The following is a 57,671-nucleotide window of genomic DNA, read 5'->3' as shown; positions in this document are numbered from 1 at the left end:
TCCTCCTGTCTGCGAAGCCGACGATCCACAGGTTCGTCGACAAAATTGACGAACGTGAACGCCGTGCCTCCCTCAAATTCATCCTCGTCGTGGTGGTCGTGCTGCCAATTCTGCCTGATCGTGAACTCGATGTGCTGTATGGTCTCAATCCACGGTTTATCTGGGTGATGGTCGGCTTTGTCACCGGGCTGAGCTTCGTTGCCTACATCCTGAGTCGGGCTGTCGGAGCCAAGCGAGGAATTGCCCTCACGGGAATCTTTGGCGGATTCGTCTCTTCAACCGCGACGACGGTCTCGGTGGCCGAGCGAATCAGTGAAACTCCCGACCTCTACAGGATCGGCTCGTTTTCGGTTGTTGTCGCATCGATTGTCATGTTTCCGCGCGCACTCCTCGAGGTCGCTGTCGTGAACCGGGCACTCCTCCCTCAAGTCGCTGTGCCGCTCGGAGTGATGACTGGTGTTGGCGTGTGTATCGCCGGCATCGTCTACTGGCAATCGACCACAGAGTCGGCGGTCGAGACCGATCTCACGAACCCGTTTCGTCTCCGACCGGCACTGTTTTTCGGCGCTGTCTTCGCAATCGTGCTCCTGGTGTCCCAGTCCGCAAATACCTGGTTCGGCGATTCGGGTATCTACGTGACTGCGTTTCTTTCGGGGCTTGCTGACGTCGATGCGATCACGCTTACGCTGAGCGCACTCGAAGCGGACGGTGAGATCTCTGCCAGAGTCGCAACTACCGGTATCGTCATCGGTGCTATTGCGAATACGCTCACAAAGGCCGGCCTCGCGTGGCTACTGGGGACGGTCGAACTGGGCCGGCGGGTGACGGTCGCTCTTGGGGCCGTCGCCGCCGCTGGCATCGTTGTCGTCGTCCTGTGATTCGCTACGCTAGCGGAGCTACGTCGCTCTCAAGAGAGCGCGTCTAAAAGCCTGTACCGACTGCGGTCACACAACTCTGGTGTCGCGACGGTCTCAGAATAGCTATGGACGTGAGTGGTGAGGTGGCGAAACGTCAGGCGTCGAAAAACCGGTCAGGCTTGATTCGCGATAGCCGCATCGCGTTTCCGGTGACGCCGAGGCTCATCCCCATGTCGCCGACCACGACCGCGAGCGCTACGCTTACCAGTCCCAGTGGGACGCCCAGTGCGAGCAGGAGCTTCACGCCGAGGCTCACCCAGATATTCTGTCGGATCACGTCGGTGGCGGTGTGTGACAGCTCGTACAGGTAAGGGAGCTTCCCGATGTCATCGCCCATCAGTGCGATATCCGCAGTTTCCAGCGCTGTGTCGGTGCCGGCAGCACCCATCGCAATGCCGACCTCTGCGGTGGCGAGTGCTGGTGCGTCGTTGATCCCGTCGCCGACCATCGCCACCGTACCGTACTCCGCCTGCAACTCCTCGACCGCATCGACCTTCTCATCTGGCAGGAGTTCGGCGCGATACTCGTCGACACCGACCGTGTCGGCGATGGCGCGGGCGGTGCCTTCGTTGTCGCCAGTCAGCATCACGACACGCTCGATACCGAGCGCCTGTAATCGCTCGACAGCCTGTTTTGAGGCGGGGCGTACCTCGTCGGCGATAGCGATGGCACCCAGCAGTTCCGAGTCCGTTCCGACGATAATGACTGTCTTGCCCTCCCGCTCCAGTGCGGCGAGTGTATTCCCGGCGAATGCCCCGCCACCGGACGCAGGTGTCTCTTCCGACACGACGCCACCGTCAGACCGATGATCTGAGGAGTCCCCGGTCGCTCCGCTCCTGAGGACACCGTCTGCCTCGCGGCGAGTACGTGAGAGGTCGAAGCCCACCTCCTCGAAGAGCGCAGGCTTGCCCGCGTAATATATCTCGCCGTCAATCTCTCCGCGGATACCCTTTCCGGTGAGAGTCTCGAAGCCAGTCACTGCAGGCAGGTCCTCTACACCGTCCTCGGTGGCACGGGTGAGAATCGCCGTGGCGATCGGATGCTCGCTGCGACGTTCCAGTCCGGCGGCGTGACTGAGGAGCGTCGCCGCGTCGGTGTCGCCGGCAGGGACAACATCGGTGACAGCGAGTTCGCCTTTCGTGAGCGTCCCCGTCTTGTCGACGGCGACAGCGTCGACCTCGCCCATCGCCTCGAGATAGTTGCCGCCTTTGATGAGAACGCCGTTCTTTGCGGCGCTGGTGATGCCCGAGACCACCGAGACGGGCGTCGAAATAACGAACGCACAGGGGCAGGCAATCACCAGCAGCGTGAGCCCACGGATGAACCACGTCTGCCAGTCGCCGACGAACGTGACTCCATACCCCGCTACAGCCACTGACACTGGGTCGGCGATGACCAGTGGCGGGATGGCGGCGGTCAGAATCGCCAGCACAACGACGGCTGGCGTGTAGTAGCCCGAGAACCGGTCGACAAACTGCTCAGTGTCGGTCTTTTTCGCCTGTGCGCCCTGCACCATCTCGATAATGCGCGAGAGCGTCGAGTCGCCCGCCGTCGACGTGACCGTCACTTCGAGGTATCCCTCTTCGTTGATTGCGCCGGCGTAGACCTCGTCACCGGCGACCTTGTCGACGGGGACACTTTCGCCGGTGATCGGTGACTGGTCGACCGCGCTCTCGCCATCGACGACCGTGCCGTCAAGCGGGATCTTGTCACCGGGGCGGACGGCCACAGTCTCACCCACCTCTACCTCGTCGGCGGGCACCGTCACTTCCTCGCCATCGCGCACAACGGTGGCCTCGTCAGGTGACAGTTCCATCAGTTCACGCAGAGAGTCTCGTGCCCTGTCCATCGCGTAGTCTTCGAGCAGTTCTGCAATGCTGAACAGGACGGCCAGCGTCGCAGCCTCAACGAAATAACCGATGCCGGTCGCGGCGATGATAGCCGTGCCCATCAGCAGGTCGATATCGAGACTTAGATTCTTCGCAGAGTAGTAGCCACTGCGGACGACGGGGACACCGCTGACGGCGACGGCCCCCAGAAATAGGGCGTCGGCAACGGACAACGGATACCCGAGAGCGCTTGCTACCGCGACGTTCTGTGCCGTCAGGAGAAATTTGAACAGGAGACCGAACGTGACCAGCGCTGCGCCGAGCCACGTCTTCTTCGCGCGGGGACTCGTCCAGACCTCCGACGGCGGCGCGATATCGGCACCGCCACCCGTCTCCGCTTGCTCAGCGGCGTCGGAGTCCGGGCCGCCGCTGACCTCGTAGCCAGCAGCCTCAATCGCCTTGACCACGTCTGTCCCGCTGGTGCGCTCAGGGTCGTACGTGACAGCGGCCGTCCCAGTAGTCGGTTGGAGGGTAGCGTCGACAACGCCGTCAACGCGCTGGAGGCTCTTATCTACCTTCTGGGCGCAGGAGGGACAATCCATCTCGGGGACTGTGAGGCGGACAGTCCGCTCCTGTCGCTGACCGTCGCCACCCGCCCCCTCCGCCGCATCCGGATTCTCTGTCATTACTTCATGATTGGTGCGTGAGTTCGATAAGGCTTTATTGGAATATTCCAAACCGAGCGTCAGCGTGATACCGGCGGCTCTTCGGTCAGGTGCCTGCCTGCGACGTACTGTTTTGCCAACTGTTCCTCGGCCCGACGCAGTCGGTAGGTGAGCGTCGACCGCGGGACATCGAGGTGCTCGGCTAACTCGCCGCCGTCGACTTCCCGGGGTGACTCGTAGTAGCCGTGCTCGACGGCGGCCTGGAGTGCGGCCTCTTGTTCCGGCGATAGAGCGCTCTGTGTCCCGTTGGCTTCTCGCATCGACGCCGTCGTGTCGGCAGTACGGAGTATCTCCATCTGAGCACGTTCCCCGACGGCCGCCGCGAGCTCGTCGAAGAACGCGGCCACGTCACCGTCGCCGGAGTGAATGAGTCGCCACGTGTAGTGACGCCCCTCGTGGCGCGTCTCGAACAGCACCCCGTCGCCCAGGTGGTCCTGAGCGATGTGGGGAACCGAGGCACAGGCAGGGGTGCGCTCCCAGTCAGAGTAGAGGACGAGCATGTCATCGGCTCGGTCAAGGACGCGAGTGGTCTGTGTGGCACCGCAGTCCTCGGTGGCAAGACAGTCAGCGTAGTAGTCGCTGGTGAGGAAGGCGTCCTCGATGGCGGTGAGTGCGGCTGGCGTTCCAGTTGCGTGGTCAACCCGCCAGAGACGGTCAGCAGTGGCGTGCAGCGACAGCGAGCGGACGCGGGCATCGGGATGCTCGGCGAGGGCGTCTGCAACCCTGTTACAGCCCGGTTCGTAGTCAAGGGCGAAGACGAGTTCGCGCATACGCATCATACAGCGCGGTTCGATAAAACACGTCGGCACGGTACTGGCCAGCGCCAGTGAAAGTCAGAGCACGCCATCGGTATCGGGTAAGTCCTGTATTCGTTGGCTTTCAGTAGGCTGGTACCCGTCCAGAGTTACGTCACTGTGGGTAGTATAGTTCTGCTCTCTGTCTAACAGCGGAACCGGTGGGGTGGCTAACAGCGGAAGCAGTGGGGTGGGTGTGTGGAGCATCTCCAACTACAGATGCCGGGATCACAATCTACCGTTGCCACTTCGGTCAGATTGTGACGGTGACGTACGAACCGATGCGATAGTGACGCGACGACGGTACATATATGCCATTGGAACAAGAGGTTGCTAAGAACATCAGCAAACCAACTGAGGGCAGGTAATGTCGAGCCACTACATCACGTCAACAGACCATCTCCCTGAGGAAGCACAGGCAGAAACCACACTACAGATCACGGACGCGCAGACGAAACGCATCTTCGAGGCACGCGTCCGGATTGCCAAGGACCCTGCTGAACTCACTGACCCGGAACCGCTTACAATCGTTGCCGGGCCACACGAGAGCGTCAGCGAGACCAGATACGTCGAACTACTCGATGAGACCGATGCGACCGGTATCGATCACGAGCTCGTAGCCCATCTGGCGGCCGAACAGGAGACGGCGTCGAATATCCTCAACACCCGGTCCGACGATCTGAAGGTACTCTTGCAGTATCTCGTCGAGACTGGCGAGTACGAATCAACGGCCGATGCGCTTCGTGAGGTCGCGTTCGACCACCTCGCCACAGAGCGACCGGCCCTGCTGGACGCCTACGCGGAGGTCCGCCGCGAACCCGATGACGACCCACTCAGGCGCGTGCTCGGAAAACAGGAGTGACAGATGGCAGTCAATTCGCTCCGCGAGTACCTCGATTTGCTCGACACGACCGGCTGGCTTCGGTCCTTCGACCAACCGGTGTCGTGGGACCTCGAAGCAAGTGCAGCGACGATGCTTGCCAACATCCGTGACGGACCGGTCCCGGTGTTCGAGTCCATCGCAGGGATAGAAACGGAGTCGAAACTGGTTGGCGACCCGTACCGCGGCCCTCAGACACGCCCCTGGGATCACTTCGCTCAAGCGCTGGGCTTCCCAAGTGGCCTTTCAGGCTGTACGTACTACGACCGAGTGATTGCCCGCCTCAACAGGACGAAAGCGCCTCGAACCGTTGCGAGTCACAGGGCCCCCTGTAAGGAAACAGTGCGGACGGGAACCGAGGTCGACCTCCTGTCGTTCCCGTGGCCATATATCCACGAGGGCGACGGGGGGCGGTATTCTAACCACCACACCATCGTCGCACCGGACCCCGACACAGAGTGGGGGACCTGGTCGAGCCATCGAATGATGATCCACGACAGCTCCCAGGCCAGTCTGCTGTTACTGGCCGGTGAGCAGGTTCCCAACCGCTACTACTACGACTACGAGCCGCGGGGCGAACCGATGCCAGTCGCGGTCGTTATCGGTGCAGAACCCACTGTCGAGAGTACTGCAGATATGTGGATCCCGACAGGGCGGAGCGAAGCGGCCTTCGCGGGCGGCCTGAAAAATGCGCCTGTAGACCTCGTCCAGTGCGAAACCAATGACCTGTACGTTCCGGCGACGGCCGAGCTAGTTCTCGAAGGGCACGTTCGACCCGACGACCGGCTTGATGAGGGACCGTTCGGAGACTACTTCGGCTACATGAACGGCCCGCGGCGCTCCATGCCGGTGTTCGAGGTCGATGCGATCACTCACCGCCACGAACCGCGGCTACCGTTTTGCGTCGAGGGGAGCGGTGTCGGATACGGACAGAACTCGACGAGTACGCTCCGACTCGTCGCAGCCGGCCCCGACGCGACCGTTGGACTCCGAGCCGCCGGATTTGACGTTGCGATGGCGGTCCCGTGGCGCTTTACCTCCCGCACCGTCTGGGTCATCGCGACTGACCGACCGTATCCGGGGTATCTCCACGAACTGGCGAACTTTATCTTCACGACGTGGGGGATGCTCCACATCGACTTCTTCGTATTTGTCGACGCTGCTGTCGACCCGCTTGACCCGCGGGCAGTGTTGACGACCATCGCGCTTGAGGCTGATCCGGACGCCGACTTCCACCAGTTCGGCGTCGAGCGGATGCCGAAAGTCCCGCTCAACATCTACCAGACGCCCGACGAGAAGGGCAGTGCGGATGTGGGGACTTCGAAGGCGAAGACGGCTAAAGCCTACATCGACGCAACGACTGACGGTGATGCGACGGACACGACGGCGACCGCAGAAACACGGAAGCGAGCCCAAGAGCGGCTGGTCGAAGCGGGACTAGACGCTGCGCGGTTCGACCGGCTCGACGAGCGGGAGGGCAAATCACAGTGATACCGTTCACGCAGTACGTCCGTGGACTGGCCGGCGACGACGACCTCGTCCGACTCGACGGCCCATTCGAGGTCCCGGTTGACGTGCTTGCGGCGGAGGCGCTCCGTGCGAGTGGGCCGACGCTTCGGTTCCAGCGACCCACAGGCATAGATCTAGTTAGCGGTGTGTTCAGCGGTCCGGACCAGACACAGCACCGCGAGGCCCGGCCGTGGTCGCGACTGGCGCTCGGCCTTGGACTTGAGCCGGACGCCACGCTTGTTGATCTGCTGGAGACAATCAGCACTCTCGGCCCAACCGGCGGGAATCCGGAGCCGACATATGCGGGGCAGGCAGCCTCGGGGACAGATATCGACGTACAGGACCTGCAGCTCCCGCAGGGCGAAACCGACATGTGGCCTGCAGTGACGCTTGGTGTCGCATCGGTCTCGACCGCTGACGGCACACACTGGGCACCGGTTCACGGCTCGGTTGTGGGCGGCGACACGCTCAGAGTGCGCGTCCCGGACGCGCTGTCGTCGCTTGTTGCTGACGGGACCACGATGACGATAGCGCTTGGCGTGCCGCCGGCGGCGATTACGACGGCATACCTGCTCGCTGTCACCGAGCAAACGACCACGCCAATCCAGTCCTGTGGGGTAACTGGCACCGTTCCGCTCGTCCCGACCAACGGCGGACTCGTCCCGAGTGCGACGGAGGTTGTTATCGAGACGACAGTTGTGGACCGTCAACCTGACTTCCGCTCCGACCGTCGAGAAGGCTGGGAGTACGTCGTTGTGAGCGGGCCGCTCTCACTGTCGGTCGAGAGCGTCCGCGCTACTGACACCCCAGTCATCCCCATCTCCCCGGTCGGCCGCCCACTCGCGGATGATATCCAGCTTACGGGGCTTGCGACCGCCGCAACGCTCTATCACCGGGTCAACAACTACTGGGGTATCTCACCAGTCGAATGGGTCATGTTACCAGCAGAGGCCGAGCTTGGTATCTGTTTCGTGGCCAGTGACGTGTTGTATGGCGGCTTCGAGTGGCAACTCGCGAATATCCTCTTTTCCTTCTCGTCGCTTTTTGACACGGTGGTTATCGTCGACGAAGACGTGCCGCCACAGGATTTCGGCCGCGTTCTGGCCGACGTCTGGCTGAAATCACACCCTGCTCGCGACTGGACGTTCAGCGAACCGGACGCACCGGCGGCGACACGGCCGCACTACCGAACGGACAATGAAACCGGTTCGCGTCTGTACGTGAATGCGGCATGGGACCCGCGCTGGAAGGAAACGTACATCGCGCCACGGGTCACGTTCCAGAACTCCTTCCCGGGCAACGTCCGCGACGTGGCGCGTGCTCTGTGGGACGAATCCGACACCGGTCCCGAAGACACGACTGAAAGCGGCGCGTCTCGCTGAATATGTCTCCCGAGTGTGTATATCTTCACGGATGTCGTAAACGCATCTGTTTACGCTATACACAGTACAAATACTACCTACGAAGGAAGCCAAATAGTAATTGGTACAATATATTTTGCGTGGAAAGTAACCGGTACAGTTATACCGGAAACCGGTATTCCGAGCGGTGTATGGTGACCAGCCACAACCTCCCGGACTACGACACAGCACGGCAAGAATTCTCCTGGGACGATATTTACGCGGACGCGGACTGGGATGCACCGAACGACCTGAACATCGGACACGAAGTTGCCGACCGACACGCGACCGACCGGGGACAGGTCGCACTCTATCAGGTCGGGACCGACGGAGAGCTGTCGAAAATGACGTTCTGGGAGCTTGCTGACCGCTCAAGCCAGTTTGCCAACGTCCTTGACGACCTCGGGGTTGCGCAGGGCGACCGGGTTTTCTCGTATATGCCTCGAATCCCCGAGCACTACGTGGCGCTGGTCGGAACGCTCAAACACGGTGCGGTCTGGGGAAGCGTCAACGAGCGGTTCGGGCCCGATGGCATCTCGTACCGTCTGGACGACTGCGACGCGAAGGTCGTCGTCACTACGACTAACAATCGCGACACGGTCGAAGACGCACTGGACGATGCGCCGGCGGTCGAACACGTAATCACTGTTGACCGCGGGGGCGGCGCACCCGCTGACGACGTGGTCTTCAATACTGCGCTCGACGGCGCGAGCACAGCCTACGAGGTTGCCGAGACCAGCGGGGAAGACGACGCACTGCTGTACTACACCTCAGGAACCACTGGGCTGGCCAAAGGCGTCCTCCACAAGCAGCGCTGGATCGCCGGTGTCGCGGCAACACAAAAACACGCCGTGGATCTTCAGGATGGCGACCTGTACTGGTCAACTGGCGACCTCGGCTGGCTGACGGGTGCAATCAACACACTCGGTGCCTGGTTCTGGGGTGCGTCGCTGTTCACGTATGAGGGCGAGTTCGACACCGACGAGTGGGCCGCCCTGCTGGATGAATACCCGATCAGCGTCCTGTTCTCGGTCCCGACGGCCTACCGGATGCTCCGGGAAAACGAAGACGTGCTTGCCGATGTCAACCTTGATTTACGGCATGCGCTCTCTATCGGCGAACCACTCAGTGCCGGGGTCGTCGAGTGGGGAGAGGACGAACTCGGTGTCACGATTCTCGATACGTACGGGCAGACCGAGACCGGGAACATGATTATCAACAACTATCCGACGATGGAACTCCGGCCCGGGTCGATGGGGAAACCACTCCCTGGAATCGAGGCCGACATCGTCGACCCACAGAGCGGTGAAGTTCTGGAACCCGGCGAAACGGGCGAGATTGCGCAACGAGGAGACTATCCGTGTTTCTTCGCCGAGTTCTGGAACAAGCCCAAGAAAACCCAGCGGGCGTTCATCGACGGTCCCGACGGGAAATGGTATCTCTCGGGCGATCTGGCACACAAGGACGAGGACGGGTATTTCTGGTTCGAAGGGCGGGCAGACGACGTGATCCTCTCTTCGGGCTACCGCATCGGGCCGTTCGAGGTCGAGAGTTCGCTGGGCGAACACGAAGCGGTCGCTGAGGCGGCCGTCGTTCCCAAACCTCACGAAGCGCGGGGCAACATCGTCAAGGCCTATGTTGTGCCGAGCGATGACGCGGAGCCGTCCGACCCACTCAAAGAAGACATCCAGAGCTACGTGAAAGAAGAGCTCTCCGCACACGAGTACCCGCGCGAAATCGAGTTCCGCGAGGAACTGCCCAAGACCGTGACTGGAAAGATCCGCCGAACCGAGCTCCACGACGACGCCGAAGCAGAAGCTGAAGTCGAATCCTGACACAGGGTATCAAGCAGTACGAGTGCCAACGCAGACACAACCACAATGAATTTCGAAGCTACAGAGGAACGCTCGATGATTCGGTCGACCGCAGCGGACGTGGCGGCCGAGTACGGACCGGAGTACTGGCGCGAAAAAGAAGAAGCAGGCGAGTTCGGACAGGAATTCTGGGACGAACTGGCTGCAGCCGGCTTCCACGGCCTGCTGGTCCCGCCGGAGTACGAAGGGGCCGGGATGGGCATACAGGAGATGGGGCTGGTCATGGAGACGCTCTGTGCCGAAGGCTGTGGCATGGCGGGCACGTGGTATCTGGTGCTCACCGCCGGCATGGCTGCTGTCGGTATCAGCGAGAACGGGACAGAAGCGCAGAAACAGACCTATCTGCCGGACATCGCTAACGGCAAGCGAAACTTCTCTATCGGTATCACAGAGCCCGAAGCCGGGACAAACACGCTGAACGTCGCGACCCGTGCCGAGAAAGACGGCGACGAGTACGTGCTGAACGGGAACAAGGCCTGGATTACCTTCGCCGACCGGGCTGACAACATGATTCTCGTCACGCGCACGACCCCACGTGACGAGGTCGAGCGCGGGACTGACGGCATAAGCCTGTTCATCGTCGATATGGACGACCCCAACATCGACGTGTCTCCGATTCCCAAACACGGTATCAATTACTCGAAGTCCTGTGAAGTCTTTATCGAGGACGTTCGGGTCCCCGAGGAGAACCTGCTGGGCGAGGAAGACGACGGCTGGTGGACCCTGGTCGATATGCTGAACCCGGAACGTATTGGCTTTGCCGCCGCCGGGACCGGTATCGGCAAACTAGCCGCGGACACTGCTATCGAGTACGCCAGCGACCGGGAGGTGTTCGATGCGCCTATCGGGAGCCATCAGGCGGTCTCGTTCCCGATCACCAAGGCGTACGCCCGTATGGAAACGGCGGCACTCATGCGTGAGAAGGCGTCATGGCTCTACGACCAGGGCGAAGAGTGTGGATACGAGACAAACGTCGCGAAGGCGACGGCCGTCAGTGCTGGTATCGAAGCGGTCAAACAGTCGATGCAGGCGTTTGGTGGCTGGGGCTACGCGAAGGAGTACGACGTCGAGCGCTGGTGGCGTGAAATCAACCTGACACGGTTGGCCCCAGTTTCCCAGCAGATGGCGTACAACCATATCGGCCAGCACCTCGGCTTCCCCAGATCCTACTAATGTTCGAGAAAGTCCTTGTCGCAAACCGCGGCGAAATCGCGGTTCGTGTGATGGCTGCGTGTGAAGAGTTGGGTATCGAGACGGTCGCCGTCTACAGCGACGCCGACCGCAACGCCGGCCACGTTGAGTACGCCGACGACGCATACAACGTCGGCCCGGCACCTGCAAGCGAGTCGTACCTCGACCAGACCGCTATCCTTGATGTCGCTGAGCGGGCCGGGGCCGACGCAATCCACCCCGGGTACGGCTTCCTCGCCGAAAACGCTGAGTTCGCTGGCCGCGTCGAAGCCGCTGACGGTCTCACCTGGGTCGGCCCGCCAAGCGACGCGATGGAAACGCTGGGCGAAAAGACGAAAGCCCGGACGGTGATGCAGGAGGCTGGTGTCCCAGTCGTCCCCGGCACGACGGACCTGGTCAGTGAGCCGGACGAAGTGCGCGAACTGGGTGCCAAGTACGGCTACCCCATCGCAATCAAGGCTGAAGGCGGCGGTGGCGGTCGTGGCATGAAGATCGTTCGGAGCGAGGCCGAAGTTGCGGAGGCGCTCAAAAGCGCAAAACGCGAGGGGGAAGCGTATTTCGGCAATGACTCGGTGTACGTCGAAAAGTATCTCGAAGCCCCAAAGCACGTCGAAGTGCAGGTGCTTGCGGACGAACACGGTAATGTCCGCCACCTCGGCGAGCGCGATTGCTCGCTGCAACGTCGCCACCAGAAAGTCATCGAGGAAGCCCCGAGTCCAGCGCTTGACGCCGAACTGCGTACGGAGATCGGGGCGGCCGCCAGACGCGGTGTCAGTGAAGCCGGGTACACGAACGCCGGGACCGTGGAGTTCCTCGTCGAAGACGGGGAATTCTATTTCATGGAGGTGAACACCCGAATTCAGGTCGAACACACCGTCACTGAAGCAGTGACCGGGATCGATATCGTTCGCTGGCAGCTCCGGGTCGCTGCAGGCGAGCGACTGGACTTTACACAGGACGACGTGTCGATAGACGGGCACGCCGTCGAGTACCGGATCAACGCGGAGAACCCGGCGGAAGACTTCGCGCCGACGCCAGGGCCGCTAACGACGTACGCGCCGCCAAGCAGTATCGGTGTCCGGCTCGACCACGCGGTCTCCCAGGGCGACGACATCGGGGGCGACTACGACTCGATGATCGCGAAGCTCATCGTCGCTGGCGAGGACCGGGAGCACTGTCTGGACCGGTCAAAGCGTGCTCTCGACCATTTCACTGTCGAGGGGGTCCATACCACTATCCCGTTCCATCGGTTGATGCTGGATGACGACACCTTCCGCGCCGGGACGCATACAACAAAATACCTCGACCAGGAACTCGCCGACGATGCCCTCGACGCGGCTGTTGCACGATGGGGGACTGACGAGGTCGGTGGCGACGCCTCGGCGGCGTCGACGGATCAAATCGCTGTCGAAGTCGATGGGAAGCGCTTCGATGTCGTCGTTACGGACGGACTGCCCCGCATCTCCCGTGATGGCAACGCCAGTGGCGGCTCCGGCAGTGGCACTTCGGGCGGCAACTCATCCGGTGGCGGCACGGTGGACGTGACCACGTCGGGTGCGATTACGGCCGAGATGCAGGGCACTATTCTTTCGACTAAAGTTGTACCCGGTGACGATATTGCTGCGGGCGATGTCGTCTGCGTGCTGGAGGCGATGAAAATGGAAAACGACGTGGTGGCATCTGCGGGCGGCACTGTTGCATCTGTCCCGGTCGCAGAGGGCGATTCCGTAGACATGGGTGACACCCTGGTTGTACTGGAGGAATAAGTATGCAAGTCAAAATTTCAGACGACGCGACCGAATCGGAAGCACAGGCCATTGCCGAGGCGCTGGCGACACACTTCGAGGACGACATTACCCTCGTTGTCGACGGCGGCGAAACGGTCAGCAGTGCCACGTACGACGGCACTCGGCAGGATGAATCCACGGACCCAGTCGAGGACGACCTCGGCCCGACCGAACGCGAGGAGGCCCTGCGCGAGGAGATTGCAGAGATCCTCGAAGGTGGGCCGGAAAAGTACAAAGAGCAGTTGCCTGAGGAGGGCAAGCTGTTCGTCCGGGACCGTATCGACCTGTGGTTCGGTGACGATTTCCTGTTCGAAGACGGGAAATTTGCGGAGTTCGACGCCGACGACCAGCTCCCGGCCGACGGGCTCATCACGGGGGCCGCGGAGTTCGAGGGCCGTGACCTGCATTTCATGGCCAACGACTACACGGTCAAACGCGGCAGCATGGCCGCAAAGGGTGTCGAGAAGTTCCTCCGGATGCAACAGCGGGCGCTGAAAACCGGGCGACCGGTGCTGTATCTGATGGACTCCTCGGGGGGTCGTATCGACCAGCAGACGGGCTTTTTCGCCAACCGCGAAGGTATCGGAAAGTTCTACTACAATCACTCGATGCTCTCTGGGCGGGTCCCGCAGATCTGTGTGCTGTACGGTCCCTGTATCGCCGGCGCGGCCTACACGCCCGTCTTCGCGGATTTCACCGTTATGGTCCGGGATATGAGCGCAATGGCGATCGCCAGCCCCCGGATGGTCGAAATGGTCACCGGCGAAGAGATCAGTCTCGAAGAACTTGGTGGCCCTGACATCCACGCACAGCACTCCGGGAGTGCGGACCTCATCGCCGACGACGAGGAACACGCCCGCGAACTCGTTGCGCAACTCATCAGCTATTTGCCCGACAACGCCGACGAAGACCCACCACAGACCAGCGGGACGGCCCCGAAGCGCTCGCCGGAGGGTATCGATTCCGTCGTGCCAGAAAAGCCCAACAAGGGCTATGATATGTTCGACGTGATCGAGCGAGTCGTCGATGCTGGGTCGACACTCGAACTCCGGCCCGAGTACGGCAAGGAAATAATCACGTCGTTTGCCCGGATAGACGGCCGGCCAATCGGCGTCATCGCCAATCAGCCAGCCCAGCGTGCGGGAGCCATCTTCCCGGACGCAGCGGAGAAAGCCGCCCAGTTCATCTGGACCTGTGACGCCTACAACATCCCGCTGTTGTATCTCTGTGACACGCCGGGGTTCATGGCCGGGTCAGGCGTCGAGAAGGAAGGTATCCTCGAACAGGGCAAGAAGATGATCTACGCCACGTCTTCGGCGACAGTGCCCAAGCAGTCCGTTGTGGTCAGGAAGGCCTACGGTGCGGGCATTTACGCCATGTCCGGTCCCGCCTACGACCCCGAGTCGACGATCGGGCTTCCGAGCGGGGAAATCGCCATAATGGGGCCCGAGGCGGCTATCAACGCCGTTTACGCACGGAAGCTCTCCGAGATCGATGACGAGGACGAACGACAGCAAAAGGAGCAAGAACTCCGCGAAGCCTATCGCGAGGATATCGACATTCATCGAATGGCCAGCGAAGTTGTCGTCGACGACATCGTTCCGCCCAGCGACCTCAGAACGGAACTGACGAACCGGTTTGCGTTCTACGAGACCGTCGAGAAAGACCTGCCAGACAAGAAACACGGAACCATCCTCTGAGCTATGACAGGACTTTATTACGAAGAGTTCGAGGTCGGCGAGACCATCGAACACGAGAAGCGCCGCACGATCAGCGAGCGCGACAATCAACAGTTCTGTGATATGACGATGAACCAGCAGCCGTTGCACTTAGACGCCGAGTTCGCGGCCGAGACGGAGTTCGGCGAGCGACTGGTCAACGGGCTCTACACCATGAGTTTAGCTGTCGGACTGACCATCCCGGAGACGACCGATGGCACTATTGTCGCGAACCTGTCCTACGACAGCGTCGAGCATCCGAACCCGGTATTTTACGGCGACACCATCCGCGTGCAGTCGACCGTGACCGACAAACGCGAGACTAGCGACGGTGACCGCGGCATCGTCACGATGCACGTCGAGGTGTTCAAACTCACAGATTCGGACGATGTCCTCGTCTGTGAATTCGACCGGACCGTGCTGTCACTGCGACGCGATACCGCTGAGTGACGCCGGGACCGGTTGACGGACGAAGCCCGGGTCCCAGTCGCTTACTCTGGGACACCGATGACCCACCGCCATCGTTGCTCGAACGTCCCATTGAGAGAGCTGAGGAGTTCACGGGCTCGCAGAACCCGTTCTTCGATGTCGAACTTTGGATAGAGCCGTGCGGCCATCGCGGGAATCGCGTGGAACAGCCGGATGTTTTCGGCAGTCGTCGAAAACCGCCACGTTCCTGTCGTCGTTGAGAACTCACCCGCGAGGGCGTCTTGGAGAGCCGATGTGTCAGTCGGGGAGCGTGACTCGCGCTCAAACTGTTCGAACACGTCCGTGCCGTCAGGACGGAACCAGCCAAGCGGCGCGACGGCCCCGACCACCCCACCAGACCGGAGCACTCTGGCGGCCTCCCGCACTGCGGCCGCTGGCTCGGGGACCAAAAAGAGCGAAGCGGTAAACGCCACCCCGTCGACTGACTGGTCACAGAGCGGCAGGTGGTCGAAATCAGCTTGCAGTCGGGCAGTGGACTCGATTTCGCTCAGCATCTCGCGGCTGATGTCGAGCGCAATAGTCTCCGCTGCTGTCTCGGTGAATACGCGTGTGCTCACACCTGTGCCTGCGCCCGCATCGAGCACTGTCCCAAGCCCGTCGTCAGCATGAGTGCTCATCTCGACGGCGAGCAGGCGTGCGAGCGACGTGAAGCGATTGGTCCGGCGCTCGTAGGCCGTGTAGGCGTCGACGCTGGCATCGAAGTTCTGCCGGACGACGGCTTTCATACACGACAGCACAGTCAGGTCCCGGATAGGTGTTGTCGTTGGCTACCGCTGCCCGGCCTCGCGAGCGCGTTCGAGGACACGCTCTGCCTGTGCGATAAGCGGTGCGTCGATCATCTCCCCGTCGACTTCGAACACCCCAGCATCTGTTTCTTCGTCGGCCGCGATGATGCGTTCGGCCCATGCTATCTCCTCGTCACTTGGGGTAAACGCGTCGTTGATGACCGCGACCTGATCTGGGTGGATTGCCATCTTCCCGTCGTACCCGAGTTGGGCAGCGAACTCAGTTGCGTCACGGAGGCCATCCAGATCGCCGTATTCCGGGTAGATCGTATCGATTGCATCGATTCCTGCGGCGCTGGCCGCAACGACGACCCGCTGGCGTGCATAGAGCACCTCCCGTCCATCGCTGGTGCGACTCGCACCGAGGTCGGCTGCAAGGTCCTCGGCCCCAAAGAGGAGGGCATCGGTCGGGTCGGCGGCTGCAATCTCCGCCGCGTTGAGGACGCCGGCGGCCGATTCCACTAGCGCAAGCACCGGGAGATCCGCATTGTACTCCCCGAGGAGCCGTTCCAGTGCCGAGATGTCCTCGGCCGAACTAGCTTTCGGGAGCATCACACTGTCGGGACTGGTGTCCGACAGTATCCCCCCGAGGTCGGCTGTGGCGCTAACTCCCACGGGATTGATACGAACGCAGATGTGGCTGTTCGAGTTGACAGCCGAGAGTACCGACTGAACCGATTCACGTGCCTGTTCTTTATCAGCCGGTGCAACCGCATCCTCGAGGTCGAAGACGACGACATCAGCGTCGCCACCGGCCGCTTTCCGCATTAACTCCGCATTGTCTCCCGGCGCAAACAGAACACTGCGACGAACCATAGCTGTGCGTTCACCCCCCAGCAGTAAGATGGTAGGGGATAGACGCCCGGCCATGCACAGGATGACCGTGGGTCTGGCGACCCGTTCCCTGTCGCAGTCAGTACGCCGCTTCGTGAATCAGCTATCGGTATCACAACTATCCGTCTACTTCGGTGGGTCTGCTGCACGGCACAAACAGCATGGATTTTTATGACACTGGGTAAAATCTCTCTCTGTGACAACTGACCTCCCGGGTGTCGCCGACAGACAACTGTTCGACACGCACGCGCACCAACCGACCAGTGAGTTCCTCCACGACGCCGGCGGCGAAATGATGCAAGACGCCGCCGACCGGTTCGGCACTGATCTGGAGACGTGGGACTACGACGAAATGCTCGCGGAGTACCACGAGGCGGGCGTCGGTGGTGCTGTCCTGCTTGGCTGGGACGCGGAGACGAACACCGGGAACCCACCCGTCCCGAACGACTACGTCGCTGAGGTCCGGGACGAGTATCCCGACTTCTTCGTCGGGTTCGGGAGCGTCGACCCACTGAAAGACGACTGCGTGCAGGAGGCGATCCGGTGCGTTGAGGATCTGGACCTTTCGGGGTTCAAATTCCAGCAGATCGCACAGGGCTTTGACCCCTCCGATGAACGCCACGACCATCTGTGGAGTACCATCGAAGACCTCGGCGTCCCCGTTGTCTTCCACGGCGGGAACTCGACACTGGGAGCCTGTAGCGCCGGCGGTCGCGGCCTGAAAATCAAGTACGGCAACCCGATGCTTATCGACGACGTGGCTGCTGCACATCCGGACCTCGATATCCTCATCGCCCATCCCGCCTTCCCGTGGGAGAAAGAGCAGCTGGCCATCTGCCAGCAGAAGGGCAACGTGTACATGGACCTCTCCGGCTGGGTGCCGAAGTATATCGACGATCAGGTACTCCATTACGCCGGCACGGTCCTCAAAGACAAGGTGATGTTCGGCACCGATTATCCGATGATCGACCCAGAAACGTGGCTCGAATCGTTCGCTCGCGACACTGACTTTGATACGGATGTCCAGCGGAAGATTCTGTTCGAGAACGCACAGGAGTTTTTCGACCGCTAGTCGAAATCCGGGGTTCGCCCGTCCAGAAACGCCTCGACACCACGTGCATGTCCCGGCGTATCGTACGCCAGTGATTGGATGCGTGCTTCTCGACGCAGCCCGGTTTCCAGGGGCTGGCCGATGTTGTCGTGGATCGCTTCCTTCGCCAGCCCGAGGTTCTCCGTTGGCTGTGCCTGAAGCGTTTCGAGCAGGTCAGCTGTCCGCGCATCGAGCTCGGCCGGGTCGATAGCCTCGTTGATCAGATCCATTTCGGCGGCGCTCTCGGCGTCGATCAGCTTCCCAGTGAACGCGAGTTCTTTGGTTTTCCTGAGACCGATCAGCCGTGGGAGGATGGCGGTTGCGCCCATGTCCGGCACGAGGCCGACGCTGATGAACGATGCACCGAACCGCGCGGAACTGGCGGCGTACGCGAAATCAGCGACGGCCACAAGCGACAGCCCGGCACCGACTGCGTCGCCGTTGACCTTCGCGACGACAGGCACGGGTGCCGAGAGGATATTGCTGGCGACCCGGCCCAGTGTTGTCCGGACTCGCTCGTAGGCTTCCGTTGCCGATTCTTCCCGCTCGCTCATCGCCTCGATATCCCCGCCAGCGCTGAACGAATCACCGTCGCCAGTGAGGAGGACGGCGTCGTGCGTCGCCGGGTCGAGATCCTCGAGCGCATCGGCTAATTCAGTAGCGACCGCTGCCGTTATCGCGTTTTTCGAATCTGGACGGTCGAATACGATTCGTCGAACAGCGCCGTCTTCAACGCGCATGGTCGTACTCACACGCCCGAGTATTTAACTCCGAACCCGTCTTTCTCTGTCGTCGTCTGGTCGGTCGTCGTCGTTACTCTCCACCGTCTCCCGGATGGCCGTCACCGACGCCGCCGAACAGCTGTGTGAACAACGAGTGCTGTGCGCGATGAAGTCGTTCGAGGAATGCAGACTTACTGATCCCGAGCTCGCCAGCGACTTCGCTCGCAGTCGTCTGTCGTGGGACGACAAAGTAGCCCATCGCGACTGCGTATCGGAGACTCTCCTCCTGTGCCGGGGTCAGGTCCCATTGCTGTGCGATAGACGCGTCTTCTGTTGCACGCAGTGCGTACACCCGCTGTAGTTTCACGCCGACAGTTTCACCGGCCGTCTCCATGACTGTCTGGAGAATCTCGTGCCCAACCACAGCACCAGCTAAAACCGCGTTCCCGTCCCGATACGTCAGCGATTCTACCATGAACCCCGCGCTAATGAGTTTATGCACAACACACTGCTGGAGTGACAGGCATCGATAGTTATACCGCCCCTCGGTAACTGACTGGTAGAGATAGCGGATCCGGTCGTCTCCGTCGAGGTAGTCTTTGAGGTCGTCGCTCGCCTGTGCGCTGAACCGCAGCAACACGTTACCGTCCTCCCGGAGGAGCGGCGGGGCCGCCTCGATGGGTGTCCCCGTGACACTGCTCGCATCTGCCAGTGGGCAGTCGTCACCCTCGATGCGAAACTCGACCATCAGGCACTCCTCTATCATTGCCTCGCACATGTGTGGATGTAGTTATAAAACCCGCCTATATGGGGGCAAATTAGTAAGAACATTCCTCACGATTTATAGAATAGATATGAACGTCGACGAAGTCAAAGACCGCGCCGGACCCCGGGAGTTCAGCCCGAAAGACGACCTTCCCGAAGAGTATCGGAAGGCAGCCACGCGGATGCTTGAGTTCCACGCCAACAGCGAGATTATGGGCGCGTTCCTTGAACGGCCCTTCATCAGAAAAGCACCGAGTATCGAGCGAAAGATGGCCTTCAGCGCGAAGGTTCAGGATGAGATCGGCCACGGCCAGATGCTCTACCGAGCGGCGGAATCGCTCGGCGTCAAGACCCGTGAAGAGATGCTCGACGATCTGGCGAACGGAGACGGAAAGTTCCTGAACTGCTTCCACTACCCAATGGAGAGCTACGTCGAGACGCCGATGATCGCGTTCTTTGTCGACGGGGCTGCGATGCGTCGTCAGGCGACCCTGAAAAAGTCCAGCTGGGAGCCATACGCCCACGCGATGGACAAGATCTGCTTCGAAGAGGGGATGCACGTCAAACATGGTGAGTCGATCCTCCGCGAACTGATGAACGGCTCCCGGAAGGAACAGCGTATGACTCAGGAGGCCTTCGAAGAGTGGTGGCCCCGAATCCTGCAGTTCTTCGGCCCGACCGACGACCAGAGCACCCACCACGACTTCGCTGCGGAAGTCGGACTGAAGACGTGTACAAACGACGAACTTCGAACCGCGTTCCTCAACACGTACATCCCGAAGGCCAAGAAATACGGCCTGGAGATGCCCGATGAGCCACGCATCCGCGAAAACGGTGACGGGAGCTACGAGGTCGTTGAGGATGACCTCGACTGGGACGAGTTCTTCACGGTCTCACAGAACGAATACGAGGGCAGTATCGAGCAGATCACCGGTCGCCGGCAGGCTCAGGAAGCGGTACAGTGGGTCCGTGACATGATGGACGACCAGACGACGACGAACAGCGGCCCGCAGTCACAGGCGGCGGACTGAGAACAATGATCTGGGAAGTATTCCGACAACAGAGTCCGGACGCGGATTTCGTTCACTGCCGGGATGTCCACGCACCCGACCGAGAGATGGCGAAGCAGTTCTCGGTCATTCAGCACGGACGGCGGAAGCCAACCCACGCACTCTGGGTTGCCCCGCAGGAGAAAATCACGCAGGTCGACCCCGATGCAGAGAGCCGCGACGAGACTGGGGACGGTGCCGAGAAACCGTGGGCCGTCTTTCGGCAGGACAAGCCCGGTGGGTATCATACGCACTGCGGTGATGTCGACGCTGCCAGCGCCGCCGACGCAGAACAGGCGGCGATCGCGGCGTTCACTGACGACGACCCGAACAGTCTCTGGGTCGTCCAGCACCAGTACATTGGTGAAGTCACAGCGGATGACGTAACGTTTGGCGGGACGACCAACAAGTCCTACCGGTTTGCACAGACGTACAACGTCAACCCGGCTGCTGAGGAGGTCGAAGCCTCCGAGTCTGAGCAAATAGAAGCGGAGAAACAACGAGGTGAAATCTAATGGCAACAACAGAATCCGACCTCGGCGGTCCAACCGACCTTTCGGAGGAAGAACAGCGCGCAGTCGAGGCACAGCTGCTCCGGCTTGCTGACGACGAGTTGATTCAGGCCGAACGCTACACGTTCTGGCAGGTGCGTGCGCCGACACTGGAATCGGACCTCTCGATCTCGAACAACGCACAGGACGAGCTGGGCCACGCACGGCTGTGGTACGATGCAGTGCAGCAACTGGGCTATTCCGAGGAATCGCTCATTTACGAGAGCGACCCCAGCGACTTCCAGCACAGTACGTTCGTCGAGCTGCCGTTTGCGGAAGGTGACTGGGCCGACGCCATCGTCAGAGCGTACCTCTACGACGTTGCTGAAGACATCCGCCTCTCCGCGCTTGAGAACTCGTCATACGAGACAATCCGGAACAGAACGAGCCGCATCCAGGGCGAGGAAGGCTATCATCTCGAACACGCCGAAAGCTGGCTGGACCGGATGGCACTGGACAAGGAAGCCAGCGAACGCGTTCAGGCGGCTATCGACGAGCTCTATCCGTACGCCCTCACGCTGTTCGAACCCGTTGGCGACGTGGAGGCCGACATCGACCGGCTGGGCATCCGAACGATGACCCTCGACGAGATGCGCACCGAGTGGGAGACTCGTGTCGAATCGTTCCTGACCGAACTGGGGTTCGACGTGCCGACCGACGTTGCCCCCGCAACGCCGACGGGCCGGGACAACGAACACACTGACCATTGGCACGACCTTCACGAACAAATGACTTCGAGCTACCGGAATCTGGGACGTGACAAAGCGACGCTGATAATGGCGGACGACGATGAGTAGCGACTACGACCGGCCACGCGCAGACGCTGATGCCACCGCGTGTTCGTACACTGACTACGAGACCAAAGACCACGCGGCGGACGACGTGCCAGCCACGGGCGAAGACGCCGACGGCATCGAACGCGACGTGTGGGCGGCCCTGTATCAGGTCGAGGACCCGGAGATGCCGGTCAGCATCGTCGATCTGGGCCTCATATACGGGCTCGACGTGTCCGACGGCGAAGCCACGGTTGATATGACGCTCACCTACAGCGGCTGTCCGGCACGCGAAATCATCCTCGATGAAGTCGAAGAAGCCGCCGAGAGTGTCGACGGAATCGAGACTGCATCGGTCCGGCTGGTCTGGTCCCCGGACTGGTCCATTGATCTGGTCACCGAACAGGGCAAAGAAGCGTTGCGTGACTTCGGGATGAGCTTTGACGGATGAGCGAGCCGGACCCCAGCGTTACGACCAGCGGCGAACAGACAGGCGCGGAGTGCCCGTACTGTGGCTCGACCGACACCGAACGGAAACACCCACGAGGACCGTCACGGTGTCAGTCGATTCATTACTGTAACGAGTGCCTGCAGCAGTTCAAGAAGTTCGAGTAAGCAGTTATTACTCGCTAGTTCTGGCGTCGCAATTTTATATCGTGAATCAGGGCAATGGTGCCATTGATTGCACTGACTGGCGGTGTGATGCCGACTCGTCGAAGAGAGCTTCAGCCGAGGTTGATGTGGACGTTTTTCACCTCGGTGTAGCTCTCGATAGCCTGTTCGCCCTGTGCGCGACCGTGACCGCTCTGCTTCGTGCCGCCAAAGGGGGTCTGTGGCCACGTGTTGGGCGTCTCGTTGACCATCACCATCCCGTAGTCCAGTCTGTCTGTGACGGTGTGAGCGCGAGTCAGGTCGTTCGTCCAGACACAGGCGGTGAGGCCGAACGGCGAGTCGTTCGCCACGTCAATGGCCGCTTCCTCGTCGCTCACTTCGATTGCAGTGAGCACAGGGCCGAAGATCTCTTCCTGGGCAATCGTCATCTCGTTGTCCACGTCAGCAAAGACGGTCGGCTCGACGAAGTGGCCGGTTTCTTTGTCCCCAGGAACGCCACCGCCGGCCGCGACAGTCGCCCCCTCTTCCTTGCCGGTCTCGATATAATCGAGAATCTCCTGTTGCTGGCCCGCGCTGACGACTGGTCCCATCTGGCCATCGTCGTCGATACCGCCGCCGAGTGGGATGTTTTCAGCGATTTCGGCCATCCGGGAAACCATCTCCTCGTAGACGTCCTCGTGGACGACAATGCGCGAGTTCGCCCAGCACATCTGCCCGGCGTTCATGAAGATCCCGTACTGGATGCCGCGGGCGGCGGCATCGAGGTCAGCGTCGGGGAACACGACTGCCGGCCCTTTGCCGCCGAGTTCGAGCGTTACGTCAGCGACTGCATCGGCAGCAGTGCGCTGGACTGTCTTTCCGACACCGGTACTCCCGGTGAAGGTGACGTGATCGACGCCCTCGTGTCCGGTGAGTGCGTCACCGGCCTCGGACCCCTTCCCGGGAACGACGTTGACGACGCCGTCCGGAAGGCCCGCTTCCTCCGCGGCTTTCGCGTAGTACAGCGCCGATAGCGGCGTCATAGCGGACGGTTTGAGGATAACGCTGTTTCCTGTCGCCAGCGCCGGTGCTAGGCCGCGGCCGGCGAGCTGGAAGGGATAGTTCCACGGCGCGATGTGTGCGGTCACACCGACTGGCTCACGAGTGGTGTAGTTGAGCCGGCCATTTTCGACAGGAATCTCGTCACCGCGGACCTTGTCCGTCCAGCCGGCATAATGGCGGAACGTATCGATGACCATGTCGATTTCCAGCCCAGCCTCGAACGGCGTTTTCCCGTTGTCGTGGGATTCAACCATGGACAGTTCGTCTTTCATCGCCTCGATGGCGTCGGCCATCGCATGGAGTTTCGCCCGGCGCGTTCCGGGGTCCATCGTCGCCCACTCGGAACCCTCTGCAACGGCCGCCTGTGCCGCTTCTACTGCAGCATCGATGTCGGACGCCTCGGCCTTCTGTACCGACGCGTAGGTCCGTTCAGTTGCCGGGTCCTCCGTCTCAATGCTGTCGCCGTTGGTCGCTTCTCGCCATTCTCCGCCGATATACAGGTCTGTCGGGCCGGTGTACTCCATTGCAGTAACAGAGGGAGTGCGCGGCGTCTTAGTTGTTATTATTGATTATTAATGTCTGGGCGACAAGAGCGCTAGCTCTGAGCTTCAAGCCACAAAATTGCGGTACTACGCGCTATCGATGCATCGCCTTCGGCCGCGTCAGTAGACTCACTCGCGTTTCTTGATCAGGAACTTCATGTCGCCCTCGAAGACGACGGTCCCGTCCTGGTTTTCCATTTCAGTGTCGAGGACGACCAGCCCGGCGTCGTCGCGCCCGACTTCTTTGGTGTTGTCAACGACAATCTCCAGCTGGAGTGTATCGCCGATGTGGACCGGGTTTGGGAGGTCCATGTAGTTCATCCCGAGGAACGCGAATGCGGTCCGCTCGACGATCCCGGTCCGGTAGACGAAGCCGGTCGCCTGCACGAACGTCATTGGACCGTGTGCGATCCGCTCACCGAACTCCTGTTCTTCCGCGTATTCCTTGTTCGTATGCAGCTCTGTCCAGTCTCCCGACAGCGCAGAGTGCATGACGAAATCGGACTCGGTAACGGTCCGGCCGACACTGATAAACTCCTGTCCTTCTTCGAAGTCCTCGAAGTGGTGTGGCTCGTAGCTGTATGCCATATTTTTTTATCTAATAGCAGCCATTTATATTTTTACGCTCCGCTGACAGCAGCAGTGACCGGTATATATTTATTATTAGTGATGGAACCACGACCCGTATGTCCGGTGTCGCCGATGAAGTCAGAGAGCGTATCGAATCGGATGCGTACTGCGAAACCCTTGGTATCGATGTCGTCGAACTTGATTCGGGGTACGCCCAGACTGAACTGACGATTACCGAGGACCTGCTGAACTTTCATGGGACACCGCATGGCGGAGCGATCTACTCACTTGCAGATGCGGCGTTCGCCGCGGCGTCGAACTCTCATGGCGAGGCAGCGGTCGCACTGGAGACGAACATCTCGTATTTAGACGCCGTCGACACCGGTGAGACGCTGTCTGCGATCGCTGAAGAAACACATCTCGCAGGCAGCACCGCAGAGTACGAGGTAACGGTGACTGCACAGGATGGCGAGCGCATCGCGACGTTTCGTGGACGAGTCTACCGGCCCTGACAGTCAGTCACGGTGGTCGTAGACGCGTTTTACCTTGCCGACCTGCGTTCGTTCGATACTGCCGGGCGCAACGAGTTCGAGTTCGTCCGGGGTGAACGCGAGTACGTTTTCTAGCCGCTCGATGATTTCGTCTTCCAGCGCTTTGTCACCCGGCCCCTGCTCTGCAGTTCGTTCGATGGTGAGTTCCAGGATGTCGAGGTTGTCCTCTTTGTAGAGGTCGATCCGGTAATGTGGAGCAACGCCGTCGATATCCAATACAGCGTGTTCGATTTCGCTGGGATAGAGATTCACGCCCCGAACGATGAGGAGGTCGTCGGTCCGGCCGGTGACGTTGTCCATCCGTACCATCGTCCGTCCGCACGCACACTCGTCGTAGTTCAGTGTCGTGAGGTCGCCAGTTCGGTACCGGAAGACCGGCAACGCTTCCTTGGTGAGTGTTGTCAGAACGAGTTCACCTTCTTCGCCTTCCTCGACCGGTTCTTTCGTGTGTGGGTCGATGACTTCCGGGTAGAAGTGGTCCTCCCAGATGTGGAGTCCGTCCTTCGCTTCGTGGCATTCACACGAGACCCCAGGACCGATGATCTCCGAGAGTCCGTAAATATCGATGCCATCAACGCCCAGCCGCTCTTCGATTTCCTCCCGCATCGGGTCGGTACACGGCTCAGCGCCGAAGATTATCGTCGAGATCGGCAGATCTCTGGGGTCGTGGCCCATCTCTTCGGCCGTTTCGGCGAGGTAGAGTGCATACGATGGGGTGCATGTGAAAACATCGCTTTCTAGGTCGGTCATCAACTCGACCTGTCGCTGTGTCTGGCCGCTTCCGATAGGAACAACTGAGGCCCCCAACTCCTCAGTTCCGTAGTGGATACCAAGTCCGCCAGTGAACAACCCGTACCCGTAGGCGTTCTGGACGGTATCGCCCGCTTCAGTGCCGCTCGCAGCCAGCGAACGCGCGACAACTTCACTCCAGGTGTCGAGGTCGTCATCCGTGTACGAGACGATTTTCGGCTTCCCGGTCGTCCCGGACGACGCGTGGATGCGGGCGACCTCCTCGTCGTCTACGGCGAAGAGTCCATCTGGGTACTCGTCGCGGAAATCCTCTTTCGTCGTCATCGGCAGTTTCGTGATGTCGTCGATACTCTGGATGTCTTCGGGCGAGACACCTGCCGCATCGAGTTTCTCCCGGTAAAACGGGACGTTCTCGTGGGCGTGTGTGACAATTCTTTGCAATCGGTCAGATTGCAACGCACGCAGCTCTGTCCGGTCAGACGCCTCCAGTGGCTTGTACACCATCTTCAATGATAGAATTGAATGTTAATGATAAAATGGTTTGGGATTGGTCACTGCACCGCCAGTTGCGTGCTTGGTCTAAGGCTGTCAGCAAACGATGCAAAGCTATTTTTCAGTACCCTCAGAGTTCCATGTATGCGGGATGCGTATCTCATCGGCGCAGGGCAAACGCCGTTTGGCTCGATGCCCGAAGAGAGCTACAGATCACTGTTCGACCACGCAGTCAGCGAAGCCATCGACAGTGTCGACCATGGTATCGATACGAACGCGATAGACGAAGCGGTCGTCGGCTCACTCGGCGTGGGCGGTCGACAGCTCGGTCTCTCTGGACCGGCAGCGACTGAACACGCTGGGCTGCACGGCGTCCCCAGCGTGCGCGTTGAAAACGCCTGCGCCGCGTCGGGCTACGCTGTCCGACAGGCAGTGCAGGCAGTCAAAAGCGGGATGGCCGACGTAGCGCTGGCTGGCGGCGTCGAAGTCATGACAGACATGAGCAGCGATGTGACGAAGTACTGGCTTGGTGTTTCCGGTGAAACAGAGTGGGAACGGCTGACTGGGACGACCTTCTCTGGCGTTTACGCACAGATGGCAAGTGCGTATCTACGGGAGTACGAGGCCAGCGAGGAGCACCTCTCGATGGTGGCGGTCAAGAACCATCGGAACGGCGCAAAGAACCCGAAGGCCCACCTGGGCTTCGAATGCTCCCTCGAAGACGCCGTCGGCGCACCGGTCGTCGCAGACCCCTTGAACCTCTATCACTGCTGTCCGACCTCTGACGGCGCAGCGGTCGCGCTCATCGCGAGTGAGGACGTCGTCGGGCAGTACACCGACGACCCGGTCCGGATCGCCGGGGTCGGCGCGGCCAGCGACCGGGTCGGTCTCTTCCAGCGAAACAGCTACACTTCGATTTCTGCCTCGGAAATGGCCGCAGACACAGCCTACGACCGTGCCGGGGTTGGCCCTGACGACCTCGATTTCGCAGAGGTCCACGATTGCTTCACGATCGCCGAACTGCTTGCATACGAGGACCTCGGGTTCTGTGACCGCGGCGAGGCCCCACAGTTACTTGAAGCGGGAACGACCGAATCTGACGGAGCAATGCCGGTCAATCTCTCCGGCGGGCTGAAATCAAAGGGTCACCCTATCGGCGCAACCGGTGCCGGACAGCTTGTCGAGGCGTTCAAACAACTCACCGGCGGCGCTGCGGACCGGCAGCTAGCGGCCCCGAAGTACGGGCTGACTCACAACGTGGGTGGGAGCGGCGGCAGCGCAGTTGTCCACATCCTCGAACGGGAGGCCGCACGATGACTGCCGCAGGGCTTGCGGCCATCGGTGCGTACGCACCTCGCCTGCGGATCGACGCTGAAGAGTTCGAAGCCGCCTGGGGTCGGTTCGATGCGGCGGGGGTTGATGAGAAGGCGGTCCCCGATGCCGACGAAGACGCAGTCACGATGGGTGTCGAAGCGGCCCGCCGTGCGCTCACTGCAGCTGACGCGTCCGGCGCGGCCGTTGCGCATCTGGCCTTTGCGACGACGACACCGCCGATGGCCGAAGAGGACCTTGCAGCGAGACTCTGCAGTATTCTCAACGTCCCCGACGATGCAAAGACGCAGACGATAACCGGCTCCACGCACGCCGGTGCGCAAGCACTGGACGCAACCATGGACGGCGGGCCGTTCGGGGAGGACATCGGCCTCGTCATCATCAGTGACTGTCCGCGGGGCGACCCTGACAGCGAGGTCGAGCACGCCGCCGGTGCCGGGAGCGTCGCGCTCGTTGTCGACGATGACGGTCCCGGAACCGTCATTGAGCGAGCGTCACACACGGAGGCCTACCCCGGAACGCGTTTCAGAACGGGCGGGGACGACCGGACGACCGGTCTGGGCGTGACGCAGTACGACCGCGAGGCGTTCACGACCACACTCGGCAGTGCGGCGGACAGACTGGACGTGCCGATGGAGACAGTCGATGCAGCAGCGGTCCAGTCTCCGGACGGAAAGCTCCCGTATCGGGCAACAGGTGCGCTCGGGGTTGACGCAGCGACTATCGCCGCCGCTGACACAGTTAGTTCGCTCGGGGACACCGGCGCAGCAAGCGCATTTCTCGGGGCGGCGACAGCGTTTGCGGATGGCGCTGAACGTGTGTTGATTGCTGCGTACGGAAGCGGCGCGAGTGCGACGCTCTTCGTCGCCACTGGTCCCGTTCCGGTCAACACTGCGCTGGACGGTGCTGTCTCCCTGTCCTACGCCGCGTACCTCAGGCGGCGAGGCGAGATTACGCGCGACGAACCCGAAGGTGGCGGAGCGTACGTCAGTGTCCCGTCCTGGCAGCGGACGATTCCGCAACGCCACCGGCTTGTCGCCGGTCGGTGTTCCGCGTGTGAGGCGTTGAACTTCCCGCCGACCGGGGCCTGTACGGACTGTCACGAGCGCACCAGCGATTTCGAGGCTGTCGAACTGCCCGGGACAGGGACAGTCGAGGCAGTAACGACTATCCGACAGGGCGGTGCGCCACCGGAGTTCGTCGCCCAGCAGTCGAAAAGCGGCCAGTTCGATAGTGCTATCATCGCGCTCCATAGTCAATCAGGCGAGCAGACCGTGAGTGTCCCTGCACAGGTGCTTCAGGCGACGGACGAAGTCACGATAGGCACACCTGTCGTGCTGACGACGCGACGCATCTACACGCAGGAGGGGGTCATCAGATACGGCTTCAAAGCACAGGTCGCCAGCCAGCGCCGGTAGCCGGCACTAGCAGGGATTCTCGAACACAACCGCGATGCCCTGACCGAAACCGACACACATCGTCGCCAGTCCGTGGGTCGCGTCCTGCCGTTGCATCTCGTGTAACAATGTCGTCGTGATTCGTGCCCCCGAACAGCCAAGCGGATGGCCTAACGCGATAGCCCCACCGTTGACGTTGAGCCGCTCAGTCGGAATCCCCAGCTCGCGCTTGCAGTGGAGACTCTGGGCCGCGAACGCCTCGTTGAGTTCCACGAGATCGATATCGTCGATTGTCAGGCCGGCATTGTCCAGTGCAGCACGCGTGGCCGGAATCGGTCCCCGTCCCATGACCAGCGGGTCGACACCAGCGACAGACCGCGTCTCGATCCGGCCGAGGACATCGAGACCGTGCTGGTCCGCGTACGCCGCCGAAGTGACGAGCATCCCGGCCGCACCGTCGGTCAGCGGTGATGCGTTCCCCGGCGTGACTGTCGCTGCCTCGTCGTCACGGAACACTGTCGGGAGTTCGCTCAACTGCTCGACTGACGTGTCTGCTCGCGGTGTTTTATCGCTCTCTACCGCTGTCTCGTCGGTGTGGACTGGCACGGTCTCTGCATCGAACCGACCGCTTTCCATGGCAGCGACCGCCCGCTCGTGTGAACGCAACGCGAACTCGTCCTGGGCTTTTCGGCTGATATCGTGGGTCCGTGCGATGGTTTCGGCCGTCTGTCCCATCGGAAGCCTGTCGGGGTCGTACCGCTGTTCGATAGCGGGATGCAGCCAGTCGGAGAAAGGGACGGTGCTCATGTGTTCGACACCGGCCACCGGATACACCGCCCCGTCGCCCGCCTCGATGGCGCGAGCGGCGTCGACAAGCGTCGTCAGCGAAGAGCCACACAGGCGGGTCGTTGTCGCCCCGGGCACTGTCTCGGGAAACCCGCCGGCGAGTATCGACTGCCGGGCGAGGTTTCGGCCCTGCTCGCCCTCCTGGTTTGCACACCCGAGCCGGAAGTCATCCCACTCGACGGCCGGGACACCGGTCCGGTCAACAAGTGCAGTAAGCACAGTGGAGACGAGGTCTTCGGGATGTGTCCCAGCCAATGCGCCATCCTTCGGTACCTGTGGCGTTCGTACGGCATCGACAACAACGGCTTGCGAGTCGGAAGCAGTCATCCTCACCGGTTCATATCGCGGCCGCCGTATTAAATGCAGGCCACACTGGCAGCGGGACGCAGGCAACGTTTTTACCCCTCGCTACTGTGCTGAGAAATGATGCACGTAGCTATCCTAGGCGCCGGTACCATGGGCCACGGTATCGCTCAAGTATCTGCAATGGCCGGTCACGACGTCTCTCTCCGTGATATCGAGGCGGATATCGTCGACGACGGCCTGACCGCCATCGAGTCGAATCTGGAGGAGGGTATCGCCCGGGAGAAAGTGACCGAATCGACGGCCGAGGCAACGATAGACCGCCTCAAAGGGACGACCTCGCTAGAAGAGGCCGTGACTGGGGCAGACCTCGTCGTGGAAGCAGTCCCCGAAGAGATGGCGATCAAACACGAGACGCTCACTGCGGTCGAATCCCACGTCGACCCGGCGACGCTTATCGCTTCAAACACTTCTTCGCTGTCACTGACTGAGATAGCGAGCGTCCTTGACTATCCCGAGCGAGCTATTGGCCTTCACTTTTTCAATCCGGTGCACATTATGGCACTCGTCGAGATTGTCGTCGCGGAACAGACGAGTGCCGAAACGATTGCGCGTGCCCGGGAGTTCGTGAACGGGATCGACAAGACACCGGTGGAGGTGGCCGATGCACCGGGCTTTGCCTCCTCCCGCCTTGGCGTCTCGCTGGGAGTCGAAGCGATGCGGATGGTGCAGGAAGGCGTTGCAACACCGCAGGACATCGACACCGCGATGGAACTCGGCTACAATCACCCGATGGGACCTATCGAACTCGGCGACGTCGTCGGTCTTGATGTCCGACTCGACATCCTCGAATACCTGCGTGACGAACTCGGTGAACGGTTCCGTCCGCCACAGATCCTGAAACGGAAGGTCCGTGCGGGCAAACTCGGCAAGAAATCCGGCGAGGGGTTCTACGTCTGGGAGGACGGTGACATCGTTGGCACCAGCGGCGAGTGGGGGGACGCATGACGGACCTCGCTGACATTGCGGCGGACTGTGAAACGGTCTCGGTGCGCGTCGGGGACCGCGTGGAGAACGTCGCTACCGTCGAATTACACCGCCCGGAGGCTCGAAACGCGCTCAACACCCAGTTGCGGTCGGAGTTCAAGCAGGTCTTCGACGCAATCCCGGACAGCGACGTTCGTGCTGTCGTGTTGACTGGCGCGGCAGACACCGGCGCATTCGTTGCGGGTGCGGACGTAACGGAACTCCGCGAGCGGGATATGCTAGAGCAACGGGAGGCGAGCAAGCGACCTCGCGTCTACGAGTACGTCGACGAGTGCCCGATGCCGGTCATCGCCCGTATCAACGGGCACGCCCTCGGCGGCGGCTGTGAGCTGATTCAGGCGGCTGATATCCGGATCGCGCATACGGATGCGAAATTTGGGCAGCCGGAAATCAACCTTGGCATCATGCCTGGTGGTGGCGGCACACAGCGACTGCCGCGCCTGGTCGGCGAGGGCCACGCAATGCGGCTTATCCTCACTGGCGAACTTATCGACGCGTCGGAGGCTGTCGATATCGGCCTCGTCGACGAAGTTCACGATGACGACTCCTTCGATGAGCGTGTCTACGACATCGCGTCGTCGATTGCAGAAAAAAGCCCTGCGGCGCTCGAATTAGCGAAGAAAGCCGTTCGTGCCAGTTCCCGAATGGACCTCGAAGCCGGCATTGAGTACGAAGCCGAACTGTTCGCTCAACTGTTCGCAACCGGTGACAAGGACGAAGGTATCGACGCGTTCCTCGAAGACAGAGATCCAGAGTGGGCCAGCGAGTGAGCGCATCTCGTCCCCAAAACGGGGTCCATCGTTCGACCGCAGCCACACGCAGCGAAGTACAACTCGAAAACTGCTCGTTGCCCCGCTGGAACTACGCTGGTAGCCTCAAGGATGGGCCATGTTTATCCCGATCTCGTTGACAACGCCCAGTAGCAGCGTCGGCAGTTCGTCCCGAAGAATGGGGCCTTCAAGCCGGCTTGCTGGGCCAGAGACACTGATCGCCCCGATGGCAATGTCGTTCTCGTCCGTGATCGGGGCCCCGACCGCGTGCAGTCCCTCCACCGACTCCTGAAAGTTGAACGCGTATCCGCGGTCACGGATGGCCTCGATTTCCTCCCAGAGTTCGTCCCGGTCGGTGATCGTCTGTGGCGTCCGGCCAGGCAAGCCATGCCTGTCGATGGTCTTCGTGATCTGGTTGTCTGGAAGGTGTGCCAGTATGGCCTTCCCCGCGGCGTGCTGGTGGAGATAGTTCCGATGGCCAACTCGGGCGTACGTCTGCACCGAGTGTTTCCCCTGAGCGCCGTAGATGTGGACGCTCCGGCCGTGTTCTTCAACGGCACACCAGATTTTTTCCTCGGTCTCTTCCGCGAGTTCGTCGACTCTTGGCTTCGCCTCGTCGTAGAGCCGGTATTTGTTCCGTGCCACTTCGCCGTAGTCCAGAAAGCGGATCCCGAGCTGATACTCGTTATCGTCCTCGACGAGGAGACTGTTGGCCGCGAGTGTCTTCATGTATCTGTGTGTTGTACTCTTCGCACAGTCGAGGTGGGCTGTCATTTCAGACACCGTGGCCGTGTCGTGTTCCTTGAGATACTCCATGATCTCGATTGCTCTCTCGATCGTTCCGACCGGCCTGTTGACAGCGGGCGGGATTGCCATACGTACACACATGACTAATCGACTTACAAGTGTTTTGTTCGAGTAGCTTGAATCAGTGGTGGCCCTGCCAGATCGGCAGGTAAAAGCCAATCCGTGACGACATGGCGCACGCATGACAAAAATCGTTGATTTGCTCGTCCGGAGAGATGGCTACACTCACGAGGAGTTCGCCGACCGATGGCAAGGCGACCACTCGGAGCTAGCGAAGGATCTGCCGGGGTTGCAGCGCTACGTGACATCCGTGCCAACAGACCCGGAGCGTGCGGCCTACGACGGCGTGCTTGAGCTGTATTTCGAGGACATGGATGCACTCAGCGACGCGTTTGATTCAGACCTTGCCGAAACAGTGCAGGCCGACGCAGCCGAGTTTATCGATCTGGAGGCCGGCCCCCGGCTTATCGTCGAGGAAACGGTCCAGCTCGACGAAAGAGACGACTGATAGCGCTCCACCTGTTTTGCCGACCGATGCGTTTTCCCTGAGCGACCTTCTGCAGATATCACCCATCAAGCCGGCTTCCATCGACGTAGAGTTTGCCGGCAGGTGGCCGGTCAGCGTCGTAGCTATCGTGATACTCGAACAATTGAAACAGCGCCCCGGTCGGGTTCGATGGTGGCACAAATGCCTCTGTCCAGTCCTGATACTCGCGGTACTCAATGACGCTGTATCCGTTGCGCTCCAGTACCGCTTTCACTGCGTCGACAGCGGCCACTTCGAGCGTGACGTGGTGTAGGCCCGGACCGTGGTTGTCGAGATACGACGTAAGGAACGTGTCCGATGCCTCCGGTGCGATGAGTTCTAGCCGCGACGCCTCCCGACCGAAATCGTACTGTGCCCAGCGAAACCGCCCCTCGACGGACTCTTCGATGAGCTTCCGACAGCCGAGTGCGAACAGGAACGGTTCAGCGTCGCCGATGTCCTCGACAGCGATTCCGATGTGGTCGACACGGATCGGGGTCTCCTGAGACATGGCAAGGACTGCGTCAGGCTCCCCATTATATGCTCGGGTCGGGAGTAGAGGCCGTGATTACGTTTGTCTCCGTGGCCGCCCTCGCAGTGGCAGAAAGCGCTACTGAACTGCGAACCAGCCTTCAGCCGTCCTGTTTTGTGCGGTCACCGTATCAACCGTCATCTGCGCTGGTGGTCCCCGAACTTTTTCCCGGTGCTAGTCGAAGCGGCTGCGTATGTACCACAGTAACGAGTGTCTCGACCGCGCCGAGCTTGGGAGCGTGCAGAGCGAGCGGCTCCGGTCAATCGTGAACTACGTGTACGAAAATGTGCCATTTTACCGAGACCGGCTCGATGCCGCAGGGGTCTCTCCGACGGATATTGACGGGATTGCCGACATCAGTTCGCTCCCGATGACGACCAAGGAGGACTTCGAAGACGAATATCCAGACGGACTCTTCGCCGTCGATGACGACGAGGTCAGCCGTTTTCATGCCTCCTCTGGCACGACCGGGAAACCCAAGATCGTCTCCTACGTCGATGCAGATCTGGAGTTGTGGGGCAAGACGATGGCGCGGTCGCTGTCGGCTGCTGGTGTGGAGCCCGACGATACGGTTCAGAACGCCTACGGCTATGGCTTGTTTACCGGTGGGATGGGTTTTCACGAGGGCGCTGAAGAACTCGGAGCGACCGTCGTTCCGACCAGCAGTGGCGGCACGCAGCGGCAGGTCGAACTCGCCGCTGATCTTGGCACCGACGTGCTGGCCTGTACCCCGTCATACGCACTGTACCTCGCCGAAACGGCCGAGGAGATGGGATATGACCCGCAGGCGCTTCCGATTTCGGTTGTCTCCTACGGCGCTGAGACGTGTACAGAGCCGATGCGAATGGAAATCGAGACCGCACTGAACGCCACCGGGATCAACAACTACGGGCTCTCAGAGATTATCGGCCCCGGTGTGGCTGCGGAATGTCACGAAGCGCAGGACGGACTCCACATCTGGGAAGACCACTTCTACCCGGAGGTTATCGATTCACGCACGAAAGAGCCACTCGAGGCGGGCAAAGAGGGCGAACTCGTTCTCACGACGCTTACCAAGCAGGCACAGCCGGTGATACGATACCGAACGGGTGACCTGACGACGCTAAATTACGACGAGTGTGCGTGTGGGCGGACAATGGTACGGATGGACAACGTCACCGGTCGAACCGACGACCTTCTCATTGTCCGCGGCGTGAACCTCTATCCAAGCGAAATCGAACACGCAGTGCTTGACATCAACGGCGTCGCGCCATACTACCGGATCGACCTCTACGAGGAGGACAATCTCGACGTCATGGAACTCACTGTTGAGCGCGCCGAAGGGTCCAGCAAAGACCACAGCGAACTCCGTGACGACGTTCTGTCTCGCCTGCAATCCGTGCTTTCGTTCACTCCGGACCAGCTTAACCTCGTCAACCCCGGGACTATCGAGCGAACCGAAGTCGGCAAGATTCAGCGGGTCTACGACCATCGCAATTGATTGGCAGTTGCCGACAGCTATCGTCTCAGCTACCCGCTGTTAGGGTATCTTGATACGGTCATTGGGAGAATGGCAGCCGCTGGGCGAATTTGTCCAGCGCGCCACGGGGAGTGACCGACGTTGATACCAGAACTGGAGAGCCATGCTGTCGGTGTGGCCAGACATATCCCCAAATATTTATTAAATATCCAGACTGTCAACTACGGGATGTCAGCACAGCACCAGCAGTCGTGGCAGCACCTTTCACGACGAACGCTTCTGAAGACAGGCGCGGCGGTTACCGGCATGACCGGTATCGGAGCCGTTGAGACGGAGTTGGCGTACGCGCAGGAAGACGATGCCACGGTCACGATACGACGAGACGACTACGGCGTCCCACACATCTACGCCCGCGACGCTGACAGCCGCGCGCCGGTGTTCTACGGGTTCGGATATGCAACCGCGGCAGACCGGCTCTATCAGCTAGAACTGTACCGGCGGTACTATCACGGGACTGTCGCGGCGGTCCTCGGTTCAGGTGACGGGGACACCGACTGGGTCCAGTTCGATATCGAGGCGCGGCACAACACCGCCGGCGAGCCATCACTCGACGAGCAGGCTGCTGAACAGTTGACAGCGGACCAGCGAGCGGTCCTGCAGGCGTTTACCGACGGTATCAACCGGTACATTACCGAAGTTCGTGAGAGCGAGGAACTGGAGTTCCATCAGGCGTTTCAGGAACACGGGTTCGAGCCTGAGGAATTTACCACGACAGACGCCGCCGGGATGTTCGTCGCCAGTATGGCGTATTTCAGCGGCTTCCAGCTTGAAACGCTCAGTGCGACTGTTCTCGACGCACTCACGCAGGAAACCGGGAGCGAACAACGTGCGCTGGAGTTGTTCGAGGACCTGCAGTGAGGCGACGACCTTGGCTGTCCGACCTCGACGGTCCAGCCATCGGATATCTATGCCCCACCCTATACTGACGTGGGCGCAGGGCCGACACCCAATGTGGCCGGAGGACAGCAGACAGACAGGGTGACGCGCGGGGCCAGCGGTCCGTCTGCGACACCGAGCAACCTGGTGACTGGCGGGGACTACACGCCGCCATCTGATGCCGAAGGGATGCACGACGGAGAGATAGAGCGGATGCGAACGCTTGCGTCCGGACTCGACAGTCTTGGCCTCCCGATCAAGTACGGCAGCAACGCCCTCGCTGTTCAGGGTGATATCACGGCCAGTGGCGATGCGCTACTGATGGGTGGGCCCCAGATGGGGTTCAACACTCCCTCGATAATGTACGAGGCAAGCCTGCATGGCCCGGACTTCGACGTCGCCGGTGTCACCGTTACGGGGTATCCGTTCATTATGTTCGGACACAATCGCAACGGGGCAATGACCTCGACTGCCGGGATCGACAACTGCATCCAGATGTTTACGGAATCGATCACGACCAACTCGTCCGGCCCGGACACGTACACCTTCCGTGGTGAGGAGTATGAGGTTGAAACGGCCGAGCAGACAATCACTGTCGCCGATGGCGAGGACGTAACGTATACAGAGCGGTTCACACGCCACGGTGTTGTGACCCAGTGGGACCCCGACAACGGCGAAGCACTGGCGCAGACGAAGTCATACGCCGGTCGGCACATGAACTGCTGGCGAGCCTTCTATGAGTGTCAGTTCGCGACGGACGCCGAGGAGTTCCGGGAGTCAGCACAGCGCTGTGACTATGCGCTGAACTTCATGTGGGCCGACAAGGATGGTGACATCGCGTATGTCCATCTGGGTCGGTACCCGGATAGCGAAGCAGTCGACTGGGACACTCGGTTGCCAGCCGATGGAACACAATACGAACTCACGTCGGCGGACTACCTCCGTGCGGCTGACGGTGATGTCCCCTACGCGATCAATCCCAATCCGGGGTACTCGGCACAGTGGAACAACAAACCTGCGCCCGCGTGGAACAACGGTGACCTGAGCTATTCATGGTCGACCGACCACCGCGTGCAACGGATCATCAATCTGCTTGAGCAGCGGTTAGATAAGGAGGGGACAGTCGATTATGACTTCCTGAAGACCGTTATCTACGACATCTCTTTCACCGACCTGCGTTCGATTCGGTACAGAGACCATCTGCTCGACGCGCTTGCAGACGCAGACCTCTCTAATACCGAACAGCAAGCACGCGACGAACTGGCCTCGTGGGACCACTTCGCGCAGGCCGACGGCGAAGACAACGAAGGCCGACACTCTGCTGGCTACACCATCTGGGATGCGACGTTTCCGTACATCCTGGAGGAGGTTTTCAGCGAGACGTTCGGGAGCGCATACGGGCCAGCATCGTACTTCCTTAGCTACGACTACGGTCGCGGCACCCTGATGCGGGTCCTCAACCCGGCGGAGACAGCACTGGCGACACAGGCCGAGTACGCCGATGGAGATATCACGGACGCGCTAATCAGCGCGTTCCGAACCGCCGTGAGCGAACTCGCCGAGCAATACGACGGTGAGCCGGCGACCTGGCGGCGTGAGGCGGCCCTGCACGAGTTCGATAACCTCGCGCTGTTCGGGATGCCTATCGGCGTCACGTCCGCGGGGAACACGGCGCTGCTGAACCGCGGGACTGAGAATCACGTTGTCCGGCTCAGCGACGACCCGAAGGCAGAGAACATCCTCCCGCCCGGAAACGACGGCTACGTCGCTTCGGACGGCACTACTGGCGAGCATTACGACGACCAGCTGGCGATGTTCGAGAATTTCGAGTACAAGCAGTTGTTGTTCGCCGACGCAGATATCGAGTCCGCCACAGCCGAGACCCGAACGCTGTCGAGGCCAGCAAATACAGCTGGTGCTGCTATCGGTGACACGCCGACGAGTGACGGCACTGAGACAGACGAGAATACTGTGGCGAGCGGCCCGACAGCTACCGAAGAAACAGAGAGCACAAACACAGCGACGGAGGCAAACACCGGGACGGACGCCAGTGGGCCCGGCTTTACCACACTCACTGGGGTCACCGCGGTACTCGGGACTGTGCTTGCGTGGCTGTACAGACAGGACGACAGCACCAGCTAGTCACTACGGCACCGGGAAGCGTGAGCGACAGGACGCGATAGCGCGCGACTGAACGCAGCGAACAGCGTGAGACGCGCCGACAGGGGGCAAGGCTTTAATACGATTTGCTTAACAATAGATAATGAACCTATGTCGAGCGAAGGTACCTCACCAGACAGTAGTGTGGGAATCGACCGTTCACGGAGACAGTTCATTGCCGCTGCCGGGGCAGCCGGCGCGCTTGGGCTCGCCGGCTGTCAAGGCGGGTCAACAGGCGGCGAGGCGGCAGTGACTGTTGCGAGCCTGAACCCAATGACTGGCCCGTTCAGTTCTCTTGGACCGGGCCAGCGTACCGGGGCCGAACTCGCTGTAACGGAGATAAACAACAACGACGACTACGACTTCGAGTTCGAGCTAGTGACGGGCGATACAGAAACCGAGGCCGGCGCTGCACAGTCTGAGGCACAGCGCGTCGTTCAGGAAGACGGGGCGGAGTTCGTATTCGGTGCGATTTCCAGCTCCGTGGCGCTCGGGCTGAATGACTTTGCCGCTCAGTCGGAGCACATCTACTTCCCCGGTGGTGCAGCCGTTCCGATCACTGGGTCTGCCTGCAACGAATGGGTGTTCCGCTTTGAAACGAACACTGCACAGATTGCCGAGGCGATATCGTCGTATTCAGTCAACAATCTGGGGAACAACGTCTGGTTCCACTACGCGGACTACGCGTACGGCGATTCGGTGTACAACCGCACGAGCAGGCGTATGGAAAGTGCCAGCGACGACTACACCGAGGTCGGGACATCAACGTCGGAGCTGGGTGCAAGCAACTACGGCTCGTTCATCACGCAGATCAGCAACTCCGACGCTGACGTGGTCGTACTGGGGATGACTGGTGGTGATCTGGTGAACTTCACCAATCAGGCCGCGGACCAGGGTCTCACCGACCAGATCGCTGTTGTCGGGCCGACCCAGACGTTCCAGAGTGTCCGTGCCGGGACTGGGGCAAACAGCGTCGGCACATTCGGCGGCGCTCGGTACGACCCCTCGCTCGAAACGGGAGACAATCAGGCGTTCGTTGAGGCCTACTCCAGCGAGAACGACAGGCAGCCCGGCAACTTCGCCCGCGTCGGCTATGACTCGATGCGGCTGATGGCCAAGGGAATGCACGAGGCTGGGAGCACCGAACCGGGGGATGTCCGAGACGCTCTGGAAGGTGGCACGTTCACGACAGTACTGGGGGACATTACGCTTCGGGAGAGCGACCATCAGGCCACGAATCCGACGTGGATGGCTGAAATCGTCGAAGGCGATGGTGGTTCAGCGGACGTCGAACTCCTCGAGCAGGTCCCGGGTTCGGAGACGCTGCCACCAGCCAGTGACCTCGGCTGTGAGATGTAGGTAGCACAATGGTTGCTGCCGACTTCATCGAACAACTGCTGAATGGCCTCACCCTGGGGATGGTGTATGTCCTGCTAGCCGCCGGACTGTCAGTCATCTTCGGCGTCATGGACGTGATCAACTTCTCCCATGGCGAACTGTTCGCACTCGGTGCGTATTTCGCTCTGAGCATCATTGCGCCGTTCGGTGCGGGGACCGGGTTCTGGATCGCGATAGTGGTTGCACCGGTCGTCGTCGGTCTCATCGGTGCCGCCATCGAGCGAACAACTGTCCGGCCGCTGTATGGCCGCGACCCGCTGTATCATATTCTCCTGACGTTCGGACTTGTACTCGTCATCAATGACGCGATCCGTCTTATCTGGGGGACACAGCAACGGCAGCTAGCTGTCCCGGAGTACCTGAGCCAGCCAATATCCATACTGGGTGTCCAGGTGTCTGTGTATAATTATTTCATGATCGTTTTCGCAGCGTTGCTCGCGGTAGTGACGTGGTACCTGCTGAACCGGACAAAGTACGGGATGATCATCCGTGCCGGGTCGCAGGACCGCGAAATGGTTCGGAACGTCGGCATTGACATCGACCAGTACTACACGCTGGTCTTCGGTGTCGGTGCGGCGCTCGCCGCCGTCGCCGGGATTGTCCTTGGCGGCTACCAGAACGTGAACACCGGCATGGGGAACAGCGTCATTATTCCGGCATTCGTTGTGGTCGTCCTCGGTGGGCTCGGTAGCTTCAGAGGGGCCGTCTTCGGTGGGTTGCTCGTCGGTGTCGTCCAGACGCTGATGCGAGCCTACAGTGGGACTGTCTTGGCCACGTTTGGTGACACAACGCTGACCGTCCCCAATCTGGAGGGGTTGACCGTGTACCTGCTTATGATTGCGGTGTTGCTCGTGAAACCGCAAGGACTGTTCGGAACGCGAGGTGAAGAGTCAGACGGCGAAGGCGAGATTCTCGTCGGCGGGTACGGCGGGATACTGGCAGACAGCACACGGGTACGGCTCGGCGGTGTCGCTGTTGTCGCGCTTGCACTCGCCCCAGTCGCGATTCTGCTCATGGGCAATCAGTACTACCTTGTCGTCCTCAACGAGATCCTCATCTGGGCCATCTTCGCACTGAGTCTGGATATCGTGATGGGCTATGCCGGACTGGTCCCGCTCGGCCACACGATGTTCTACGGCGTCGGCGCATACACCGCTGCGCTCGTCATGCTGCACTACTCGCAGTCGGTTTTTGTCGTGTTACTCGGGGCGATTCTCCTCTGTGCTATCCTGGCCTGGATCGTCGGCAGCCTCTCTATCCGGGTGTCCGGCGTGTACTTCGCGATGATTACGCTGGCGTTTGCGGAGTTGCTCTACAGCGCTGTGTTCAAGTTCGACTTCACCGGCGGGAGCGACGGCTTGCTCGGCTTTGAGGCGTTCATCGGACTCGGTAGCCTCGGGGCGTCACTCTCGAATATCGAGTTCGGGCTCCTCGGGTACGAAATCGGCCAACAGTTCGTGTTCTACTATCTGGCCCTGCTCATTGCGGTACTCTCGTTCCTGTTCGCTCGGCGCATGATGAACGCGCCCTTCGGCAGCGTCTTGCAGTCGATCCGGGAAAGCGAAGAACGGGCGGAGTTCATCGGGTACGACGTCAACAGATACAAACGCCGAGCGTTTGTCATCAGCGGCGGCATGGCTGGACTGGCCGGCGGCCTGCTCGCAGTCAGTCCGTCGACTGTCATCGTTTCGCCGGACCAGACCCTCAACTGGATTCACTCGGGAGAAGTCATCGTCATTGCGCTGTTCGGTGGAATGGGGACACTGTACGGTCCCATGATAGGCTCCGGTGTCTTCTTCGGTGCCGAGGAGTTCCTCTCGTCGTACACCGACCAGTGGCGGCTTATCATCGGGACGATGTTTATCCTGTTCGTGCTGTTCGTCCCACGCGGTATCGTATCGATTCCGTCTCTCGTCGCACAGCGACTGGAGACGGCCAACAACGCGGATGGGTCCGTAGATATGGATGAGCCGGAAGTGAGAAGCGATGACTGAGACTGTACTCGAAACGGATGGACTGACGAAGCGGTTCGGCAAGCTCACCGCTGTTGACGACGTGTCACTGTCGGTTGCGGATGGTGAGTTCAGGAGCGTTATCGGGCCAAACGGGGCCGGGAAGACAACGACGTTTAATCTCATCACTGGCGCACTATCGCCGTCAGAAGGCGTCGTTCGGTTCAAGGGTGAAGATATTACTAACGTCGCGCCACACGAACGGGTCGGCCGCGGACTGGGGCGGTCGTTCCAGATTACGAATGTTTTCGGCGGCCTCACCGTTCGAGAAAATGTGCGTCTGGCAGCCCAGTCCGTCCACAGTGACGAGATCAACCCCGGCGAGGCACTGTTCCGTGACAAGAACGGATTCGACGAGATCACGGAGCAAACTGGGACGGTACTGGAGCAGATCGGCCTTCGAGACCGGGCTGACGAGCACGCAGAGGCACTGGCATACGGCGACCAGCGCCGACTTGAACTGGGTCTCGTACTGGCGACAGACCCTGATCTCATCATGCTTGATGAACCAACTGCCGGAATGAGTAGCGAGGAAACACAGGCCACAATGAACCTTATCGATGACGTCCTCTCAGACCGGTCGCTGATGCTCATCGAACACGATATCGACCTTGTGATGCGTGTCTCGGACCGGATTACCGTCCTTACTCGCGGTGAAGAACTCGCAAGCGGGACACCCGAAGAGATCGCAAACAACGAGGATGTCCGCGATGCGTACCTCGGTGGTGTTCGAGAATGACCGACCCACTGCTCTCTCTTGAAGATGTTCGGGCCGGGTACGGGATGACTGAGGTACTACAGGGCGTCTCAATGGATGTCGAACGCGGAAGCGTTGTGTCGCTGGTCGGGCGAAACGGGGTCGGCAAAACAACGACGCTCCGGTCGATTGTCGGCAACATCACCCCGAACGGAGGGTCAGTAACGTTCAACGGCGAGGACATCACGACACTCACTTCCGAGACGACGATCCGGCGCGGTATCGGGTTCGTTCCCGAAGAGCGGCGGATCTTCCCCGAACTGACCGTCCGAGAGAACATCAGAATGGGTGAGATCGGTTCCGAGTCACCTGAGGGGCCGTCAGTTGACGACGTACTGGATATGTTCGAGAACCTTGCAGAGCGCGAACACAGAGACGGGTCGGTCCTTTCGGGTGGCGAACAGCAGATGCTCGCAGTCGGTCGTGCCCTGACTGCCGACCCGGATCTGTTGTTGCTTGATGAACCGACCGAAGGACTCGCACCATATGTCGTCCGGCAGATAGAGGACCTCATCCGTGAGCTGAACGAGCAAGGCATCACAGTACTCGTCGTTGAGCAGAACATCCCGGTTGCACTGGAGGTCTCGGAGTATACGTACATCCTCGAAAAGGGCAAGATAGTCCACGAGGGAACTGCGGCGGAGATCCAGGATGACGAGGAAGTACTCGACAGACACCTCGGCGTCGGTGTCACTGACTGATTGCGGCGACAATCGGCAGATATCGATCCAATCTCCGGTCATTGGATCATATGGCGTAGGACCTCGCTCAACGCAAGGCCTCGACCATCGTTCGAGTGCCATGCACCGAGCAGTAGCGACTAGTTTGATGTAAACACACCACATGGAACGTTCTATTCTATTGAATAGGGAGTTGTCGTGTCAGCGCCTTATTGGATGGGGGAACAAACGGTCTTGCGGATAGATCGCCCAAATCAGCGGTGTTCGAGTTAGTAGAACTATTGGTATGAGAGATTCACCTGTAGTTCGCCGGAGATCCCACGGATGAGGTCGGTCAGTTCGTTCTCGATGCGTTCCGAGTCCAACCGGTTCGCTGGGCCCGAGACACTGATTGCACCGTACGCGTTGCCGGCGTTGTCTACCAGCGGTGCCCCGACACCGGCTACGCCTTCGAGGAACTGGTCAATGCCGTAGGCGACCCCACGGTCCTGAATCTCGTCGAGCTCCGCTTCGAGTTCTTGCCGATTTCGACCGTCCGGAAGGGGGTAGTCGTAGCTTTCGAGGATTGATTCCCGCCGGTGTTTCGGCAACACTGAGAGGATCGCCATTCCACCAGCCAGCCTGTACAGTTCGGTGTACTGGCCGATCTGTGAGTTTGTCTGGATCGCCCGACTGCCGAGTGCTTTGGCCAGGAAGACTGCCTTGCCGTTCTCTTCGACTATCCACCACGCTTTTTCATCAGTTTCGTCGGCTATTTCGTTCAGTTTCGGAGCGACTTCCTGATACATTTCCTGTCGCTCGCGGACTTTCATCCCGATGTCCAGAAACCGTAAGCTCAGCCGATAGGCCTTGTTCTGGTCCTGTACGACGTAGCCTCGACTCTTAAGAGTTGAGAGATGAACGTGGACTGTACTCTTTGGCATCCCCACCCGCTCTGCCAGTTCGGTGACGCCGAGTGACTGCTCCGTTTTCAGTGCTTCAATAATATCCAGCACTCTCCCGGCGGACTCGATTGTGTCTTGTCCTGTCATACACGTATGTTTGGCTAAGTGTTTATAAAATTATTCAACCACATTGAACTCTGACCTCAAGGTGTTCTGCCCGGTGCATTCTCAGTGGCGTCTCGGTGACTGTACTGCGACACGGCCTCCCAGCCTCGCAGACTACTTTCTTGGACTCAGTTCTTTCTGGTGACGTTGTATAGTCACTGAAAACGGAGGAGGACGGTCTCATAGTAGTGTACTAGCTTCGACTGCTGCAGATATTGAAGGCTGGCACGTTTACTGCTCAGTGTCGTGTTCAATCTGACTGAATCTGAACGCAGCATACGAAATGCAGTGAAACCATGCAAAGGATATCAGCGGCAACCGAGACCAGTCCCGCCACCGTATCCCAGTCCGCTTCGGCTGGCCCTGTGCGTACTCACGCTCTCCTTGCACAACTGCAACCGCTTTCTGTAGCGCCTCGATACTGATGAGTTGCTGCAGTCCAACACTGTCACCCGAAATCGGCGATTCTCAGTCCGATACTCAGTTTGAATAATAGCTGTACACCTGTTATGCTATGACCGGTACTCTGGAACTTGCGAGTAGTAGTGTCCCACAGTGCAACCATCAGGATTATATTGTGTTGTTCATATCTGTTGAATATCAGGCAGGAATGGGTGAGTCTTCCTGCTCCTCTTGTGCGTCTGGTGAGAGATGGAGACCACTCTAATAATACCTGTACGCCTGTTATCTGAACACTCCGCAGATGTCGCATTACGAAACAAAGCAGCGGTGCTATCTTAACAGCTCTCAGCTATGAGAGTTCATTTAGGAAGTGATTCCGCCTTGCTAGCTACTTCTGGCGGTTGTCCGAATAATTTCACATTATGAAACAAACTCTTGTCCTCGCTCGTGGGGAGAGAATATTGAATACTACGCAAGCGCTCATCGGATAGCATCAAATCGTACATTGAGTTTAGCACCTGAGTTACAGCACACCCGTTGTATGTGCATATCTGGTCCAAAGAGTTGTATTCTCCCCAGGTACGCGCATTAAAAATAATTTTAATTGTCTTTTAGACAGGTATGAATGGGTCGACCTGTTGTAGAGATATTTATACCAATGGATATCATTCGGTGAAAATACTTTCCGTGCGTTTAGGTGTAAATTGCTGCTAAGCAGGTAGAGATAAGCTGCTGATCGCAAAATACGAGTAGGGGAACCCCGGCGTAGTGTCTTCAGTACTGCCAACCTCGAAGCTACCGGGTGACAACGATGCGTTGGATTACGCAGTTACTATCGGTGGGCTACGAGGGACTAACTCCGCCGACCGATTCTTTCGCGGGGCGTTATCGCTTGCGGCAGTGACTACGTCTGGGAGTACTCATCAACCCATTCCTGCAATGTGATACCCATCGTTGACTGCGTAATCGCGTTCGAGGACGCGGAGTTTGCACTCTTGACGAGTTCGGCCTCCAGTGTCCGCGTCGGAATCTCGCCGATAAAGTGCGGAATCGCTCGCTGGACCGCCAGCGGACAGCCGACTTCGTGAGCAAGCGCATAGCCCGACAGGGAGTGTGGGATCTCTTCGGTTGCGTATCTTGGGTCTGGGTCGAGTAGCTTCTCGTCCTCGACAAAGTCAACGTACTCATAGCACTTTCCGACATCGTGGAGTAATGTCGCCGCGACGATGACGTCGATATCGGGGTCGGCTCCGTGGAACTCCTGCTGTTCGATAGCGGATTCCCGCGCAATTTTGGTGACACCGCGGACGTGCCTGACGTTGGTTACCTCGTGGATATTCCACGCATAGGGAATGTCCATAATGTCGCGCCAGCCGCCTCGGTCGAGCGCGAGTGTCCACGCTTCGACGACTTTGCTACGAAGGTCGTCCGATGAGATGTAATCGAGTTCCGGGAACGCCTGCGTGACCTGCTCCTCGTAATCGGGCATACTACCCCTCGTCCTTGACGAGCTGTTCCTGTCCGATAAACCGGGGCCGCTCGTCGATAGCCAGGAAGTTATTCACGTCCTCGCGGGCCGCTTTCGCTTTGCCTCTGTCCGGTGCGTAGTCCCGTAAGCCTTCGCTACCGAGAGCGTCGTATAGCTTCTCAATGTCGTCGAAATAGAGTTCGGCGACACCGTCGAACTCGGCGTTCTCGGGGTCTGTTGGGATGACCGTGTTGTACTTGACGACGCCCTCGATTTCGCGGGCAATCGGCGTATGGTTGGTCTGCCAGTAGTCGACGAACTCCTCATGGGTCATGTCGTCCTGTCGGACGAGAAACGCCGAGTGCTTGTAGAGACCGTCAGTGTCGCCGTCGACCTCGTCTTTCTGGACGATCTCTTCGCCGATAATACGCGGTCGTTCCTCGACAGCGAGGAAGTTGTTCACGTCCTCGCGGGCCTTTGCGGCGATCTCCTTGGTGGGGTCATAGTCCCGGGAGCCGGGGCTACCCAGTGCCTCGTGCAGGTCCTCAAGCGTCTCGAAGTACAGTTCCGCCAATCCGTCAAACTCGGCGTGTGCTGGTTCTGTTGGCAGGACTTGTTGATAGCGAACCACGCCCTCGATGTCCTTTGCAATCGGCGTGTGATTGGCCTGCCAGTAATCAACGAACTCCTCGTGAGACATATCGTCCTGTCTGACTAACAGGGCTACATGCTTGTACATCATCAACACGTTTCTGACCTATGAGTATAAAAGCTAACGTTGTTGCCTGTCAGAATATTTGGGTCACTAAAGATTAATGTATGCATGACGCTGAATATTAAACTGATATGGATGCAGTCAACCCAGCTACGGGCGAGCGGCTAAACGTGTACGACCCTGATGACGACGAGGCAGTCGAACGGAAACTGGACCGTGCCACGTCGACGTTCGAGGACTGGCGTGAGGTCCCATTGCGCAAGCGCGAGCAATTGCTGGTAAACGCCGGTGAGGTTCTACGAGAGAACAAACAGCGGTACGCTGAACTGATGACCCGGGAGATGGGGAAACCAATCACGCAAGCCGTCGCTGAAGTCGAAAAGTGTGCCTGGGCGTGTGACCATTACGCCGAATACGCACACAAGTATCTCTCCGAGGAGCACCACCCCAGTCCACCGGGGACAGAGGTAAAGACAGTCCATGACCCGCTCGGACCAGTGCTTGCAGTGATGCCCTGGAACTACCCCTTCTGGCAGGTCATTCGCTTTGCTGCACCCTATCTCACTGCCGGCAACGTTGGCCTCCTCAAACACGCCTCAAACGTCCCCGGCTGTGCGCTCGCACTTGAGGAAGTGTTTGCTGAAGCCGGCTATCCTGACGGCGCGTTCCAGACGCTGATGGTTGGCTCCAGTAACGTTGACGGCATCCTCGCAGACGACCGTGTCCGTGCGGCGACGTTGACCGGAAGTGGCCCTGCTGGCCGTGCCGTCGCCGAAACCGCCGGCAAACACCTGAAAAAGACCGTACTGGAACTCGGTGGGTCTGACCCGTTTATCGTCCTTGACGACGCAGACCTCGATGCGGCCCTCGAAACTGGGGTGCAAGCACGGACGCTGAACGGTGGCCAATCGTGTATCGCCGCCAAGCGCTTTATTGTTCACACAGACGTCTACGATGAGTACGTTGATCGACTCGTCGCTGCCTTCGAAGACCTCACTGTCGGCGACCCGATGTCCGACGAAACTGATGTCGGTCCACAGGCCGACCCTGACCTCATGGCCGAACTCCACGACCAGGTACAGGCCAGCGTCGACGCCGGAGCAACGCTGTTGACCGGGGGCGAGCCGCTTGACCGGACCGGCGCGTTCTACCCACCGACAGTACTGACTGATGTCCCTTCAGGATGCCCTGCCGACACAGAGGAGACGTTCGGACCAGTGGCGACCGTCTACGAGGTTGCCGATGCGGAGGAAGCAATCGCAGTCGCAAACGACACCCGGTTTGGCCTTGGTGCAAGCCTCTGGACAGCGGACCGAGAACGCGGCCAGCGGCTGGCACGAGATATTTCCGCGGGCTGTGTCTACATCAACGAGATGACCAAATCCGACCCGCGAGTCCCGTTCGGCGGCATCAAGGACGCCGGCTACGGCCGTGAACTCTCGGAGATGGGAATCAAAGAGTTCGTCAACAAAAAGACGGTCTGGGTCGAATAACCACCGCAGTTGATACTGGACGGTACTTCTATTGCTGGCGTGCCCGGTTTTGACGTGATGGCAGCAACGTACGGTCGGTAGCGATCCGTGTGGCAGGACAAACCTTCTTGTTTCAAGGGGCGTTATGCAAGCGCATGGAGTTAGCAATACTGGGCGGTACTGGTGACATCGGTGAGGGGCTCGCAATGCGGTTTGCCTCGGACACGGACCACACGATTACGATCGGCTCGCGGGACGCTGCGAAAGCCACCGAGCGAGCGAGCACGTACGAAGAACGACTGTCCGAGCACGGCGTCGAGACTGGAATCAACGGGACAGACAACAGTAGCGCTGCGGCCGGTGCAGACGTGGTTATCCTGGCTATTCCGCCACACCACGTCGGCGATACAGTTGAAGCACTGGCAGAAGATGACGTGCTCTCAGACCAACTGCTCATTAGCCCCGCCGTCGGAATGAACGGCGATGGGGATGGACTTCACTACCGACCACCGTCGACAGGGAGCGTTACTGAGTTTGTCGCGGAGCGAGCCCCTGAATCTGTTCCAGTGGCCGGCGCGTTCCACAACCTTGCAGCGGACCGGCTGGCAGATCTAGAGGCCACGCTCGATGTAGATACGCTGGTGGTCGCGGACGACCCGACGATCAGCGAGCGAGTCGTGGCGCTAACTGCTGACCTCGCAGGTGTCCGGCCTATCCCTGCTGGGCCGCTATCGAACGCTACGGAGGTCGAGAGTCTGACGCCCTTGCTCATCAATATCGCTCGATACAACGAGGATATGCACGATGTCGGTGTGAGCTTTACGTAGACTCCGGCAGCGGTTCTGTCCTCGGCCGTGATTCAAGTAGTGTCGTCGTGCGGCTGATTGTGTGCTTGTATTGTCTGTGTCCGCAAACAGTCACAAACAGACAGGGAAGTATTTCACCGCGCGTTGTCGATTTCGTCGATCGCGTCGGGGTTCTCGATACTTGAGAGGTCCCCTAGTTCTGCGCCCTCGTAGACATTCTGAATGATTCGCCGTACAATTTTTCCCGACTGGGTCTCCGGAAATTCATCGACGAAGCGGACTTCACGCGGACGGAACGGCTTGCCAAGCGCTCTCCCGACTTGCGCGCGCAGCGCCTCGCGAAGGTCCGCTGACTCCTCGACCCCCTCGTTGAGGATGACGTATGTGACAACCGCGGTCCCCTTCGTTTCGTCGTCCGCACCGATGGCAACAGCGGCGTTGACCGCATCGTGTTCGATGAGTGCGCTCTCGACCTCGGCCGGGCCGACCTTCCGACCGGCGACGTTGAGGACATCGTCCGAACGACCGTGCAAGAACCAGAACCCGTCTTCGTCTTTCTGTGCCCAGTCACCGTGGTCCCACATATCGCCGAACCGCGACCAGTACTCCGCAAGATACCGCTCGTCACCACTCCACAGCGACTTTGTCATCGACGGCGCTGACGATTGACAGACCAGATACCCCTTCTCGTTGTCTTCGGCAACGGATTCCCCCTGTGCATCGACAACGTCGATGTCCATGCCGAGCGCCGGGCCACCAAGCGTCCCCGGCTTCAGCGAATGCAGCGGCGTCGGCTGAAGGAAACAGCCGAAGATCTCCGTTCCGCCGGAGATGTTCATAATTGGTGTCGTGCCGTCGCCGACGTTCTCCAGAAACCACTCCCAGGAATCTGGGTCCCACGGCTCACCAGTCGAACCCAGCAGGCGCAACGTCGAAAGGTCGTGGCCCTCCAGCCACTCGTCGCCGTGTTTCTGTAGCGAACGGATCGCTGTCGGTGAAATCCCAAACACCGACAGATTGTGGGTGTCGATCATTTCCCAGAACCGGTCCGGCTCGGGATAGTCGGGGGCCCCCTCATACATGAAGACGGTGCCACCGTGGGCGTGATTGCCGATCAGCGTCCACGGCCCCATCATCCAGCCGATGTCCGAGACCCAGAAAAACCGGTCTGCGGGCTTGTGGTCGAACGAAAAGAAGATTTCTTTCGCCGGTTGGACGAGCCCGCCAGCGTGTGTGTGGACGATACCCTTCGGTTTGCCTGTTGTCCCGGATGAGTACAGCAGCATCGACTCGTGGTCGGCGGGGAGCGACTGGGTCTCGTACTCATCAGATTGGGACCCGACTGCGTCTGTCCACCATTCGTCACGGTCTGAGTCCCACGAGAGCCCAGACTCCGTAGAACCAAGCCGATTATAGACAATGGTGTGTTCGACGTGGCCGGCCGCTTCGATAGCCTCGTCGGCGGCCGATTTCAGGTCGATTTCGCTGCCCCGGCGGTAGAAGCCATCGCCGGTGAACAGGACCGAACACTCGGCGTCTTCGATGCGGGTTGCTGTCGCGTCGACCCCGAAGCCAGAGAAAATAGGGACGGCAATCGCACCGACTTTGAAACAGCCATACAGCAACGGAACGATTTCCGGGACCATCGGCATATACAGCCCGACGGCGTCACCGGGTCCGATACCGCGCGCTTCGAGTGCATTGGCAACGCGATTGGCCTGCTGGTGGAGCTCGTGGTAGGTTATCTCACGGACTGTCCCATCCTCACCTTCCCAGAGTGTCGCGATTGTATTTCGGTTCGCAGCGTCGGGGGCTGCATGACGGTCAACGACGTTGTGGGCGATGTTGAGTTCCCCGCCGACGTACCAGTCCGTGAACTGCGGGCCGTCTGTGTCATCGCGGACCTGCTCGTACGCCTCGTAAAACTCTAGGTCGAGATAGTCGACTATCTCATCCCAGAACCAGTCCAGTCCGGATGCCGGTTCACCGTCGATATCGGTGACCGTCCGCCTGTGGAGTTCTTCGAAGTCCGCGATGCCGTGCTTTTGCATGAACGCGTAGACGTTGCTCTCGGTCACGAACGTCTCGCTCGGTTCGTACCGTACCTCGTCGAGTGCTGTGAGTGAATCTGACATTGGGATTAGTGGCTATGACGATGTCCAGAAGCTGTTCAGTTGCTGCAGTCGAGCTACCCCGTCTTGTAGACGCCGCGTGCATCCGCGACCTGTGTATCGTCTTCGGCGTACACTTCGACACTGACGACGCCAACATCACCACCGTGACGAACCACATCCGCTTCCGCTCGGAGGTCCCCTGTCCCGGCTTCGAGGTAATCGATTCGCATATCGATGGTCGGCACCGGCTGGTCGACGAGCGACACCAGAGCGGCCCCACCAACGGTGTCCGCGAGCGTGAACGTAACGCCGCCGTGGGCCATTATCTGCTCTTCGTTCCACGACAGTTCTTCCCGCATCTCGATATGGCCTTCGGCGTGCCCGTTATCGACAGTGGTTATCTCGATATCGAGCAGGTCGGCAAACGGCATGTTCTCGAAGAATGCTTCGATGTCCATTCTCATCAATTCGGTTCTTCACCTGGGGAAATAAATATTGGTGTTCACGGGGTCCGAAACACACGGTCGACACTTAGGGGGTCACTGGTGCTCGTGGTGTCTCAGCCCTTCCAGGTTAGACAGCATCTGACGGTTCAACAGTCACCGACACGACGTGTCAGTCTTAGCTGATCTTCGGCTGCACCTCTTCTCCGAGGCGTCGGATACACTCGGCCATCTCCTGTGTTCCGGTTCCGGGGTGGTACGTCCGGAAGATGAAGTGAATGTCGTCGCCCAGTGCCTCGCGGTACGATTCAAGTTCCGCCGTGACCTGGTCGGGTGTCCCGAAGATAGCCTGTTCTTTGAGTTCCTGTTTGCGCTCTTCATCGAGTTCTGCAACCGTCTCGCCGGAGAATATCTCCTCGTACCGGCGCTGGATGTAGAGGTAGCCGTCGCGCATCTGCGCCCATGCGTCTTCGCGGGAGTCACCGATGAACCCGTGCTGGAGGACATACACCTGAAAGTCGCCCTCGATATCCTCGTCGTCACGGACGTTTCGGATGTCTTCGACGCGCTTCCGGACGCCATCGACTGACAGCGACGACGGGGCACACCATGCGTCAGCGGTCCGGGCGGCCCGCCGGACGGCAGGCCGAGAGGCCCCACCGAGCATGAGGGGAACGTCGTGTGCAGGTTTCGGTGTCACAGTGACGTCCGACGAGATGTCGTGGAATTCCGGCTCGTAGTCGAGCGGCCCGTCGGACCAGGCACCGCGAAGCGTGTCGACCGCATCGGCTAGCCGTTCTGCCCGTTCGTCGTCGGGAATTCCGAAGGCGTCAAACTCTGAGACGTTGGACCCGATTGCCATCCCGAGCGTCGTTCGGCCACCGGATATCTGGTCCACGGTTGCGATATCTTCGGCGAGTCGGATTGAATCATACAGCGGCGCGAGTGCGATACAGGAGCCGATTTCGATGTTGTCGGTGACTGCAGCTAACGCCCCGAGCGCCGGTGTGACGCCCGACAGATAGTCGTCGTCGAGGAAGTGATGCTCTGAGACCCAGGCGCTATCGAGCCCCGCGTTGTCGATAACTTCTCCCAGTTCGAGCATTTCGTCGTAAATCTCGCTGGTTTCGCGGTCGTCGTCCGGGCGCTGCTGACAGGTAAACAGGCCTGTTCCCAGTTGCATAAATTCCCGTTACGGCGCGACCGACTTAACGGTAGTGGCACGCCAGCGACCAGACAATGCGTGAAATCGGCCAAGATGCCTGCCAGTCAGTAGTCTATCCGCGTGATCTCCGAAACGGGCCATTCGCTGAGGATCTCAACGCCGTTCTCGCGGACAACGACCATCTCTTCGACGCGGACGCCCTGCCGCTCTGCGGGTTGCATCGTCTCGACAGCCATCGTCATACCCTCCTCGATCTCGATCGGGTGGTCCGGCGAGAGTCCACGCCAGATGAGCGGGGTTTCGTAGAGCTGCAGCCCCAGCCCATGGGCCCAGTGGTTGGTCGTCATCTGCCAGAACTCGTCGGCGTCGTACCAGTCCATATGCTCGCCGTCTCTGTCGGGGAAGCCCTTGCATATCTCGTCGGTCGTGGCCCCTGGCTCGATCCGTTCGAGGACGTCATAGAGGTCGTCACGAGCTTTTTCGTAGGCGTCTTTCTGTGCCTGCGTCGGTTCGCCCATGCTGAAGGTCCGGTAGTAACAGGAGCGATAGCCCAGATACCCGATGTTGTAGAAATCAGCGTACACGAGGTCGTTCGGTCGAATCATCCGGTCGGTCGTGTTCGCCTGATGCTTCGGCCAGGTGTTCGGGCCGGAGGTGACGTAGCCACCCTGGGCCATTGCGCCGTGTCCCCAGAGTTCGCTGACCGCATCGCCCCACACTTCTGACTCGCGCTTGCCTGGCCTGGCACTCTCTGTAATCTTCTGGAAGCCTGCCTCACAGATGGCAGCGACCTGTCGCAGACACTCTATCTCGTCACGGGTTTTGGTCTTCCGCGCGTCGAGCATGATATCGGTCGCCGCGCTGGTGTCGACATCGACGCCGCGGTTTTCGAACTTCTCGATAAGCGTCCCGTTCCCCACGTCGATGCCCATCGGCTCCCGATCGACACCGTACTCCTCCATGGCCGTATACACCGTCTCCGCCATCTTATCCTTGAGCCAGTCGCGTGCAGAAGCGCTGCCTGACGCCCGGGGAACGTTGCCGAGTCCCGGACAGGCATACCGGATGTCGTCGAGCCAGGGACAGTTGAACCGCTGGTTCGATGCGTGGTCTGCGGTGTCCCAGTGGACCACATCGCCGTCTTCGGTCAGGAGTGTATAGTGGTCTGCCCCGCTCCCGCCAGTCATCGCCAGCCCAGTGACATACCGGACATTCGGGTCATTGATCAGCAGTATCGACCCCAGTTCGGAGTCCTGCAGTCGGTCGAGGGCACGTTCTTTTCGCTCGCGTCGCATCCGCTTGACGTCGATCCGTTCTTCCCAGTCGACGGCCATGGTGCCACGCGTTCCTTCCATGAAGTCGCGCTCGTACATCACGTATGCGTACAGGCAGGTCCCTAATCAAACACTGGGTTCACTCCGGCCGATACGGGACAAACGCAAGCACCCACGGTACGCACGTCACACAGCGACGCCAGGACTGGTGTATCAGAGCGATTCGAGCCCGTTCTCCTCCCGGAGGGTGTTGATGTAGGACCGGAACCCAGATTCGAGGTCGTACTCGACCTCGTAGCCGAGGTCGTTCTGCGCAGCGGTCATATCGAGATTCTGCGTCCAGGGGAGTTCGCCCTCGTCGGAGACATCGAGGTCGGCGTCCGGGACGATTTCCCGGACAGCGTTGGCGGCTTCACGGATCGTCGCGAGGACGCCGCGGACGTTGTAGATGCGCTGGCTGAGGTCGTCTTCGTCGACAAACGTTGCCTTCCGGAACGCCTGTGCAATATCGCGTGCGTGTTGCCAGTCGATAACCTGGTCGCCGTACTCGACGCTGAACGGTTCGCCGAGTGCTGGCTTCTCGATGATGTTTGCGAGGAACGCCGACCCACCGGTTTCGCGGTAGGGGCCGTACGCGACTGTCGGACGGAGTCCAACGTGGTCAACACCGTAGTCCTCGTGGTAGACACGGGCCTGATGTTCGTTGTACTCCTTGGTTGCACCGTAGAGCGTATCCGGATAGACGAGTTCGTTCTCGTCAACGTACTCGGCGTAGTTGTGTGGCGGCGCGTACACTGCAGCGCTGGAGGCCCAGGTGACACGCTCGATCTGGTCGTCAAGAGTGCGTGCGGCCTCGAAGACGTTGTTCGTCCCTTTGATATTGACATCGAGGCCAGCCCGCGGGTTGTCCCGTGCTGTGTTCGTCAGCAGTGCCGCGAGGTGAACGATGTGTGTCGTCCCCGTCTCCTTGACGGCATGAATCACGTCCGTCGCCTCGGAGACATCCCCACGCCGGATGGTCACATCGTCGTCGACACCCAGCTTCGAGAGGATGTGGTCGTCCGTCGAGAGGTCGTAGGCAACGACGTCGTGTCCGTGTTCGATGAGATCCTCGACGACGTACGAGCCGAGGAAGCCGGTTCCGCCAGTGACGAGTACCGTCGTATCTGTCATTGTTATATCAATGTGTGTTGCGTAGTTGATTTATATTCTTTGCTAAACCGTGTCTGGGAGCTCATTCGTGGAGCCCGCCCACTTCTTTGTAGAACGATGACTGGAGGGACTCGACCATCTCTTCGTCACGGTCGATGCGAACGTCAATAACGAAGGGGACATCGGCGCTGGTCCCTTCTTCGAGTGCAGTCGCAAGTTCAGCAGGCGTCACTGCCCGCGTCGCTTCGGCGCCGAACGCCTCGGCTGCTTTTACGAAGTCGGTGTCGTGGAACTCGACGCCAGCGATGTCGCCCTCCTCGTGTTGCATCTGACGAACCATCCCCAGGCTGGTGTCGTTGAGGACGACGAACGTGGGCGCGACGCCGTTCTCGACGGCTGTCTCCACGCTGGTCATCGTCATCGTGAAGCCACCGTCGCCGGCGACGGCGATGATATCTTTTTCCGTCGTAATAGCGGCTGACACCGCGGCCGGTGTTGCCCATCCCATCGCGCCGACGCCACCACTCCCGTAGTAGGTCCCGGTGCCCGGTGTCTGAAGGTAATTGAGTAACCAGAACCGGTTGTTCCCGGAGTCGGCGGTTACAATCGTTTCCGCATCGACGACAGCCTCGATTTCTTTGACTGCACGCTGTGGCTTGATCGGCGACGCATCCGACTCGCATTTGGGAGCATAGAATGACTCCTGCGCTGCGGCCGCACGGTCACGCGCCCAGTCGTTTCCAGCGCTTTCGGGGAGGTTCGCCGCCAGGTCATCGAGACTGTGTGCCGCATCACCGATGAGTGCCACATCTGCGGGGTAAACCCAGCCGGCGTTGCGTGTGTCGATATCTGCGTGGATGATGGTCTGTTCGTCGGGCCGGATGAACTCTGGGGACTGCCAGTTGGTGTCCATTGGGTTCATGCGACAGCCCACGACGAGGAGTACGTCCGCTTCACTGACGACCTGATTTGCACCCTCGTGACCGAAGGAGCCGATAACACCCGCAGCCAACTCGTGGGTTTCGGGGAACGTCGACTTGCCGAGATAGGAGGTCGTGACGACGGCATCAGTCGCCTCCGCGACAGTTTCAAGCTGGTCGTAGGCGTCGGCGGCGTGAACCCCGTTGCCGGCGATGATAACCGGCCGGTCAGCCTCGCTCAACGCTGTAATCGCTGTTTTGACATCCTCGCGGGCCGGTCGCGATTCCCAGTTTTGTACCTGATCGTGGCCGTCCCAGACCGGCGGGATCGGATCTTCGGGCATCTCCTCGGTGACGGCGTCGCCATCAAGGATAATTGCCGTTGGCCCCGGCCGGCCAGCAGTCGCGTGTTTGAACGCGAGCTGGAGGCTGCGTACTGTCTCCGTTGGTGAGCGCGGGAACCAGTTTTCCTTGGTGTAGGCATCGAGCGCAGACGGAAGGTCCAATCCCCCGTAATCACCGCGAGCCTGCTGGTACGGCGCGAGCGTGGAATAGTCGCCACGCTCGCTGGCCTCGGTGATAACGACCATCGGTGACGAAGCGAGCTTTCCCTCCATCTGGCCGATTGCGCCGAGGCTGCCGATCCAGGGGCCTTGCCCCGCGAGGACCCCGGGGTTGCCGGTGAGTCGCCCGTGCATTTCGGCCATGACGCTGGCTTCGCGCTCATCGCGTGGTCGGACCATCTCGACATCAGCATCCGGGACGTGGTCAAGGATCTCGATGGCACGACCACCGGGATATCCGAAAACGTACTCAACGCCTTGTTCGTCCAGTTCTTCGACAAGGCGCTTTCCTGTTTCAGTCATGGGTAGTGGATTTGGGTGTCATTATCCATTGTCGCGTTACGTCCCACTGTGGGTAACTCCCAAGATATAGAGTTTGGGGTGCAACGTTGCAGTAGTCACGATTGAATAGGCGGATACTCGGGTCCTGTGAACCCAACGGCCCTACTGTGGCGTTCAAGTAAGTCGATTATGCCACAGTGCCTGTTTCCACTGCTTTCAATCGCTCTACTGTCCGTGTTCTGCAGTGTTCCACACGAGGAGCGTTCTAATAGTTGGGACAAAATATATTCCAGAATTGCAGCTGTAATTCTATATCACTATTACTACAACATTTTGTATAGATGCCCGTTATAAGCGCTCTGGATGCCTTTTCGTCTTCTGGGCGGTCAGGCTACATCTCGTAAGTTCGGATACAGTCGATGACGGATTACAGCGTTACTACTGTAACAGATATCGGTCGTGGGGTCGAAATAATGTTACAATTATATGGATGTAACAGCAGCTGTGCCCACAGAACAACCTTGTGGAATAACTACAGTTTTCTAGCAGATGCCGTTACGAATAGAGCCTATATGTGGTAGAAATGTCCGTTCTTCAACGCTGCAATGACAGCGGGAGTTTCTGAAAAGTCAATAACAGGTGGC

Annotated in this window: 48 protein-coding genes and 3 pseudogenes (1 of these 51 running past the window's edge); 30 read left to right on the top strand and 21 right to left on the bottom strand. The window is 59.9% G+C overall.

Features of this window, described 5'->3' with window-relative positions:
* Positions 1–878, top strand: partial view of an MgtC/SapB family protein gene (locus RR_RS20850; RefSeq protein ID WP_011224909.1) — the 3' portion only. It extends 361 nt beyond the left edge of the window; 878 of the gene's 1,239 nt are visible here — the last part of the coding sequence; the start codon falls outside the window, past its left edge; it ends in the stop codon at positions 876–878.
* A gap of 133 nt (positions 879–1,011) precedes the next feature.
* On the opposite strand, the gene RR_RS20845 is transcribed toward RR_RS20850, so the two are convergent.
* Positions 1,012–3,432, bottom strand: a complete 2,421-nt coding sequence (locus tag RR_RS20845; RefSeq protein WP_011224910.1) for a heavy metal translocating P-type ATPase — start codon at positions 3,430–3,432, stop codon at positions 1,012–1,014.
* Positions 3,433–3,491: 59 nt separating this feature from the next.
* On the bottom strand, positions 3,492–4,241 hold the full coding sequence (locus RR_RS20840) for a helix-turn-helix domain-containing protein (protein ID WP_049939239.1): 750 nt from the start codon (positions 4,239–4,241) through the stop codon (positions 3,492–3,494).
* 391 nt (positions 4,242–4,632) lie between these two features.
* Between RR_RS20840 and RR_RS20835 the strand changes: the two genes are divergently transcribed.
* The 8 genes from RR_RS20835 to RR_RS20800 all read left to right on the top strand — a co-directional run bounded on the left by RR_RS20835 (position 4,633) and on the right by RR_RS20800 (position 15,074).
* Positions 4,633–5,127, top strand: coding sequence for a hypothetical protein (locus tag RR_RS20835; protein WP_004966609.1), 495 nt, complete (start codon positions 4,633–4,635; stop codon positions 5,125–5,127).
* A gap of 3 nt (positions 5,128–5,130) precedes the next feature.
* Entirely contained in the window at positions 5,131–6,636 is a 1,506-nt protein-coding gene (locus tag RR_RS20830) for a UbiD family decarboxylase (protein ID WP_011224912.1), read from the top strand.
* Positions 6,633–8,036, top strand: coding sequence for a UbiD family decarboxylase domain-containing protein (locus RR_RS20825; protein WP_049939238.1), 1,404 nt, complete (start codon positions 6,633–6,635; stop codon positions 8,034–8,036). Before RR_RS20830 ends, RR_RS20825 begins: the two co-directional genes overlap by 4 nt.
* Before the next feature lie 170 nt (positions 8,037–8,206).
* Positions 8,207–9,889, top strand: coding sequence for an acyl-CoA synthetase (locus RR_RS20820; protein WP_049939237.1), 1,683 nt, complete (start codon positions 8,207–8,209; stop codon positions 9,887–9,889).
* Between the two features lie 45 nt (positions 9,890–9,934).
* Positions 9,935–11,101 (top strand): acyl-CoA dehydrogenase family protein, encoded by a 1,167-nt coding sequence (locus RR_RS20815; protein WP_007188591.1) that lies wholly within the window; start codon positions 9,935–9,937, stop codon positions 11,099–11,101.
* Positions 11,101–12,885: an acetyl/propionyl/methylcrotonyl-CoA carboxylase subunit alpha gene (locus tag RR_RS20810; RefSeq protein WP_011224915.1), complete on the top strand. Its 1,785-nt coding sequence runs from the start codon at positions 11,101–11,103 to the stop codon at positions 12,883–12,885. Before RR_RS20815 ends, RR_RS20810 begins: the two co-directional genes overlap by 1 nt.
* Positions 12,886–12,887: 2 nt before the next feature.
* On the top strand, positions 12,888–14,606 hold the full coding sequence (locus RR_RS20805; protein ID WP_011224916.1) for an acyl-CoA carboxylase subunit beta: 1,719 nt from the start codon (positions 12,888–12,890) through the stop codon (positions 14,604–14,606).
* Between the two features lie 3 nt (positions 14,607–14,609).
* Positions 14,610–15,074: a MaoC family dehydratase gene (locus tag RR_RS20800; protein ID WP_011224917.1), complete on the top strand. Its 465-nt coding sequence runs from the start codon at positions 14,610–14,612 to the stop codon at positions 15,072–15,074.
* A 41-nt stretch (positions 15,075–15,115) separates the two neighbouring features.
* Here the strand turns inward: RR_RS20800 and RR_RS20795 are convergent, their stop codons facing one another.
* The gene (locus RR_RS20795; protein WP_011224918.1) at positions 15,116–15,838 is read right to left on the bottom strand and encodes a class I SAM-dependent methyltransferase; all 723 of its coding nucleotides are present in this window, start codon (positions 15,836–15,838) and stop codon (positions 15,116–15,118) included.
* Positions 15,839–15,880: 42 nt separating this feature from the next.
* Complete coding sequence (locus tag RR_RS20790) at positions 15,881–16,714, bottom strand: HpcH/HpaI aldolase/citrate lyase family protein (protein WP_049939236.1); 834 nt, start codon at positions 16,712–16,714, stop codon at positions 15,881–15,883.
* 214 nt (positions 16,715–16,928) lie between these two features.
* Here RR_RS20790 and RR_RS20785 point away from each other — a divergent pair, with 214 nt between their 5' ends.
* Entirely contained in the window at positions 16,929–17,804 is an 876-nt protein-coding gene (locus RR_RS20785; RefSeq protein WP_004966597.1) for an amidohydrolase family protein, read from the top strand.
* On the opposite strand, the gene RR_RS20780 is transcribed toward RR_RS20785, so the two are convergent.
* On the bottom strand, positions 17,801–18,562 hold the full coding sequence (locus tag RR_RS20780) for an enoyl-CoA hydratase/isomerase family protein (protein WP_011224921.1): 762 nt from the start codon (positions 18,560–18,562) through the stop codon (positions 17,801–17,803). The two genes, RR_RS20785 and RR_RS20780, sit on opposite strands and share 4 nt — an antisense overlap.
* 73 nt (positions 18,563–18,635) lie before the next feature.
* A complete protein-coding gene (locus tag RR_RS20775; protein WP_079891029.1) occupies positions 18,636–19,292 on the bottom strand; it encodes a helix-turn-helix domain-containing protein in 657 nt (218 codons plus the stop codon).
* 106 nt (positions 19,293–19,398) lie between these two features.
* On the opposite strand from RR_RS20775, the gene paaA reads away from it, so the two are divergent.
* From paaA to paaE, 6 genes and pseudogenes are all read left to right on the top strand, one after another.
* Entirely contained in the window at positions 19,399–20,340 is a 942-nt protein-coding gene (gene paaA, locus RR_RS20770; protein ID WP_007188584.1) for a 1,2-phenylacetyl-CoA epoxidase subunit PaaA, read from the top strand.
* Positions 20,341–20,345: 5 nt separating this feature from the next.
* A pseudogene (locus RR_RS23165) lies at positions 20,346–20,519 on the top strand (PacF protein); the annotation flags it as partial.
* A 54-nt stretch (positions 20,520–20,573) separates the two neighbouring features.
* Positions 20,574–20,873 (top strand): annotated as a pseudogene (locus RR_RS23160) (PacF protein); the annotation flags it as partial.
* Positions 20,873–21,706, top strand: coding sequence for a 1,2-phenylacetyl-CoA epoxidase subunit PaaC (gene paaC, locus RR_RS20760; RefSeq protein ID WP_007188583.1), 834 nt, complete (start codon positions 20,873–20,875; stop codon positions 21,704–21,706). The pseudogene RR_RS23160 and the gene paaC, both read left to right, overlap by 1 nt.
* A complete protein-coding gene (paaD, locus tag RR_RS20755) occupies positions 21,699–22,133 on the top strand; it encodes a 1,2-phenylacetyl-CoA epoxidase subunit PaaD (protein WP_004966591.1) in 435 nt (144 codons plus the stop codon). Before paaC ends, paaD begins: the two co-directional genes overlap by 8 nt.
* Positions 22,130–22,297, top strand: coding sequence for a 1,2-phenylacetyl-CoA epoxidase subunit PaaE (paaE, locus tag RR_RS22650; protein ID WP_004594293.1), 168 nt, complete (start codon positions 22,130–22,132; stop codon positions 22,295–22,297). Before paaD ends, paaE begins: the two co-directional genes overlap by 4 nt.
* 110 nt (positions 22,298–22,407) lie before the next feature.
* Here the strand turns inward: paaE and RR_RS20750 are convergent, their stop codons facing one another.
* The gene (locus RR_RS20750; protein WP_011224924.1) at positions 22,408–23,859 is read right to left on the bottom strand and encodes an aldehyde dehydrogenase family protein; all 1,452 of its coding nucleotides are present in this window, start codon (positions 23,857–23,859) and stop codon (positions 22,408–22,410) included.
* A 147-nt stretch (positions 23,860–24,006) separates the two neighbouring features.
* Complete coding sequence (locus RR_RS20745) at positions 24,007–24,465, bottom strand: MaoC/PaaZ C-terminal domain-containing protein (RefSeq protein ID WP_004594295.1); 459 nt, start codon at positions 24,463–24,465, stop codon at positions 24,007–24,009.
* A gap of 98 nt (positions 24,466–24,563) precedes the next feature.
* Between RR_RS20745 and paaI the strand changes: the two genes are divergently transcribed.
* Positions 24,564–24,959 carry a hydroxyphenylacetyl-CoA thioesterase PaaI gene (gene paaI, locus RR_RS20740; RefSeq protein WP_011224925.1) on the top strand — a complete coding sequence of 132 codons (396 nt, stop codon included), beginning with the start codon at positions 24,564–24,566 and terminating at the stop codon, positions 24,957–24,959.
* 3 nt (positions 24,960–24,962) lie between these two features.
* Here paaI and paaK (RR_RS20735) read toward each other — a convergent pair whose 3' ends face one another.
* A complete protein-coding gene (paaK, locus tag RR_RS20735; protein ID WP_007188580.1) occupies positions 24,963–26,252 on the bottom strand; it encodes a phenylacetate--CoA ligase PaaK in 1,290 nt (429 codons plus the stop codon).
* A gap of 132 nt (positions 26,253–26,384) precedes the next feature.
* Between paaK (RR_RS20735) and RR_RS20730 the strand changes: the two genes are divergently transcribed.
* Both RR_RS20730 and RR_RS20725 read left to right on the top strand, forming a co-directional pair.
* Positions 26,385–27,557: a thiolase domain-containing protein gene (locus RR_RS20730; protein WP_049939234.1), complete on the top strand. Its 1,173-nt coding sequence runs from the start codon at positions 26,385–26,387 to the stop codon at positions 27,555–27,557.
* Positions 27,554–28,990: a zinc ribbon domain-containing protein gene (locus RR_RS20725; protein WP_011224927.1), complete on the top strand. Its 1,437-nt coding sequence runs from the start codon at positions 27,554–27,556 to the stop codon at positions 28,988–28,990. The genes RR_RS20730 and RR_RS20725 overlap by 4 nt, the downstream gene beginning before the upstream one ends.
* Before the next feature lie 6 nt (positions 28,991–28,996).
* Here the strand turns inward: RR_RS20725 and RR_RS20720 are convergent, their stop codons facing one another.
* Positions 28,997–30,142, bottom strand: coding sequence for a thiolase family protein (locus RR_RS20720; protein ID WP_011224928.1), 1,146 nt, complete (start codon positions 30,140–30,142; stop codon positions 28,997–28,999).
* Positions 30,143–30,241: 99 nt separating this feature from the next.
* Between RR_RS20720 and RR_RS20715 the strand changes: the two genes are divergently transcribed.
* Together RR_RS20715 and RR_RS20710 are read left to right on the top strand one after the other, a co-directional pair.
* Positions 30,242–31,126 (top strand): 3-hydroxyacyl-CoA dehydrogenase family protein, encoded by an 885-nt coding sequence (locus RR_RS20715; protein WP_049939251.1) that lies wholly within the window; start codon positions 30,242–30,244, stop codon positions 31,124–31,126.
* Positions 31,123–31,935, top strand: a complete 813-nt coding sequence (locus RR_RS20710) for an enoyl-CoA hydratase/isomerase family protein (protein WP_004966579.1) — start codon at positions 31,123–31,125, stop codon at positions 31,933–31,935. Before RR_RS20715 ends, RR_RS20710 begins: the two co-directional genes overlap by 4 nt.
* Before the next feature lie 105 nt (positions 31,936–32,040).
* On the opposite strand, the gene RR_RS20705 is transcribed toward RR_RS20710, so the two are convergent.
* Positions 32,041–32,811, bottom strand: a complete 771-nt coding sequence (locus RR_RS20705; protein ID WP_004966577.1) for an IclR family transcriptional regulator — start codon at positions 32,809–32,811, stop codon at positions 32,041–32,043.
* 112 nt (positions 32,812–32,923) lie between these two features.
* On the opposite strand from RR_RS20705, the gene RR_RS20700 reads away from it, so the two are divergent.
* Positions 32,924–33,250, top strand: coding sequence for an EthD domain-containing protein (locus tag RR_RS20700; protein WP_004966576.1), 327 nt, complete (start codon positions 32,924–32,926; stop codon positions 33,248–33,250).
* 58 nt (positions 33,251–33,308) lie between these two features.
* Here the strand turns inward: RR_RS20700 and RR_RS20695 are convergent, their stop codons facing one another.
* Complete coding sequence (locus tag RR_RS20695; RefSeq protein ID WP_004966575.1) at positions 33,309–33,779, bottom strand: VOC family protein; 471 nt, start codon at positions 33,777–33,779, stop codon at positions 33,309–33,311.
* 214 nt (positions 33,780–33,993) lie between these two features.
* On the opposite strand from RR_RS20695, the gene paaK (RR_RS20690) reads away from it, so the two are divergent.
* From paaK (RR_RS20690) to RR_RS20665, 6 genes and pseudogenes are all read left to right on the top strand, one after another.
* On the top strand, positions 33,994–35,280 hold the full coding sequence (paaK, locus tag RR_RS20690) for a phenylacetate--CoA ligase PaaK (RefSeq protein WP_011224931.1): 1,287 nt from the start codon (positions 33,994–33,996) through the stop codon (positions 35,278–35,280).
* A gap of 207 nt (positions 35,281–35,487) precedes the next feature.
* Positions 35,488–38,337, top strand: a pseudogene (locus RR_RS20685) (penicillin acylase family protein).
* Between the two features lie 129 nt (positions 38,338–38,466).
* On the top strand, positions 38,467–39,714 hold the full coding sequence (locus RR_RS20680) for an ABC transporter substrate-binding protein (RefSeq protein WP_011224934.1): 1,248 nt from the start codon (positions 38,467–38,469) through the stop codon (positions 39,712–39,714).
* Between the two features lie 8 nt (positions 39,715–39,722).
* Positions 39,723–41,747 carry an ABC transporter permease gene (locus tag RR_RS20675; RefSeq protein ID WP_011224935.1) on the top strand — a complete coding sequence of 675 codons (2,025 nt, stop codon included), beginning with the start codon at positions 39,723–39,725 and terminating at the stop codon, positions 41,745–41,747.
* The gene (locus RR_RS20670; protein WP_004966569.1) at positions 41,740–42,504 is read left to right on the top strand and encodes an ABC transporter ATP-binding protein; all 765 of its coding nucleotides are present in this window, start codon (positions 41,740–41,742) and stop codon (positions 42,502–42,504) included. The genes RR_RS20675 and RR_RS20670 overlap by 8 nt, the downstream gene beginning before the upstream one ends.
* A complete protein-coding gene (locus tag RR_RS20665) occupies positions 42,501–43,223 on the top strand; it encodes an ABC transporter ATP-binding protein (protein ID WP_011224936.1) in 723 nt (240 codons plus the stop codon). Before RR_RS20670 ends, RR_RS20665 begins: the two co-directional genes overlap by 4 nt.
* 257 nt (positions 43,224–43,480) lie before the next feature.
* Here the strand turns inward: RR_RS20665 and RR_RS20660 are convergent, their stop codons facing one another.
* The 3 genes from RR_RS20660 to RR_RS20650 form a co-directional block, all read right to left on the bottom strand.
* Positions 43,481–44,233, bottom strand: a complete 753-nt coding sequence (locus tag RR_RS20660; protein ID WP_011224937.1) for an IclR family transcriptional regulator — start codon at positions 44,231–44,233, stop codon at positions 43,481–43,483.
* Positions 44,234–45,557: 1,324 nt separating this feature from the next.
* Positions 45,558–46,142 (bottom strand): HD domain-containing protein, encoded by a 585-nt coding sequence (locus RR_RS20655; protein ID WP_011224938.1) that lies wholly within the window; start codon positions 46,140–46,142, stop codon positions 45,558–45,560.
* A gap of 1 nt (position 46,143) precedes the next feature.
* On the bottom strand, positions 46,144–46,863 hold the full coding sequence (locus RR_RS20650) for an EthD family reductase (protein ID WP_011224939.1): 720 nt from the start codon (positions 46,861–46,863) through the stop codon (positions 46,144–46,146).
* A 104-nt stretch (positions 46,864–46,967) separates the two neighbouring features.
* On the opposite strand from RR_RS20650, the gene RR_RS20645 reads away from it, so the two are divergent.
* Both RR_RS20645 and npdG read left to right on the top strand, forming a co-directional pair.
* Positions 46,968–48,329 carry an NAD-dependent succinate-semialdehyde dehydrogenase gene (locus RR_RS20645; protein ID WP_011224940.1) on the top strand — a complete coding sequence of 454 codons (1,362 nt, stop codon included), beginning with the start codon at positions 46,968–46,970 and terminating at the stop codon, positions 48,327–48,329.
* Positions 48,330–48,463: 134 nt separating this feature from the next.
* Positions 48,464–49,135, top strand: a complete 672-nt coding sequence (npdG, locus tag RR_RS20640) for an NADPH-dependent F420 reductase (protein WP_011224941.1) — start codon at positions 48,464–48,466, stop codon at positions 49,133–49,135.
* Positions 49,136–49,248: 113 nt separating this feature from the next.
* Here the strand turns inward: npdG and RR_RS20635 are convergent, their stop codons facing one another.
* From RR_RS20635 to RR_RS20610, 6 genes are all read right to left on the bottom strand, one after another.
* Positions 49,249–51,249 (bottom strand): AMP-binding protein, encoded by a 2,001-nt coding sequence (locus RR_RS20635; protein WP_011224942.1) that lies wholly within the window; start codon positions 51,247–51,249, stop codon positions 49,249–49,251.
* Between the two features lie 53 nt (positions 51,250–51,302).
* Positions 51,303–51,686, bottom strand: coding sequence for a PaaI family thioesterase (locus RR_RS20630; protein ID WP_007188563.1), 384 nt, complete (start codon positions 51,684–51,686; stop codon positions 51,303–51,305).
* 163 nt (positions 51,687–51,849) lie between these two features.
* The gene (locus tag RR_RS20625) at positions 51,850–52,854 is read right to left on the bottom strand and encodes an LLM class flavin-dependent oxidoreductase (RefSeq protein WP_011224944.1); all 1,005 of its coding nucleotides are present in this window, start codon (positions 52,852–52,854) and stop codon (positions 51,850–51,852) included.
* An 86-nt stretch (positions 52,855–52,940) separates the two neighbouring features.
* The gene (locus RR_RS20620; RefSeq protein WP_011224945.1) at positions 52,941–54,209 is read right to left on the bottom strand and encodes a M24 family metallopeptidase; all 1,269 of its coding nucleotides are present in this window, start codon (positions 54,207–54,209) and stop codon (positions 52,941–52,943) included.
* 114 nt (positions 54,210–54,323) lie between these two features.
* Entirely contained in the window at positions 54,324–55,283 is a 960-nt protein-coding gene (locus RR_RS20615) for an NAD-dependent epimerase/dehydratase family protein (RefSeq protein WP_011224946.1), read from the bottom strand.
* A gap of 61 nt (positions 55,284–55,344) precedes the next feature.
* Positions 55,345–57,048, bottom strand: a complete 1,704-nt coding sequence (locus tag RR_RS20610; protein ID WP_007188559.1) for a thiamine pyrophosphate-binding protein — start codon at positions 57,046–57,048, stop codon at positions 55,345–55,347.
* Positions 57,049–57,671: the final 623 nt, after the last annotated feature.

The sequence above is a fragment of the Haloarcula marismortui ATCC 43049 genome (genome assembly GCF_000011085.1).
Classification (GTDB): Archaea; Halobacteriota; Halobacteria; order Halobacteriales; family Haloarculaceae; genus Haloarcula; species Haloarcula marismortui.
Note: the sequence above shows the minus strand (reverse complement) of the source record. Positions and strands in the feature narration are given on the sequence as shown.

Excerpts from the sequence above, each read along its gene's own strand:
- RR_RS20705 (WP_004966577.1), bottom strand. The coding sequence starts at position 32,811 with ATGGCAATCCCGCCCGCTGTCAACAGGCCGGTCGGAACGATCGAGAGA.
- RR_RS20630 (WP_007188563.1), bottom strand. The coding sequence starts at position 51,686 with ATGGACATCGAAGCATTCTTCGAGAACATGCCGTTTGCCGACCTGCTC.
- RR_RS20845 (WP_011224910.1), bottom strand. The coding sequence starts at position 3,432 with ATGACAGAGAATCCGGATGCGGCGGAGGGGGCGGGTGGCGACGGTCAG.
- RR_RS20745 (WP_004594295.1), bottom strand. The coding sequence starts at position 24,465 with ATGGCATACAGCTACGAGCCACACCACTTCGAGGACTTCGAAGAAGGA.
- RR_RS20660 (WP_011224937.1), bottom strand. The coding sequence starts at position 44,233 with ATGACAGGACAAGACACAATCGAGTCCGCCGGGAGAGTGCTGGATATT.
- paaK (WP_011224931.1), top strand. The coding sequence starts at position 33,994 with ATGTACCACAGTAACGAGTGTCTCGACCGCGCCGAGCTTGGGAGCGTG.
- RR_RS20700 (WP_004966576.1), top strand. The coding sequence starts at position 32,924 with ATGACAAAAATCGTTGATTTGCTCGTCCGGAGAGATGGCTACACTCAC.
- RR_RS20810 (WP_011224915.1), top strand. The coding sequence starts at position 11,101 with ATGTTCGAGAAAGTCCTTGTCGCAAACCGCGGCGAAATCGCGGTTCGT.
- RR_RS20840 (WP_049939239.1), bottom strand. The coding sequence starts at position 4,241 with ATGCGCGAACTCGTCTTCGCCCTTGACTACGAACCGGGCTGTAACAGG.
- paaE (WP_004594293.1), top strand. The coding sequence starts at position 22,130 with ATGAGCGAGCCGGACCCCAGCGTTACGACCAGCGGCGAACAGACAGGC.
- paaD (WP_004966591.1), top strand. The coding sequence starts at position 21,699 with ATGAGTAGCGACTACGACCGGCCACGCGCAGACGCTGATGCCACCGCG.
- RR_RS20610 (WP_007188559.1), bottom strand. The coding sequence starts at position 57,048 with ATGACTGAAACAGGAAAGCGCCTTGTCGAAGAACTGGACGAACAAGGC.
- RR_RS20795 (WP_011224918.1), bottom strand. The coding sequence starts at position 15,838 with ATGAAAGCCGTCGTCCGGCAGAACTTCGATGCCAGCGTCGACGCCTAC.
- RR_RS20715 (WP_049939251.1), top strand. The coding sequence starts at position 30,242 with ATGCACGTAGCTATCCTAGGCGCCGGTACCATGGGCCACGGTATCGCT.
- RR_RS20725 (WP_011224927.1), top strand. The coding sequence starts at position 27,554 with ATGACTGCCGCAGGGCTTGCGGCCATCGGTGCGTACGCACCTCGCCTG.
- paaC (WP_007188583.1), top strand. The coding sequence starts at position 20,873 with ATGGCAACAACAGAATCCGACCTCGGCGGTCCAACCGACCTTTCGGAG.
- RR_RS20820 (WP_049939237.1), top strand. The coding sequence starts at position 8,207 with ATGGTGACCAGCCACAACCTCCCGGACTACGACACAGCACGGCAAGAA.
- RR_RS20710 (WP_004966579.1), top strand. The coding sequence starts at position 31,123 with ATGACGGACCTCGCTGACATTGCGGCGGACTGTGAAACGGTCTCGGTG.
- RR_RS20645 (WP_011224940.1), top strand. The coding sequence starts at position 46,968 with ATGGATGCAGTCAACCCAGCTACGGGCGAGCGGCTAAACGTGTACGAC.
- RR_RS20635 (WP_011224942.1), bottom strand. The coding sequence starts at position 51,249 with ATGTCAGATTCACTCACAGCACTCGACGAGGTACGGTACGAACCGAGC.
- RR_RS20615 (WP_011224946.1), bottom strand. The coding sequence starts at position 55,283 with ATGACAGATACGACGGTACTCGTCACTGGCGGAACCGGCTTCCTCGGC.
- RR_RS20620 (WP_011224945.1), bottom strand. The coding sequence starts at position 54,209 with ATGTACGAGCGCGACTTCATGGAAGGAACGCGTGGCACCATGGCCGTC.
- RR_RS20780 (WP_011224921.1), bottom strand. The coding sequence starts at position 18,562 with ATGCGCGTTGAAGACGGCGCTGTTCGACGAATCGTATTCGACCGTCCA.
- RR_RS20625 (WP_011224944.1), bottom strand. The coding sequence starts at position 52,854 with ATGCAACTGGGAACAGGCCTGTTTACCTGTCAGCAGCGCCCGGACGAC.
- paaK (WP_007188580.1), bottom strand. The coding sequence starts at position 26,252 with ATGGTGTACAAGCCACTGGAGGCGTCTGACCGGACAGAGCTGCGTGCG.
- RR_RS20720 (WP_011224928.1), bottom strand. The coding sequence starts at position 30,142 with ATGACTGCTTCCGACTCGCAAGCCGTTGTTGTCGATGCCGTACGAACG.
- paaA (WP_007188584.1), top strand. The coding sequence starts at position 19,399 with ATGAACGTCGACGAAGTCAAAGACCGCGCCGGACCCCGGGAGTTCAGC.
- RR_RS20815 (WP_007188591.1), top strand. The coding sequence starts at position 9,935 with ATGAATTTCGAAGCTACAGAGGAACGCTCGATGATTCGGTCGACCGCA.
- RR_RS20800 (WP_011224917.1), top strand. The coding sequence starts at position 14,610 with ATGACAGGACTTTATTACGAAGAGTTCGAGGTCGGCGAGACCATCGAA.
- npdG (WP_011224941.1), top strand. The coding sequence starts at position 48,464 with ATGGAGTTAGCAATACTGGGCGGTACTGGTGACATCGGTGAGGGGCTC.
- RR_RS20680 (WP_011224934.1), top strand. The coding sequence starts at position 38,467 with ATGTCGAGCGAAGGTACCTCACCAGACAGTAGTGTGGGAATCGACCGT.
- RR_RS20790 (WP_049939236.1), bottom strand. The coding sequence starts at position 16,714 with ATGGTTCGTCGCAGTGTTCTGTTTGCGCCGGGAGACAATGCGGAGTTA.
- RR_RS20830 (WP_011224912.1), top strand. The coding sequence starts at position 5,131 with ATGGCAGTCAATTCGCTCCGCGAGTACCTCGATTTGCTCGACACGACC.
- RR_RS20670 (WP_004966569.1), top strand. The coding sequence starts at position 41,740 with ATGACTGAGACTGTACTCGAAACGGATGGACTGACGAAGCGGTTCGGC.
- RR_RS20695 (WP_004966575.1), bottom strand. The coding sequence starts at position 33,779 with ATGTCTCAGGAGACCCCGATCCGTGTCGACCACATCGGAATCGCTGTC.
- RR_RS20655 (WP_011224938.1), bottom strand. The coding sequence starts at position 46,142 with ATGCCCGATTACGAGGAGCAGGTCACGCAGGCGTTCCCGGAACTCGAT.
- RR_RS20665 (WP_011224936.1), top strand. The coding sequence starts at position 42,501 with ATGACCGACCCACTGCTCTCTCTTGAAGATGTTCGGGCCGGGTACGGG.
- paaI (WP_011224925.1), top strand. The coding sequence starts at position 24,564 with ATGTCCGGTGTCGCCGATGAAGTCAGAGAGCGTATCGAATCGGATGCG.
- RR_RS20730 (WP_049939234.1), top strand. The coding sequence starts at position 26,385 with ATGCGGGATGCGTATCTCATCGGCGCAGGGCAAACGCCGTTTGGCTCG.
- RR_RS20835 (WP_004966609.1), top strand. The coding sequence starts at position 4,633 with ATGTCGAGCCACTACATCACGTCAACAGACCATCTCCCTGAGGAAGCA.
- RR_RS20805 (WP_011224916.1), top strand. The coding sequence starts at position 12,888 with ATGCAAGTCAAAATTTCAGACGACGCGACCGAATCGGAAGCACAGGCC.
- RR_RS20675 (WP_011224935.1), top strand. The coding sequence starts at position 39,723 with ATGGTTGCTGCCGACTTCATCGAACAACTGCTGAATGGCCTCACCCTG.
- RR_RS20775 (WP_079891029.1), bottom strand. The coding sequence starts at position 19,292 with ATGGTCGAGTTTCGCATCGAGGGTGACGACTGCCCACTGGCAGATGCG.
- RR_RS20650 (WP_011224939.1), bottom strand. The coding sequence starts at position 46,863 with ATGATGTACAAGCATGTAGCCCTGTTAGTCAGACAGGACGATATGTCT.
- RR_RS20750 (WP_011224924.1), bottom strand. The coding sequence starts at position 23,859 with ATGGAGTACACCGGCCCGACAGACCTGTATATCGGCGGAGAATGGCGA.